This window comes from Nocardia sp. NPDC058058 (assembly GCF_042885355.1).
Lineage (GTDB): Bacteria > Actinomycetota > Actinomycetes > Mycobacteriales > Mycobacteriaceae > Nocardia.
Map to the genome: position 1 here is coordinate 110,998 of NZ_JBHVSA010000007.1, position 55,979 is coordinate 166,976.

The 55,979-nt window shown below is 67.4% G+C and carries 55 protein-coding genes (2 of these 55 only partly in view); 25 read left to right on the top strand and 30 right to left on the bottom strand.

The features are described from left to right. Window positions 1–37, top strand: the final stretch of a protein-coding gene (locus ACFVUS_RS43045; protein WP_387781070.1) for a glycosyltransferase family 2 protein. The gene continues 716 nt to the left of window position 1, outside the view; 37 of the gene's 753 nt are visible here — the last part of the coding sequence; the start codon falls outside the window, past its left edge; it ends in the stop codon at window positions 35–37. Next, window positions 34–1,575, top strand: a complete 1,542-nt coding sequence (locus ACFVUS_RS43050) for a class I adenylate-forming enzyme family protein (RefSeq protein ID WP_387781073.1) — start codon at window positions 34–36, stop codon at window positions 1,573–1,575. Before ACFVUS_RS43045 ends, ACFVUS_RS43050 begins: the two co-directional genes overlap by 4 nt. 137 nt (window positions 1,576–1,712) lie before the next feature. On the opposite strand, the gene ACFVUS_RS43055 is transcribed toward ACFVUS_RS43050, so the two are convergent. From ACFVUS_RS43055 to ACFVUS_RS43065, 3 genes are all read right to left on the bottom strand, one after another. Further along, window positions 1,713–3,047: a hypothetical protein gene (locus ACFVUS_RS43055; RefSeq protein WP_387781076.1), complete on the bottom strand. Its 1,335-nt coding sequence runs from the start codon at window positions 3,045–3,047 to the stop codon at window positions 1,713–1,715. Window positions 3,048–3,196: 149 nt separating this feature from the next. Beyond that, complete coding sequence (locus ACFVUS_RS43060; protein ID WP_375964197.1) at window positions 3,197–4,435, bottom strand: Ig-like domain-containing protein; 1,239 nt, start codon at window positions 4,433–4,435, stop codon at window positions 3,197–3,199. A 63-nt stretch (window positions 4,436–4,498) separates the two neighbouring features. After that, the gene (locus tag ACFVUS_RS43065) at window positions 4,499–5,590 is read right to left on the bottom strand and encodes a UDP-N-acetylmuramate dehydrogenase (RefSeq protein ID WP_387781390.1); all 1,092 of its coding nucleotides are present in this window, start codon (window positions 5,588–5,590) and stop codon (window positions 4,499–4,501) included. 44 nt (window positions 5,591–5,634) lie between these two features. On the opposite strand from ACFVUS_RS43065, the gene ACFVUS_RS43070 reads away from it, so the two are divergent. From ACFVUS_RS43070 to ACFVUS_RS43080, 3 genes are all read left to right on the top strand, one after another. Then, complete coding sequence (locus tag ACFVUS_RS43070; RefSeq protein ID WP_375964196.1) at window positions 5,635–6,120, top strand: DUF2505 domain-containing protein; 486 nt, start codon at window positions 5,635–5,637, stop codon at window positions 6,118–6,120. A 110-nt stretch (window positions 6,121–6,230) separates the two neighbouring features. Beyond that, window positions 6,231–6,746: a DUF2505 domain-containing protein gene (locus tag ACFVUS_RS43075; RefSeq protein WP_387781081.1), complete on the top strand. Its 516-nt coding sequence runs from the start codon at window positions 6,231–6,233 to the stop codon at window positions 6,744–6,746. Between the two features lie 71 nt (window positions 6,747–6,817). After that, entirely contained in the window at window positions 6,818–7,519 is a 702-nt protein-coding gene (locus ACFVUS_RS43080) for a class I SAM-dependent methyltransferase (protein WP_387781084.1), read from the top strand. 3 nt (window positions 7,520–7,522) lie between these two features. Here ACFVUS_RS43080 and ACFVUS_RS43085 read toward each other — a convergent pair whose 3' ends face one another. Next, window positions 7,523–9,124 (bottom strand): hypothetical protein, encoded by a 1,602-nt coding sequence (locus tag ACFVUS_RS43085; protein WP_387781087.1) that lies wholly within the window; start codon window positions 9,122–9,124, stop codon window positions 7,523–7,525. Between the two features lie 84 nt (window positions 9,125–9,208). After that, window positions 9,209–9,811 carry a type IV toxin-antitoxin system AbiEi family antitoxin domain-containing protein gene (locus ACFVUS_RS43090; RefSeq protein WP_387781090.1) on the bottom strand — a complete coding sequence of 201 codons (603 nt, stop codon included), beginning with the start codon at window positions 9,809–9,811 and terminating at the stop codon, window positions 9,209–9,211. A 112-nt stretch (window positions 9,812–9,923) separates the two neighbouring features. On the opposite strand from ACFVUS_RS43090, the gene ACFVUS_RS43095 reads away from it, so the two are divergent. Further along, window positions 9,924–11,273, top strand: coding sequence for an LmeA family phospholipid-binding protein (locus tag ACFVUS_RS43095; protein ID WP_387781093.1), 1,350 nt, complete (start codon window positions 9,924–9,926; stop codon window positions 11,271–11,273). A 94-nt stretch (window positions 11,274–11,367) separates the two neighbouring features. On the opposite strand, the gene deoC is transcribed toward ACFVUS_RS43095, so the two are convergent. Then, window positions 11,368–12,027, bottom strand: a complete 660-nt coding sequence (gene deoC, locus ACFVUS_RS43100) for a deoxyribose-phosphate aldolase (RefSeq protein ID WP_387781095.1) — start codon at window positions 12,025–12,027, stop codon at window positions 11,368–11,370. Between the two features lie 72 nt (window positions 12,028–12,099). Between deoC and ACFVUS_RS43105 the strand changes: the two genes are divergently transcribed. Together ACFVUS_RS43105 and purU are read left to right on the top strand one after the other, a co-directional pair. After that, entirely contained in the window at window positions 12,100–12,654 is a 555-nt protein-coding gene (locus tag ACFVUS_RS43105; protein WP_387781098.1) for a GNAT family N-acetyltransferase, read from the top strand. Between the two features lie 26 nt (window positions 12,655–12,680). Then, the gene (gene purU, locus ACFVUS_RS43110) at window positions 12,681–13,571 is read left to right on the top strand and encodes a formyltetrahydrofolate deformylase (RefSeq protein ID WP_387781101.1); all 891 of its coding nucleotides are present in this window, start codon (window positions 12,681–12,683) and stop codon (window positions 13,569–13,571) included. Between the two features lie 81 nt (window positions 13,572–13,652). Here purU and ACFVUS_RS43115 read toward each other — a convergent pair whose 3' ends face one another. The 6 genes from ACFVUS_RS43115 to ACFVUS_RS43140 form a co-directional block, all read right to left on the bottom strand. Then, window positions 13,653–14,651: an alpha/beta fold hydrolase gene (locus ACFVUS_RS43115; RefSeq protein ID WP_387781104.1), complete on the bottom strand. Its 999-nt coding sequence runs from the start codon at window positions 14,649–14,651 to the stop codon at window positions 13,653–13,655. A gap of 244 nt (window positions 14,652–14,895) precedes the next feature. Then, window positions 14,896–15,876, bottom strand: a complete 981-nt coding sequence (locus tag ACFVUS_RS43120; RefSeq protein WP_387781107.1) for an alpha/beta hydrolase — start codon at window positions 15,874–15,876, stop codon at window positions 14,896–14,898. Window positions 15,877–16,021: 145 nt separating this feature from the next. Further along, a complete protein-coding gene (locus tag ACFVUS_RS43125) occupies window positions 16,022–16,318 on the bottom strand; it encodes a DUF2516 family protein (protein WP_364649252.1) in 297 nt (98 codons plus the stop codon). Between the two features lie 104 nt (window positions 16,319–16,422). Then, window positions 16,423–17,091: a heparin-binding hemagglutinin gene (locus tag ACFVUS_RS43130; protein ID WP_387781110.1), complete on the bottom strand. Its 669-nt coding sequence runs from the start codon at window positions 17,089–17,091 to the stop codon at window positions 16,423–16,425. Then, entirely contained in the window at window positions 17,088–17,642 is a 555-nt protein-coding gene (locus ACFVUS_RS43135) for a helix-turn-helix domain-containing protein (protein WP_387781113.1), read from the bottom strand. The genes ACFVUS_RS43130 and ACFVUS_RS43135 overlap by 4 nt, the downstream gene beginning before the upstream one ends. A 102-nt stretch (window positions 17,643–17,744) precedes the next feature. Further along, on the bottom strand, window positions 17,745–19,091 hold the full coding sequence (locus tag ACFVUS_RS43140; protein WP_387781116.1) for a DUF445 domain-containing protein: 1,347 nt from the start codon (window positions 19,089–19,091) through the stop codon (window positions 17,745–17,747). Window positions 19,092–19,220: 129 nt separating this feature from the next. Here ACFVUS_RS43140 and ACFVUS_RS43145 point away from each other — a divergent pair, with 129 nt between their 5' ends. From ACFVUS_RS43145 to ACFVUS_RS43155, 3 genes are all read left to right on the top strand, one after another. Beyond that, window positions 19,221–19,952, top strand: coding sequence for a TetR/AcrR family transcriptional regulator (locus ACFVUS_RS43145; RefSeq protein ID WP_387781393.1), 732 nt, complete (start codon window positions 19,221–19,223; stop codon window positions 19,950–19,952). Window positions 19,953–20,089: 137 nt separating this feature from the next. After that, window positions 20,090–21,523 (top strand): ABC1 kinase family protein, encoded by a 1,434-nt coding sequence (locus ACFVUS_RS43150; RefSeq protein WP_387781119.1) that lies wholly within the window; start codon window positions 20,090–20,092, stop codon window positions 21,521–21,523. Between the two features lie 21 nt (window positions 21,524–21,544). Beyond that, a complete protein-coding gene (locus ACFVUS_RS43155) occupies window positions 21,545–22,786 on the top strand; it encodes a saccharopine dehydrogenase family protein (protein WP_387781122.1) in 1,242 nt (413 codons plus the stop codon). Between the two features lie 25 nt (window positions 22,787–22,811). On the opposite strand, the gene ACFVUS_RS43160 is transcribed toward ACFVUS_RS43155, so the two are convergent. Continuing rightward, a complete protein-coding gene (locus ACFVUS_RS43160) occupies window positions 22,812–23,369 on the bottom strand; it encodes a TetR/AcrR family transcriptional regulator (protein ID WP_387781125.1) in 558 nt (185 codons plus the stop codon). A 133-nt stretch (window positions 23,370–23,502) separates the two neighbouring features. On the opposite strand from ACFVUS_RS43160, the gene ACFVUS_RS43165 reads away from it, so the two are divergent. Beyond that, window positions 23,503–24,480 carry an esterase/lipase family protein gene (locus tag ACFVUS_RS43165; RefSeq protein WP_387781127.1) on the top strand — a complete coding sequence of 326 codons (978 nt, stop codon included), beginning with the start codon at window positions 23,503–23,505 and terminating at the stop codon, window positions 24,478–24,480. Between the two features lie 11 nt (window positions 24,481–24,491). Here ACFVUS_RS43165 and ACFVUS_RS43170 read toward each other — a convergent pair whose 3' ends face one another. Then, entirely contained in the window at window positions 24,492–26,024 is a 1,533-nt protein-coding gene (locus ACFVUS_RS43170; protein WP_387781130.1) for a hypothetical protein, read from the bottom strand. Between the two features lie 240 nt (window positions 26,025–26,264). On the opposite strand from ACFVUS_RS43170, the gene ACFVUS_RS43175 reads away from it, so the two are divergent. The 4 genes from ACFVUS_RS43175 (at window position 26,265) to ACFVUS_RS43190 (ending at window position 29,397) form a co-directional block, all read left to right on the top strand. Beyond that, window positions 26,265–26,981: an ESX secretion-associated protein EspG gene (locus tag ACFVUS_RS43175; RefSeq protein ID WP_387781133.1), complete on the top strand. Its 717-nt coding sequence runs from the start codon at window positions 26,265–26,267 to the stop codon at window positions 26,979–26,981. A gap of 103 nt (window positions 26,982–27,084) precedes the next feature. Continuing rightward, on the top strand, window positions 27,085–27,936 hold the full coding sequence (locus ACFVUS_RS43180) for a polyphosphate kinase 2 family protein (protein ID WP_387781136.1): 852 nt from the start codon (window positions 27,085–27,087) through the stop codon (window positions 27,934–27,936). 121 nt (window positions 27,937–28,057) lie between these two features. Further along, window positions 28,058–28,831 carry a DsbA family protein gene (locus tag ACFVUS_RS43185; RefSeq protein WP_387781138.1) on the top strand — a complete coding sequence of 258 codons (774 nt, stop codon included), beginning with the start codon at window positions 28,058–28,060 and terminating at the stop codon, window positions 28,829–28,831. Further along, the gene (locus ACFVUS_RS43190) at window positions 28,828–29,397 is read left to right on the top strand and encodes a vitamin K epoxide reductase family protein (RefSeq protein ID WP_387781141.1); all 570 of its coding nucleotides are present in this window, start codon (window positions 28,828–28,830) and stop codon (window positions 29,395–29,397) included. Before ACFVUS_RS43185 ends, ACFVUS_RS43190 begins: the two co-directional genes overlap by 4 nt. Window position 29,398: 1 nt before the next feature. Here the strand turns inward: ACFVUS_RS43190 and ACFVUS_RS43195 are convergent, their stop codons facing one another. Beyond that, window positions 29,399–30,502, bottom strand: a complete 1,104-nt coding sequence (locus tag ACFVUS_RS43195; protein WP_387781144.1) for a S1C family serine protease — start codon at window positions 30,500–30,502, stop codon at window positions 29,399–29,401. A gap of 58 nt (window positions 30,503–30,560) precedes the next feature. Continuing rightward, on the bottom strand, window positions 30,561–31,298 hold the full coding sequence (locus ACFVUS_RS43200) for a ZIP family metal transporter (RefSeq protein WP_387781396.1): 738 nt from the start codon (window positions 31,296–31,298) through the stop codon (window positions 30,561–30,563). A 61-nt stretch (window positions 31,299–31,359) separates the two neighbouring features. Here ACFVUS_RS43200 and ACFVUS_RS43205 point away from each other — a divergent pair, with 61 nt between their 5' ends. The 4 genes from ACFVUS_RS43205 to ACFVUS_RS43220 all read left to right on the top strand — a co-directional run bounded on the left by ACFVUS_RS43205 (window position 31,360) and on the right by ACFVUS_RS43220 (window position 36,372). Beyond that, on the top strand, window positions 31,360–32,412 hold the full coding sequence (locus tag ACFVUS_RS43205) for an NAD(P)-dependent alcohol dehydrogenase (RefSeq protein ID WP_387781147.1): 1,053 nt from the start codon (window positions 31,360–31,362) through the stop codon (window positions 32,410–32,412). A 51-nt stretch (window positions 32,413–32,463) separates the two neighbouring features. Beyond that, window positions 32,464–33,696 carry an AI-2E family transporter gene (locus tag ACFVUS_RS43210; RefSeq protein WP_387781150.1) on the top strand — a complete coding sequence of 411 codons (1,233 nt, stop codon included), beginning with the start codon at window positions 32,464–32,466 and terminating at the stop codon, window positions 33,694–33,696. Window positions 33,697–33,813: 117 nt separating this feature from the next. Next, on the top strand, window positions 33,814–35,931 hold the full coding sequence (locus tag ACFVUS_RS43215) for a WD40 repeat domain-containing serine/threonine protein kinase (protein WP_387781153.1): 2,118 nt from the start codon (window positions 33,814–33,816) through the stop codon (window positions 35,929–35,931). Window positions 35,932–36,120: 189 nt separating this feature from the next. Beyond that, on the top strand, window positions 36,121–36,372 hold the full coding sequence (locus ACFVUS_RS43220; protein ID WP_387781156.1) for a hypothetical protein: 252 nt from the start codon (window positions 36,121–36,123) through the stop codon (window positions 36,370–36,372). 225 nt (window positions 36,373–36,597) lie between these two features. Here the strand turns inward: ACFVUS_RS43220 and ACFVUS_RS43225 are convergent, their stop codons facing one another. The 5 genes from ACFVUS_RS43225 to aceA form a co-directional block, all read right to left on the bottom strand. Continuing rightward, a complete protein-coding gene (locus ACFVUS_RS43225; protein WP_387781159.1) occupies window positions 36,598–36,795 on the bottom strand; it encodes an antitoxin in 198 nt (65 codons plus the stop codon). Between the two features lie 89 nt (window positions 36,796–36,884). Continuing rightward, a complete protein-coding gene (locus ACFVUS_RS43230) occupies window positions 36,885–37,007 on the bottom strand; it encodes a hypothetical protein (protein WP_387781162.1) in 123 nt (40 codons plus the stop codon). Between the two features lie 132 nt (window positions 37,008–37,139). Continuing rightward, window positions 37,140–39,458 (bottom strand): 5-methyltetrahydropteroyltriglutamate--homocysteine S-methyltransferase, encoded by a 2,319-nt coding sequence (gene metE, locus ACFVUS_RS43235; protein WP_387781165.1) that lies wholly within the window; start codon window positions 39,456–39,458, stop codon window positions 37,140–37,142. A gap of 185 nt (window positions 39,459–39,643) precedes the next feature. Next, complete coding sequence (locus ACFVUS_RS43240; RefSeq protein WP_364649319.1) at window positions 39,644–40,513, bottom strand: 3-hydroxybutyryl-CoA dehydrogenase; 870 nt, start codon at window positions 40,511–40,513, stop codon at window positions 39,644–39,646. Between the two features lie 282 nt (window positions 40,514–40,795). Continuing rightward, entirely contained in the window at window positions 40,796–42,085 is a 1,290-nt protein-coding gene (aceA, locus tag ACFVUS_RS43245; RefSeq protein WP_330184579.1) for an isocitrate lyase, read from the bottom strand. A 461-nt stretch (window positions 42,086–42,546) separates the two neighbouring features. Between aceA and ACFVUS_RS43250 the strand changes: the two genes are divergently transcribed. Both ACFVUS_RS43250 and ACFVUS_RS43255 read left to right on the top strand, forming a co-directional pair. Further along, complete coding sequence (locus tag ACFVUS_RS43250; RefSeq protein WP_387781168.1) at window positions 42,547–43,692, top strand: lipase family protein; 1,146 nt, start codon at window positions 42,547–42,549, stop codon at window positions 43,690–43,692. Between the two features lie 112 nt (window positions 43,693–43,804). Then, a complete protein-coding gene (locus tag ACFVUS_RS43255) occupies window positions 43,805–44,281 on the top strand; it encodes a DUF1772 domain-containing protein (RefSeq protein WP_387781171.1) in 477 nt (158 codons plus the stop codon). 45 nt (window positions 44,282–44,326) lie between these two features. Here the strand turns inward: ACFVUS_RS43255 and ACFVUS_RS43260 are convergent, their stop codons facing one another. The 5 genes from ACFVUS_RS43260 to uraD all read right to left on the bottom strand — a co-directional run bounded on the left by ACFVUS_RS43260 (window position 44,327) and on the right by uraD (window position 50,549). Next, window positions 44,327–47,269: a molybdopterin-dependent oxidoreductase gene (locus ACFVUS_RS43260; protein WP_387781173.1), complete on the bottom strand. Its 2,943-nt coding sequence runs from the start codon at window positions 47,267–47,269 to the stop codon at window positions 44,327–44,329. Then, window positions 47,266–48,081, bottom strand: coding sequence for an FAD binding domain-containing protein (locus ACFVUS_RS43265; RefSeq protein ID WP_387781176.1), 816 nt, complete (start codon window positions 48,079–48,081; stop codon window positions 47,266–47,268). The genes ACFVUS_RS43260 and ACFVUS_RS43265 overlap by 4 nt, the downstream gene beginning before the upstream one ends. A gap of 262 nt (window positions 48,082–48,343) precedes the next feature. Then, window positions 48,344–49,720 carry an 8-oxoguanine deaminase gene (locus ACFVUS_RS43270; protein ID WP_387781179.1) on the bottom strand — a complete coding sequence of 459 codons (1,377 nt, stop codon included), beginning with the start codon at window positions 49,718–49,720 and terminating at the stop codon, window positions 48,344–48,346. Window positions 49,721–49,725: 5 nt separating this feature from the next. Continuing rightward, window positions 49,726–50,043 (bottom strand): hydroxyisourate hydrolase, encoded by a 318-nt coding sequence (gene uraH, locus ACFVUS_RS43275; protein ID WP_387781182.1) that lies wholly within the window; start codon window positions 50,041–50,043, stop codon window positions 49,726–49,728. Further along, window positions 50,040–50,549 carry a 2-oxo-4-hydroxy-4-carboxy-5-ureidoimidazoline decarboxylase gene (gene uraD, locus ACFVUS_RS43280; protein WP_387781184.1) on the bottom strand — a complete coding sequence of 170 codons (510 nt, stop codon included), beginning with the start codon at window positions 50,547–50,549 and terminating at the stop codon, window positions 50,040–50,042. The genes uraH and uraD overlap by 4 nt, the downstream gene beginning before the upstream one ends. 78 nt (window positions 50,550–50,627) lie before the next feature. Between uraD and ACFVUS_RS43285 the strand changes: the two genes are divergently transcribed. Together ACFVUS_RS43285 and ACFVUS_RS43290 are read left to right on the top strand one after the other, a co-directional pair. After that, window positions 50,628–51,428 (top strand): NTP transferase domain-containing protein, encoded by an 801-nt coding sequence (locus tag ACFVUS_RS43285; protein WP_387781187.1) that lies wholly within the window; start codon window positions 50,628–50,630, stop codon window positions 51,426–51,428. A gap of 13 nt (window positions 51,429–51,441) precedes the next feature. Continuing rightward, on the top strand, window positions 51,442–52,464 hold the full coding sequence (locus ACFVUS_RS43290) for an XdhC family protein (RefSeq protein WP_387781190.1): 1,023 nt from the start codon (window positions 51,442–51,444) through the stop codon (window positions 52,462–52,464). A gap of 21 nt (window positions 52,465–52,485) precedes the next feature. On the opposite strand, the gene ACFVUS_RS43295 is transcribed toward ACFVUS_RS43290, so the two are convergent. Together ACFVUS_RS43295 and ACFVUS_RS43300 are read right to left on the bottom strand one after the other, a co-directional pair. Further along, window positions 52,486–53,589 (bottom strand): ABC transporter substrate-binding protein, encoded by a 1,104-nt coding sequence (locus ACFVUS_RS43295; RefSeq protein WP_387781193.1) that lies wholly within the window; start codon window positions 53,587–53,589, stop codon window positions 52,486–52,488. An 89-nt stretch (window positions 53,590–53,678) separates the two neighbouring features. Then, entirely contained in the window at window positions 53,679–54,287 is a 609-nt protein-coding gene (locus ACFVUS_RS43300) for a helix-turn-helix domain-containing protein (RefSeq protein WP_387781196.1), read from the bottom strand. Window positions 54,288–54,344: 57 nt separating this feature from the next. Here ACFVUS_RS43300 and ACFVUS_RS43305 point away from each other — a divergent pair, with 57 nt between their 5' ends. Next, window positions 54,345–54,710, top strand: coding sequence for a DUF4345 domain-containing protein (locus tag ACFVUS_RS43305; RefSeq protein WP_387781199.1), 366 nt, complete (start codon window positions 54,345–54,347; stop codon window positions 54,708–54,710). Here ACFVUS_RS43305 and ACFVUS_RS43310 read toward each other — a convergent pair whose 3' ends face one another. Beyond that, the gene (locus ACFVUS_RS43310) at window positions 54,711–55,514 is read right to left on the bottom strand and encodes an ABC transporter permease (protein ID WP_387781202.1); all 804 of its coding nucleotides are present in this window, start codon (window positions 55,512–55,514) and stop codon (window positions 54,711–54,713) included. Further along, a protein-coding gene (locus ACFVUS_RS43315; protein ID WP_387781205.1) for an ABC transporter permease crosses the window boundary here: on the bottom strand, window positions 55,511–55,979 show its 3' portion. 353 nt of this gene lie beyond the right edge of the window; 469 of the gene's 822 nt are visible here — the last part of the coding sequence; the start codon falls outside the window, past its right edge; the stop codon is at window positions 55,511–55,513. The genes ACFVUS_RS43310 and ACFVUS_RS43315 overlap by 4 nt, the downstream gene beginning before the upstream one ends.

Consider the following 55,979-nt stretch of genomic DNA (forward strand, 5'->3'; position numbering starts at 1 on the left):
CCACCGCTACAAACCGGAACTGGTGGATATTCGGTGACCGCACCGGCGAGCGACTTCCTGCACCTACTGCGCGAACAGGTCCGGAACAAGCCCGACAGTCCCGCGTTGGGCATGGTCGGGGAACGCCCGCTCAGCTTCGCCGAACTCGACGACCGGATCACGACCGTCGCGGAACGATTGCGTGCCAATGGTTTCCGCGCGGGCGACCGCATGCTGTTCTCCATCCGGCCGTGCGTGGACGCGGTGGTGCTGATCTTCGGGACCATCGCCGCGGGCGGAACCATCGTGTTCGTGGACCCGGGCGTGGGGCCGGAACTGTTCGCGCGGCGCATCGGACTGGTCGAACCCGCCTGGGCGGCAACGGAATCACTGCTTTACCTGTTGAGCGGCCCGCTGAGTCGAGTGGGCCGCATGCGGGGGCTGTCACTGCCCGCGTTCGGCCGACTTCCGGTGCGGCACATTCACAGTGGCCCTCGATTGCCCGGGACACCGGGCGGTTCCCTCCCGCTGCGACACCTGTTCGACAACGCGGCGGTCACCGGTGATTCGGCGGAATCGGTGGCGAATCCGGCCGCCGAGGCGCTGATCGTGTTCACCTCCGGCACCACCGCCGCGCCCAAAGCCGTTGTGCACACGCGCGGTTCGCTCGGTGCGGGTTTGGCCGCCATGGCCGGGCGCAGCACCCTCGGACCGGGCAGCCACCTGCACACCGAGCAATTGATGATGGGACTGCCCGCACTGCTGGCCGGTGCGCAGTGGTCCATGCCGCACTACCCGCGCTTCGGCACCCATATCGAACCGATCGGGTTCGCGCGGAACCTCACGGACGCGACGCACGCCTTCTTCACCCCCGCCGATCTGGCCGTGGTGCTGACCGCCATCGAAACCGGGAATCTCATCGCGCCCAGCGGATTACGCGAAATCTCCCTCGGCGGCGCACCCGTCACCACCGCACTGCTGCGCCGCGCCCGCGCGGCGCTCCCCGGCTGCGAATTCCTCGCCATCTACGGCATGACCGAAATCCTGCCGGTGGCAATAACTTCCGGCACCGCCAAACTCGAATTCGACGGCGCGGGCGACCCCCTCGGCGCACCCGTGCACGGCGTCACCGCCACCATCGCCGACGACGGTGAACTGATCCTGTCCGGCCCCAACCTCTGCCACCGCTACCTCGGCGAACCACCCCTCACCGAAATCCGCACCGGTGACCTGGCCCGCCTGGACGGCGACACCCTGATCCTCATGGGCCGCAAGAAAGACATGATGCTGCGCGGCAAAACCAATATCTACCCCGGCCTCTACGAACCGGCCATCAACGCCATCCCCGGCGTGCGCCAAGCCATCATGATCGGCCTCCCCGACGAAATCGGCGACGAGCGCATAATCCTCGCCGTAGTCCCCGATCCCGATGCGGCGGATATCGTTTCGCGCCTGCGCAAAGAACTCCCCGCCCTGATCGACATCTCCGCCCTCCCCGACGACATCACCCTGGTCGACGACATCCCGGTCTCCGGCCGCACCAGCAAACCCGACCGCGCCGCCCTCCGCACACAATTGGCCGCACGCACGAACTGAATTACGCTGCCAAGGAAGCCTTTCCGCGCACCATCCCCTCGTCATCCCGGCGCGTCTTTGGCCGGGATCCACACCGATCAGCGCACCACCAAATGTGTGGATCCCGGCCAAAAGCATGCCGGGATGACGAGGGTGCGCTATGCCGCAGAGCGGGACACGAGTTCGGCGATGACGCGGTCGGCGAAGTGCGCGGCCTGTGCGGCGGTCAGGACCCCGTCGACGTAGCAGAAGGCGATTCGCATTTCCTCGTGCGCGGTCACGATCGCCACGGTCAGGGCACTGACACAGGAATTGGTTGCCGCCACGGTGACACCAGAAAGACGCTGGCCGCCAATCTCTTCCGGGAAGTCCGCGCGGCCCAGGTTGGTCACCGAGACATTCCACGGCGCACGCCGATCCACCATCTCGACAATTCGCGTGCCCGTGTGTACGGTGCGCGGCGTCCCGAAGCGCATTCCGGCCACGGTCGCAAGGTGTCGCCGCTGCCGTACACCGCGCGACAGCTGCCGGTTCACCGATCTCGCCGCCTGCCACGGCGAGACACCTGCCCCGTACCGCACGAAAGCGGTCAGCACGGGCGCGTAATTGCCCAGCTCGTCCGTGTCCGGCTGCGGCTCCAACAGGCCCCGGAAATCCACCGGCGAGCCGATTCCCGCGATCCCGCCGGTGGATCCCGCCGCCGCCCCGATCGCGCGCGCGACCGCTGACGCGAGTACCCCGTGCACCGTCACCCCGGCTCGGCGGCAGTCGTCCGCCAGCTCGGCCAGGGGTTCGGCGGGCACCTTCCGATAGATCGCCCGGGTCAGCCGGTCGGGCAGTGCGACCGGAACTTTTCCGCGTAGCCGTCGCGGACGCAGGGCGAGGGCGGCCGCCTGGTCGAACATGGTCGTGTACACGTAGCGCCAGAATCCGCGTGCCGCAACGGGAATCAGATCATCCGACGGTGCGACGGACGGGCGGCTCGCGACCGGTTCGATCTCGTCTCGCACGGCGTATTCGATGATCTTGCGCAGGACGGTCATGAGGGAGCGGCCGTCGACGATGATGTGTGAGATCGTCAGGACGAGATCGTGATATTCATCGGAAGCGCCTGGGGCATAGGCGATATCGGCGAGACGCGCGAAGCCCGCGGACACCTCGATCGGCGTGATCATTTCGGTGTCGATGTGCCGCTGCCAGGCGTCGTTCTCATCGCAGCTGAACTGCCGCAGCGGAATTCGCGGCTCAGCGAGAGGTTCGGCGCGCGGGTGCCCGTCGCCGGTGTCGACAACGCCCATGCGCAGCAGCGGGTACTCGGCGAGCACCACCGCTGTCGCGCGCTCCAACTGTTCTGTGGTCAACCGCCCGTGCACCCGCACCCTGCCGACGCAATTCGCCGGGGAGATGCGGTCGATGATCCAGAACCAGCGTTCGGAGGGGCTCAGTTCGCGGCCGGAATCGGTTGTCGTCGTTGCCGTTCTGCTCGCAACCACCGTAGAGCCTCTCGCCGCGCCTGTCCGGCGAGACTAGTGCGACGTGGCGGGGTTCGCATCCCGTGCGGGCGAGCGGCCGCACAGGGCCCGGAAACGGGACAGCGCGGGCACTCTGCCGAGTGCCCGCGCCGTGCCGGTGAGCGTTGCGGTCAGCGACCGCCGGGGGCCTGCGGGGGGACGGGGGCGGCGGTCACCACGGGTGCCGGTTCGCCCTGGATGGCGGACATGGACTTCCAGGTGGCCCAGTCGATGGTCCAGTCGTAGAGGTCGCCGTCGGCGGCCGACAGGTTGATGCGGGTGCCGGACACCTCCACCGGATCACCGTAGAGGGCGGTCGGGAAGTAGGACTGCGCGTCATTGGTGCTGAGGTTGATGCAGCCGTTGGTGACGTTCGTATTGCCCTGCGCGGCGGACGATTCCGGGTTGGCGTGAATGAATTCGCCATTGTTCGAGATGCGCACGGCCCAGCGTTCGCGGGCATTGGTGTAGAACGGCGGATTCGACATGACGAAGTCCTCGTACTTCTCCGTCACCACGTGCACGCCGGAGCGCGTCACATTGCGGTCCTCATTGCCTTCGCCGTAGCTGACCGGGAAGTCGAAGACGACCTGTCCGTCCCGGATGACCTGCATGCGGTGGCTGGTGGCGACGGCCTTCACGATCTGCGAGCGGCCGATCTTGAAGTCCGAGGTGATGTCCGCGGCGCCGAACGAGCCCGCGCCCATATCGAGGCCGTACAGCTTGGCGCCGACGTGCACGGCGGTGCCGGGCACCCAGTACTCGCGCGGCCGCCAGTGCGCGCGGGAGCCGCCGTTGTCGTCGGGCAGCCAGGCCCAGGAGCCTTCGGCGGCGGGCGTGGTGGTGACGGTGAGCGCCTTCTCGACGGCGGCCTTGTTGTCGATATGCTTGTTGAATTGCAGGATGATCGGCGCGGCGATGCCGACCTCCTGACCGTCGGCGATATTGATCGTCGCGTTCACCTCGGTCTTGGGATTGACGGTGGTGAATTTCGCGTCGATCGGCACCGGCTTGTTGTCGGTGCCGGTGGCGGTGCCGGACCAGGTGTAGGTGATGCCGTAGCCCAGCGCCTCATTGACGGTGAACTTGCTGTGGTCCGGGCTGAATTCGCCGGTGACCTGCTTACCGTTCGGGTTGGTCAGGGCCACCTGGTCGATGCGGCCGCCGCTGACGGAAACCGATACGGGGGTGGTCGGGTTGACGTTCTGTGCGCCATCGCCGGGTTCGGGGGTCACCTTGGCGGCCGGAGCGGCTGGCTTGTCGGGGGTTCCGCCCTTGTCGGACGTGCATCCGGCCACCAGCGCCACCGCGGCCAGTAGCGCGGCCAGTACAGCCGTCGCCCGCCGGACCGGGAATCCTCGTCTACTCACTTCCTCGACGTTACCCCCGCAAACCGAGTCCTCCAGCCGCCGAAACCGTGGTACCGGCCACCCCTACAGGGCGACTCCCACAGTGACAGGTTCGGGTTCGAGGTGGATTTCGAAGCGTTCAGCAACTCCCTGGCGAACTTCGCGAGCGAGTTCGGCGAGCTGCTCAGCGGTGGCAGCACCGCGATTGGTCAGAGCCAATGTGTGTTTGGTGGACAGTCTCGCGGGCGCGCCCGTACCCGGAAAACCCTTGGCGAAACCCGCGCGCTCGATGAGCCAGCCCGCCGAGAACTTCACCCCGCCGTCCACCGGCCATGTGGGCACCGTCACATCTTCGCCGAGCCGCGCGGCGATCGCCGCCCGCACCGATGCGACCCGATTGTCCGGAACGACCGGATTCGTGAAGAACGAGCCCGCACTCCAGGTGTCGTGATCCGCGGCGTCCAGCACCATGCCCTTGCTCGCGCGCAGGCGCAGCACCTCGGCGCGCACCAGCTCCGCCGGCCGCGATTCACCCTCCTGCGCGTCCAGGGCGCTCGCCAATTCCCGGTACCCCAGGGGTGCGCTGGAGCCATCCGCGCGCAACGCGAATTCGACCGCAAGCACCACCGCGGCAGCGCTGTGCTTCAACACCGAAGTGCGATAACCGAATCCGAGTTCGCCCGGCTCCACCCAGCGGATCGCACCGCTCGCCCGATCCAGCAGCCGCACCCGGCGCAACAGCGCCGCCACCTCGACGCCGTACGCGCCGACATTCTGCACCGGCGTCGCCCCGGCGGAACCCGGTATGCCGGAAAGGCATTCGAGGCCGCCCCGCCCCGCCGCGACCGACTTCGCCACCACCGCATCCCAATTCGCGCCCGCCTCCGCGATCAGGAAGTCGTCACCGAGCTCGACCCCGGCATTGGCGATGCGCACCGCCACACCTGGGAAACCGGCATCGGAGATGAGCAGATTGGAGCCACCGGCGATGAGCAGCACCGGAATACCGGCCGCGTCCAGCGCCCGCACCGTCGCCACCAGCGAGTCGGTGGTCGCGCACTCGGCCACGATGGCCGGGCCGCCGACCCGCAGCGTGGTCAGCTCGGCCAGCGGCACCGCGGCCCGCAGGCTCGCGCCGGTCCCGGCCAACCGGTCCCGGACGTCGTCGAAGGACACCACCCCAGTAGTACGCACAGGCACAGACGGTAGCCTGTCCGACCATGGCGACACCTCTGGCCTTCACTGCGCACTCGACCCATTCCACCGCCGCCGTGCGCGCTGCCTTCGCCAACGAGCAGTACTGGAAGGACCGCATCGAAGCGGTCGGCGGCCCGAACGCGCGCATCGAATCGATCAGCATCAACGGCGATGACGTGCGCGTGGAGATGATCCAGGCGATCCCGGCCTCCGAGCTGCCCCCGCAGGTGACCGCGGTCCGTCCCGGCGATCTGGTCATTCCGCGCACCGAAACCTGGAACGGCCAGGGCGGCACCGTGGAAGCGCACGTGGACGGCGTTCCGGCCACCGTGAACGGCAGCCTCATCATGCGCGAGGCGGGCACCGGATCCGATTTCACCGTCGATGCCACCATCGAGGTGAAGATCCCGCTCTTCGGCAAGAAGATCGAGGCCGCCATCCAGGGACACCTCACCGAACTGCTGGAGCGCGAAGCCGAATTCACCGACAGCTGGCTGAGCTCGCACTGAGCGATTCGCTCCGCGACCACCCCCGCTTCGCAATGCGATTGCCACGAGTTCGCAGTGAGATTGCCCGAGTTCGCACAGACACGTCCCGCACGGCAGTAGTCTGACCGATCGTGCCTCGTCGACTGGACTACTCCGCGCGCTATCCGCTGCACACCACCAAAGAGGTGTACGCGGCGCTGCAGAACCGCGACCTATGGGACGCGCGGATCGAGGAGATGCGCAAACACTCTCCCAACGATCTCGTACGCCTCGAATCCGGCGATAACGGCATCGAGGTGGAAACCCGGCACGTGCTGCCGCGTGAAAGCCTGCCCGATCTCGCGCAGGCCGTTATGCGCAAGGACATGACGATCACCCGCACCGAGCGCTACAGCGCCTTCGGACCCGAGGTGACCGGCGAATACATCACATTCCTGCCCGGTGGCCCCGGCACCCTGGAGGGCACCATGCGGCTCTTCCCGACCGAGACCGGGTGCACCCTGCGCACCTCCTCGTACGCCACCGTGCAACTCCCGTTTCTCGGACGCAAGCTCGAACAGCTCATGCTGGTGAACCTGATCGACCTGTTCCGAGCCGAGGCCGAGGTGACACAGCGCTGGCTGGATCAACAGCATCGCGTCGCCTGAGCAAACCGATCGGGGCGATCACCCGCGGCACCACCGGCATCAACCGGCTGCGCCGCGGGGATCGCTGGCTCATGCACGACCCCCTGGTCACTCAACGTTTGCTGGATGCCCCGGAGCCCTTGGTCGTCGACCTCGGGTACGGGGCCAGTCCGGTCACCACCCTGGAAATGGCGCGGCGACTGCGCACCATTCGGCCGGACCTGCGCGTCACCGGACTCGAGATCGATCCGGCCCGCGTGGTGCCCGCCCAGGAGAACGTCACCTTCGCCCGCGGCGGCTTCGAACTCGCGGGCCTGCGCCCGAACCTGGTGCGCGCCTTCAACGTACTGCGCCAGTACCCGGAATCCGCTGTCCCCGAAGCCTGGTCGACCATCCTGTCCGGCCTGGCCCCCGACGGCCTGCTGCTGGACGGCACCTGCGATGAACTCGGCCGCCGCTGCGCCTGGGTACTGCTCGACCGCACCGGCCCGATGTCCCTGACCCTGGCCTGGGACCCCTGCACCGTCGACCAGCCCTCCGATATCGCCGAACGCCTCCCGAAAGCGCTGATCCACCGCAACATTCCCGGCGAACCCATCCACGCCCTGCTGACCGCCGCCGACCGCGCCTGGTCGCACGCCGCCCCCCTGGCCCCCTACGGCCCCCGCGTCCGCTGGCGGCACGCCGCGAATCTCCTACGCCAGGAAGGCTTCCCCCTCCGCCCCTACCGCCGCCGCCTCCGCGACAACCTCCTCACCATCCCCTGGTCAGCCGTCGCACCCCTACCGGGCTGAGGCTCAGGAGTCCCCGATACCGAAGACGTTCGCGGCGCGGTCCCGCAGCTCCTGCACGGTGCCGGACACGACCGCGGGCGCGACGAGCGAGCGCGGCGCGAAGGGCTGCCGCCACAGGCCGCCGTGCGCCGCGCCGACGGTGAACAGCGCCTCGGGATTGCCCGGGGCGACAGTCGCATCCGGTGCGGCGACGTCGGCGTCTCCGATCGCCGCTACGGCCGGCACAACCTTCTCGGAAGCAGCGGCAGCGCCGGATCCGGGCGGGACGGGCGACATCAGATCGCCGACGAGTTTGGCGGCCAGCAGGATTCGCGCGGTCGCGGGATCGAAGACCTCTACTCCGAAATGACTGATCGTGCGATGTGCGGCCGTGCGCAATGAGCTGCGATGCACCGAGGTCGTCCACGCGGGTGGGGCGACCGTATAGGAGACGGCGTGACCGGCGGCGGCGGCCGTGACCGCGCGCCAGCGTGGCAGGCGCTGGGCCAGTGCGTAATCCGGGCCGCCGAGATATGGGAGATTGTCGAACAGGCCCCAGCGCGCGTCGTCGGCGTCGACGATCGGGCGCAGATAATTCAAGCGGTACAGGGAATTCGGCGAGAGCCGGTGCAGAATGTCCTGCGCGGCACCGCGAATACCGCGGCGCGCCAATTGCTCCCGCGCCGCCAGCACCACCGATTCGGGAACGGCGTAGCAGTCCGCCGATGAACCGTGCAGCGCCAGTGCGGCATCGGGTCGCTCATACAGCAGATGTTCGGCCAACACGTCCGAGGCGGCGGCCAGGCGCAACCCGGCGGCCCCCGGCAGCCCCGCGTACAGCCCGAGCGCGAGCCGCGCGTCGGTGTGCGCGATCAGCCATTTCGCCAGGGTCGGAAAGAATCTGGTGATATCCACCCCCGGCCCGTCCGCGGCGACGGGGAATCGCATGGTCCCGGCACCGGTGTTCGCCATGGCGCGCAGTCGATCCCAGCGCGCCCGGCCGGGTCGATCCACGGCGAGCACGTCCGCGCCCCAGGCCAGCAACGGCCGCAGCGGGCTCAACTCCGCCGCGGCTCCGATGATCGAGAGCCGGAATCCCGGCAGCCGCAACCATTCCGGATGGTCGATCACCCGCCGCAGCACGGCAACGAATCCGGGTTCGAATATCCCGCGCCGCTCCCAGTCACCGAGCTGCTGCCGCAATTCGTCCTCGGACAGCACTTTTCCCTGCCACGGCACCTCCAGTCGCGGCACCGCCGCACCGGTCCCGGAAACCGCCGCGGTCTCCAGCCGCGAACCCTGCGCCACCGCCGTCACATCCACCGCATCGAGCGCGGTCACGGTGCGCCCGGCCGCGAACCGCAGCATGGTGCGCACCGAATGCAGCCCCGCCGCGGCGATTCCGAGCGAAGTCCGCGGCGCACTCACCTGAAGCGCCGTCATGGCGCGGAACACCCGCCGATGATCATGCCGCCAGTCCCGGCACGTCTCCACCGACTGCGCCAGATCCGCGTCATATTTCCGCACCGCGTCGGCGACGACCGCCGCCGAGAACATCTCCGCGATCCGATCGGGCGGTCCGGGTGGAAAAGCCAGATCCCACATGCCATTACGGACCGTCCCCATACCGGTCACCCTGCCACGAATCCGCCCCGCGCAAAACTCGAACCGGCCGGAACAACCGGCGAATTCTGTAAACCCCCGCCCGGGTCAGACGCGAATGAGGGCGCGGTGCAGACGGGCGGCGGTGGCGGGTGGGAGAGCGTCGCTGGCGGAACGGATTTCGGCGCGGGCGCAGCGGTGGATGGCGACGGCGTCGGCGACGACTTCGTCGAGGGCGGCCTGGCCGATACCCGCTTCGGCCAGGTCCAGGACCGTGCGCAGCGGGGTGGTGACCAGGAAGGTGCCCGCGGATTCCACATCCTTGCGGGCGAAGGTGCGGCGCAGCACCACCAGGCGCGGGGAGAGCGGGAAGCGGCCGATGCGCGCGGACATGTGCACGAAGCGCGGGCGCAGCCGGCCCAGGCCGTGCAATTCGGCGGCGCTGTGGTGCGAGACGGCGGCCGCGCCGTCGAACCACGCCGACCACATGGCGTATTCGTCGAGCGGCCCGTCGGGCCAGCGGCCCAGGCGCAACAGGCCGACGCCCGCGCGGAGCACCGATCCGTCGCGGAGGCCGTCGCGTATGCGCGCCTCGCAGCCCGTTTGCAGCACCTGTCGGGTGGTGAAGTATCCGGCGTGCCGACCGGCCAGCTCTTGCAGCGCCTGCCAGCCGTGTTCGGGGTCCGGCTCCGCTGCGGGGTTCCCAGCCATGCACTCAGGCTACGCCGACCTCCTGTGTGTTACGTCACAATCAGCTCGGACTCCACCGACACCTCATCGGAAGCACAGAGCTCACACAGAAAGCTCGGGAAGAATCGGCCGCATGAGTTCGAACCCCACCTCGGACGACGCGAAGCGCCCGGAACCCGATACCGAGACCTCGCGCGCGAATGGCACCTCACCCGCACACCCGGGCGCGGCGAACTACGAGATCCCTTCCGGCGCAGCCGATTCCGGCGCTCCGGCACCCCGTCTCGACAAGCCCGAAAGCGCCGATCCGCAGACCGAGATCCTAGGCGGCGCGCCCTATCCGGCGGGCGCGGGCGGCACCAACGACACCACCAAGGTGATCGGCGGCAAGAACGCACCGCAGGCCCCGGAAGGCGATGCCCCGACCACGGCCTTCGACAAGCAGGGCGGCGAGCCCGAACCCGCTGCCGGAGCGACCGAATGGTGGCATGAGGGCCAGGCCACCGAACCCGCCACCGAGGTGATCGATCAGCGCACCCAGGTCATCTCGGGCCGAGCAGCTCAGGGCTACCCGGCCGATGCCGGTCAGAGCGGTCCGCATCCGACCGAGGTACTCGGGTCCACCGGTTCGCACCACACCCAGGTACTCGATCCGGGCGAAGCCGCCGCCTACGCGGCCGGTGCCGCCACCGTCGGCGGCACCCCGCCGCCACCGGGCACGCCGCCTCCCACCGCGAACAACACTGGCGGAGAAGGCGGTTCGCCGGGCAAGAGCCGCAAGAAGCGGACGCTCCTGATCGTCGGACTGGTCGCCGCGCTGATCGTGGTCGGCGGCCTGGCCGGCGGCGAGGCGTATGCCCGCCGCACCGTCGAGAACTGCATCAGTTCGCAGTTCGAGGCGCAGATGGGCTCCAAGATCGACGTGTCGTTCGGCGCGAAACCCATGCTGCTCACCATGTTCGACAACAAGGTCGGCAAGGTGACCGTCGACAGCGACGACACCAAGTTCGGCCCGGCGGTCGGCATGGTCGTGCACGCCACCTTCCACGACATCGAGGTGCAGGATCAGGGCCGCGCGGGCGGCACCATCGGCAGCTCCGAGGCCGAGGTCGACTGGAGCAATGACGGCATCGTGAAAACGCTGGGCGGCTTGGTATCCGGCGCGACCTCGGATCCGAGCGCGGGCACGCTGAGCTTCAATGTGCTCGGTGGTCTGGCGCAGCTCCAGGTCAAGCCGAAGATCGTCGGCGACAAGGTGGAGGTGGAGACCATGTCCGCCTCACTGCTGGGCTTCGGTCTGCCCACCGATTTGGTCTCGGGCATCGTCGAACTCATGACCGAGAGCCTGCAGACCTACCCGATGGGCTTGCAGCCCACCAAGGTCGAGGTCACCTCGACCGGCATCCACGTCAGCCTCAAGGGTGGCAAAACCACTTTGGAGGCAACCGATTCCACCGGCAAGACCACCAATGTGACCTGCTGACAACCCCCTTCGTCATCCCGGCATGCTTTTGGCCGGGATCCACACTGACCGCCGTGGATCCCGGCCGAGAAGCGCGCCGGGATGACGGGGACAGCTATGCCGGAAAGCCTTGCAGGACTTCACGGGAACGCGAGAGACCCAGGCGGGTGGCTCCGGCCGCGATCATCTCGGCCGCCGCCTCCGAGGTGCGGATACCGCCGCTGGCCTTCACACCCAGTCGCCCGCCGACGGTGTCGGCCATGAGCCGCACCGCGTGCGCGCTCGCACCCCCGGCGGGATGAAAACCGGTGGAGGTCTTCACGAAATTCGCCCCGGCCTGTTCCGCGGCCCGGCACACCTCGACGATCTGCGCATCGCTCAGCGCCGCCGATTCGATGATCACCTTCAGGACGGCCCGGTCCCCCACGGCCTCGCGCACGGTGATGATGTCGCCGAGCACCGCGTTGTAATCCCCCGCGCGCGCCGCCCCGACGTCGATCACCATATCGACTTCGTTCGCGCCCTGTTCCACGGCGAGTCGCGCTTCCGCGCCCTTCACCAGCGAATGATGTTTGCCGGACGGGAATCCCGCGACGGTGGCGACAACGAGCCCGGGCGCCCGCACCGGCAGCATGGACGGCGATACGCAAATCGCCAACACGCCTAGCTCCCGGGCCTCATCGATCAGCGCGTCGACGTCCTGAGCAGTCGCTTCTGGTGCGAGCAGGGTGTGGTCGATCATCGCGGCCACGTCTCGACGGGAAATCTCAGCCATGAGCATGGAGTTTGGCATATCCGTGGCGAATTTCATTGCGAGCCGCCGCCGCGGTCGGCCACACTCGTAGGTGTGCTGATCCGTCGTGAACGAACCGGCGACAACGCCGCGATCGACGCGGTGCACCGCAGCGCCTTCGCACGCGAGTTCGCGAACGCCAATGGCGACCGCCCGCCGGGTTCCCCCGCCCCCACCGCCGACCCGGTCGAAGTCGGCCTGGTCCGGCTGCTGCGCGACAATTCCGGCTGGATGCCGACCCTGTCCATGGTGGCCGAATCCCATGACGACATCGTCGGCCACGTCTGCCTCACCCGGGCCGGGGTCGGTCCCTTCCCGGTGCTCGCGCTCGGCCCGATCGGGGTCCGCGCGGACGCGCAGGCGCACGGTGTCGGCTCGGCCCTCATGCACGCCGCCCTGGGCGCGGCGGACGCCCTGGACGAGCCCCTGGTGGGTCTGCTGGGCAGCCTCGACTACTACCCGCGCTTCGGCTTCGTGCCGGGCGTCCGGCTCGGCATCGTGCCCGACCAGCCGGACTGGACCTCGCATTTCCAGATCCGCGCCCTCGCCGCCTACGACCCGGAGATCAAGGGCGAATTCCGCTACGCCGACCCCTTCTACGAGCTGTAGCAGCGCTTACTGCGACTATTACCGGTATGAGTTCCACCCCGGCAAACCCTGATGACCGTCGCTACGTGCTGACCCTGGGCTGCCCGGACCGTCCCGGCATCATCGCCCGCATCACCTCGTTCATCGCCGATTTCGGCGGCTCGATCGTGGAGGCCGGATACCACTCCGACCTGGATACCGGCTGGTTCTTCACCCGGCAGGCCATCAAGGCCGCCACCGTCCCGTTCGACCTGGACGAACTGCGCGAGCGCTTCACGGCCGTGGCCGCCGAACTCGGCCCGGACACCGAATGGGATGTGCTGGACACCGGCGCGCGCCGCCGCGCCGTACTGCTGGTCAGCAAGGACGCGCACTGCCTGCACGATCTGCTGGGCCGCGCGGCCAGCGGGGAACTGCCCGCCACCATCGAGGCCGTGATCGGCAACCATCCGGATCTGGCGGCCATCACCGAGGCGCACGGCATCACCTTCCATCACGTGCCGTTCCCGAAGGATCCGGCCGAGCGCGGCCCGGCCTTCGAGCAGGTCCGCAAACTGGTCGACGCGCACGATCCGGACGCGGTGGTGCTGGCCCGGTTCATGCAGGTGCTGCCCGCAGAACTGTGCGAGCACTGGGCGGGTAGGGCGCTCAATATCCATCACAGCTTCCTGCCGTCCTTCGTCGGCGCGCGCCCGTACCACCAGGCGTTCGCGCGCGGCGTCAAGCTGATCGGCGCGACCTGCCACTATGTGACCGCAGAACTGGATGCCGGGCCGATCCTGGAGCAGGACGTCACCCGCATCGACCACGCCGACACCGTGCACGACATGGTCCGCCAGGGCCGCGATATCGAACGCGTGGTGCTGGCGCGCGGCCTGCGCTGGCATCTGGAGGGCCGGGTGCTCGTGCACGGCCGCCGCACAGTCGTGTTCTCCTGAAACGCTTTTCGCCCGGACATCACAATGCCCCCGCCACGCCGTTGTGGAGGGGGCATTGCTGCTATCGGGAAAAAGCCTGTGTCAGCCCGCGACCGCGACCAGTCCGCGACGACCCATCCGGATCGTGCGCTGTAGTTCGGTGTTGAACGCCTGCGGCGCTTCGATATTCACCAGATGACCGGTGGGCAGAATGACGTACCGGTCGAGGTAGCCCGCATCGGCGAGGGTGTCGGCGATTTCGCGGGAGTGGATCTCGGGCAGCAGCCGGTCCGCCGAACCCGCGATGACCGTGGTCGGCACCGTGAGATTCGCTGCCGCACCGTGCAAGTCGAGATGCAGCAGGCCACGCGCCACGGCGGCGCGCACCGACGGGCGGCAGGACCGCACGATGGACAGGCCGAAGTCGATCTCGTCGGCGGTGGCCGCGGGAGTCATCAAGCGGGACTTGGCGATCGCGCTGACCGCCGCGCCGCCGGGCAGCGGCAGCGGGGTCCCGAACATCACCTTGGCCACCCAGCTGGGGGCGGGCACCAGATCGTTCAGGAATGGAATCACGGTGGCGCGGTTGGGAATCTGCCGCGCGGCGGTGGTGGCCAGCAGCACCGCGGCGGCGCGCTGGGCGACCTGCTCCGGGTAGTACTTGGCCCACGCCTGGATGGTCATACCCCCCATGCTGTGCCCGACCAGGGTCGCGCGCTGGCCGGGACGCAGCACCGCGTCCAGGATCTGCGCGAAATCGTCGGCGAGCTGTTCCGCGCCGAAAGTCCGTGTGCCGCTCTCGCTCTCGCCGTGGCCGCGCTGATCGAAGGCGATCACGCGGTAATCCCCGGCGAACACGTTGATCTGCGGGTTCCAGTACTCGAGGGCGCAGGACCAGCCGTGCGCCAGCACGATGACCTCGGCGTCGGCCGGACCGTAGGCGTGCACGCGCAGGCGGGCGCCGTCGGGGGTGGTGACGGGGATGACCTCGGCCGGAACCGGCGTATTCAAGGTCTCGGTCGCGTAGGTGCGGGACCGTAGGGAGCTGCGGAAGGGCGCGGTCATCAGGTCCGCACCGGCCTCAGGAAGCTTTACCAGCATGAGCACTCCTTTGTGTTCCAGGGCACAGTACCGCGCTAGCCGTGGTGCTTGCTAGAGCAAGCGGCAGGTTTTTTCGAACCTGCCGCATTGCGCCCCGTCTTTCCTGGGATACCCATCCGCCACAACCACATTCGCCATTTCGGAGGCGGCGGACCGGAAATCTGCTGTTACCTAGAACACATCGTGCCGAGGTTTTGTGCCCGGATGAAGTGCCCCCAGGGGTGGGAAACCCACCCCCTGCCGCCTAAGCGCCGACGACCGCCGCCGGAATTCCGAAGGCGGACCGGGCAACTCGCGCGAGTTCGGCATTGAACTCCTGGTACGCCTCGACATTGCCGAGATGACCGGTCGGCAGAATCAGGTAGCCGTCGAGACTGCCCGCCTCCCGGAGCATTTCGGCGATCCGATCCGAATGCACGACCGGGGTCATGTCATCGGCGGACCCCGCGACGAGCGAGGTCGGCACGGTCAGCCGCACCGCACCGCGCCCCACATCCAGATGCGAGAGCAGCGTGCCGAACCGGCCGCGCACCCGCGCCGGGCAGGACCGCACGATGTCCTGCGCGAAGGTCGCCACATCGCCGACCGTGGCCAGGCTCATGATCTGCCGCCGGAACAGCCACTGCACCGGCGCGATCGGCGGGAACACGATCGGCAGGCTCAGGCCCAGCAGGCCCATCTTGAAGGGCAGTTTCAGGAAGCCGCGATTGAACAGCGGCACCACGGTGGTCTCGGCGATGAGCTGTCCGGCGGCGGTATTGGTGAGCAGCACCGCGGCAGCGCGCTTGCGCACCTGCTCGGGATGCCGTCCGGCCCACGCCTGCGTAGTCATACCGCCGAGGCTGTGGCCGACGATCACCGCGCGCTGACCGGGCTTCAGGGACGCCTCCAGCACGGCCTGCAGATCGTCGGCGAGCTGATCGGTGCTGAGCGGGGCGGTGCCCGGCTCGCTCTCACCGTGCCCGCGCACGTCGTAGGCGATGACGCGGTATTCACCCGCGAAGGCGTTGATCTGCGGATTCCAGTATTCGAGACAGCAGGTCCAGCCGTGCACCAGGACCAGCACATCACCGTCGGCGGGGCCGTAGGCGTGTACGCGCAGGCGTGCGCCGTCGGTGGTGGTGACCGGAATGGTCTCGTACGGACCGGCCGGCGGGTTGAGATCCGCGTTGGCGTAGGTCCGGGTACGCAGGTTCGCCCGGTGCGCTCGCAGCATTGCTCGCATGGGGACACACACTCCTTTGTGTTACTCCTGGATACAGTAACTCTGCGGGAGCGTGCTAGCTAGTGCAAGCACTGAAAAATAAAAAAAATCGGCCGCCCTCCCCTGACCAGGGAAGACGGCCGAAAGAAATGTCCGCGAGCGCTTGCTACCAGCGCGGCCCGCGCTGCACCTCGTCCACCTTCGGCCGCACATCGGCCAGGTAGACGCCCGTCGCGATGACCGCCGCGAGGCTGAGGAAATTGACCGGATTCCGGGTGAGCAGCAATCCGCCCAGCGAAGCCACCAGAATCGCCAGCCACACCGGCTTGGTCAGCTTGTCGACCGCCGGGAACGCGTCCGAACGCTGCCGCAGGGCGTGCACCAGGGCGAACACCACCATGCCGAACTCGAGCAGCAGTAACGCCGACAGAATCAACCCCGGAATACCCATCACCCCACCCATCATACGAGGGCACTCGCGCCCATTCCCGCTACTCGCGGCCGACACGACGACCGCGGCCCCCGCGCAATGAATGCGCGAGGGCCGCAGGTTGTTTCAGCGCCGGATTACTTCTTGGCGGCGGGCGCGGCCTTCTTGGCCGGAGCCTTCTTGGCCGGGGCCTTCTTCGCGGGAGCGACCGGCTCGGCGACCGGGGCGGCGGGCTCGGACTCGGTGGTCACGTTGACGACCTCGGCCTCGACGGTCTCCTCGACCTCGGCGGCCGCTTCCTTCGCGCCACCCAGCAGCGGGGCGACCTGATCGGACACCTTGCCGATGACGTCCTGCGCCTGGTTCACCAGATCGGTGTACAGCGACTCGACCTGACCGAAGCGCTCCTCGAAGACGGGGTTGCTGGTCTTGATCTTCTCGACGGTCTCCTCGCCGCGGGCGGCCAGGTCGGCGTAGAGGTCGAGCAGCTGGTGGTAGTACTGGTCGACCAGCTTGCGCAGCTCTTCGGGGGTGGCCTTCTCACGCAGTCCGGCGAGGTCCTCCGGCAGCTCGGACGGCAGGGCGGCGATGCGCTGGCGCACCACGTCGACCTGGCCCTTGGCATCGGCGGGCAGGTTCGCGAAGCGCTCGCGGGCCTCTTCGACGCGGCCGTTCACGTCGGCGGCGGCCGCACGGGTGCGGACCTTGTCGATGGTGTCGAGCACGGAGGCGTAGATGGCATCGCCGGCGCCGACCGTCGCGTAGATCGGCTTGGTCACGGTGGCGGTACGAGTGGGTTCAGTCATGATGTTTCGTTCTCCTGGCGTGGCGGAACTTCGGTAGTACGGATCGGAACCTCGTTGTCCCTGAGGGCATTCGCGCCCTCGATTCCCCCGGGAGCGCCCCCCAATTGGTTCGTCGCGTCCCCTCTGTCCTCGTTCTGCGCATTTTCTCGGCGGAACGATTCATAGATGTCCAGGAGGACCTGCTTCTGCCGCTCGGAGATTTCCGTATCGGCGAGCAGTGCGTCCCGGACCGGACCGTGCGGCCTCTGTTCGAGGTACCCGGCCCGCATGTACAAGACCTCCGAAGACACCCGCAGACCCTTCGCGATCTGCGCGAGCACCTCGGCGGACGGGTTACGCAGTCCGCGCTCGATCTGACTGAGATACGGATTGCTCACCCCCGCCAGTTGGGCCAGCTGGCGCAGTGAGACCTGAGCGGCCTCACGCTGCGCGCGGATGAAGCCCCCGATGTCGTGCGCCGCGTTGGCTACGCGGCCCGCTCGTTCGTCGGCGGCGGACGTCTCCGCCTGTGTGCCGTCGCTCGATTCGGGAACCTCGGGATCGTGTGTCATCACTGACCTTCCGGCGGTTGTGCGGTCAATTCTAAAGGGGGGTGCTAACTCTTGCAAGCGCTCTGCTAGCACCATTGCGGCAAACCGCCGGCGGTACCGGGATCAGCCATTGAACAGCAAATTTGAAACGGCGTAGATCGCAAGGCCCGCCAGGGAACCGACGACCGTGCCATTGATGCGGATGAATTGCAGATCGCGACCCGCCGCCAATTCGATCTTGCGGCTGGCCTCGTCGGCATCCCACCGGGCAACGGTATCGCTGACCAGCGTGGCGAATTCATCACCGTAGTTGGAGACCAGGTATCGGACGCCACGCTCCAGCCACCCGTCCACCTTGTCACGCATGCCCTCATCCGACGACAAGCGCTGGCCCAGGTTCTGCACATTCTCCGAAACCTTGCGGCGCAGCGTCGAATTCGGGTCCTCGGCGGACTCCAGGATCAACCGCTTGGCCGCGCGCCAGGTCGCGTGCGCCAGACCGGTGATCTCGGCGCGGCCCATGAGCTCGGACTTGATCCGCTCGGCCTTCTTGATCATGACGTCGTCGTATTGCAGATCGTTCGCGAAATCCTCCAGGAAGCGATTCGCCGCCAGCCGGATCTCATGATCGGGCTGGGTGCGGACCTTCCAGGTGAACTCCACCAACTCGCGGTAAATGCGTTCGGCCAGCATCGAATTCACGAATTTCGGGGCCCAGGAGGGCGCGTCCCGATTCACGATGCGGTCCAGGGTCTCCTGCGAGTCCAGCGCCCACTGGTGTGCGCGCTCGGCCAGCAGATCCAGCAGCGGACCCTGTCTGTTGTCCGCGATGAGCTCCTTGAGCACCTTGCCCAGCGGCGGACCCCACAGCGGTTCCGCGACGCGCTTGACGATGGTCTGGTCGATGATCTGCTCGACGTCCTCGTCACGCAGTACGCCGATGAACGCGCGCAGCATGGTGGCGCTCTCCTCGGCGACGCGTTCTGCGTGCTCCGGATCGGCCATCCAGCGACCCAGCCGGAACGAGATCTGCGCGGAGTTGAGTTTCGTCACAACCACATCGGGCGAGAGGAAATTGGTGCGCACGAAATCACCGAGACCCGCGCCGAGTTGATCTTTCTTCTTGCGGATGATGGCGGTGTGCGGGATCGGCAGGCCGAGCGGATGACGGAACAGCGCCGTCACCGCGAACCAGTCGGCGAGCGCGCCGACCATGCCCGCCTCGGACGCGGCCCGCACATAGCCGACCCAGTCGCCGCCCGCCCCGCGTGATTCGGTCCAGCGGCAGAACAGGTAGATGACGGTGGCCGCGGCGAGGAACGCGGTGGCGATGGCCTTCATCCGCCACAAGTCCTTCGCCTTGCCTTCGTCACCCAGCAGGTCGGCGAAGGCGCCACCCGGTGCGGGGGCGGGCTGCGACGCACGCCCGCTCGATTCGAGGACCCCGGCGGTGCCGGCAGGTTGCTCCATATGTTCCATTCTGCTGCTTCGGAGAAATTACTCCCGGCCACCGGGCCGGTCCCGAACGTCGGCGATCCGGCGCGTGCGAGGCTTAAGCTGAATAGGCCCAGCCCACAACACGAACCACGGGGAGTCACGCTGTCCACCCAAAGAGCCGTCGACGCCGGCACCAGAGCCGACGGCGCCACCCCTCGACCGGGTCGAGAGGACGGACGCAAGAGGCGCTGGCAGCAACACAAGATCGACCGCCGGGAAGAGCTGGTGGACGGCACGCTCGCGGCCATTCGCGCCCGCGGCGGGGATGCCGGGATGGATGAGATCGCCGCCGAGATCGGCGTCTCCAAAACCGTGCTCTACCGGTACTTCTCCGATAAGCAGGATCTCACCCGGGCCACCATGGAACGGTTCATCGAGACCACGCTGATGCCGCGCATCTACGAGGCCATCAGCGATGATCTGGACGAGTATCAGCTGGTGCGCAATACGCTCGCCGCGTACGTGCACACCGTCGACGCCGATACCGATGTCTACCGCTTCATCATGGGCAACGGCGCGTCCACCGATACCTCGACCCTCGCCGATTTCGAGAAATTGTTCGCGCAGGTGGTGTCGGCGGTCATCATCGACAAGGCCTTCGACCGCAAGGTGCAGACCGAGGGCGCGATGCTCTGGGCCTACGTTCTGGTCGGCGGCGTCCAGCTGGCCACGGACTGGTGGATCACCAACCGCACCATGTCCAGCGAGGAGATGCTCGACTACCTGACCATGATGGCGTGGAGCGCCATCGAGGGCATGGTGCGCGCGGGCGGCGACCGGAATTACTTCAACTCCAAGCCGCATGTACTACCCGATCCGGAGAACAAGGCCTGAGCGGCCCGGAGCAAATCCGGCCGAATCGGGCCTGGGCTGGACGATCGAGATGTGGTTAGGCTGAGCGCGGCGGGCACATCGGGGTATCCGCCAGTGTCGGCGCCAATGGGGGTGTCGGTTCCAATGGAGGGTCACTGATGGCGAAAGAGCTGCCCACATCCAGGCTTGCGCGGGGAACCAAGCTGGGAATGGCCGTCGCCGGTAATGCCATACGAGCCCAGAAGACCCGGAGATCGATGCGGGGTCGCTCGGAAGCGGTGCGCGAGCGCATGGCCGAGGAGTCGATGATCCGGGCCACCGAGCAGATGGTCATGGTGCTGGGCACCATGAAGGGCGTCGCCATGAAACTCGGGCAGATGCTCTCGGTGCTGGATCTGGATCTGGTGCCGCCCGAGCATCGCGAACGCTTCCAACGACGGCTGGCGGTGCTGCGCGACAGCGCGCCCTCGGTGTCGTTCGAGGTGATGCGCGCGGTCATCGAGGAGGATTTCGGCAAAACCCTCGAGGAGGTCTTCGCCGATTTCGAGCCCGAGCCCATCGCGGCGGCCTCGATCGGGCAGGTCTATCGGGCGAAACTGCATGACGGCCGCACGGTCGCGGTGAAGGTGCAGTATCCGGGCATCGATTCGGCGGTGCGCGCGGATCTGAAGAACCTGGCCATGTTCCGACGCATTCTGCAATCGGCCATGCCGTGGGTGACCCCGGCGGTGCTCGATGAGTTGCGGCTGAATCTGGAGAGCGAACTCGACTACGTCGCCGAGGCCAATACCCAGTCGCAGATCGCGGCGCTGTATCGCGGGCATCCGTTCATCGTGGTGCCGGACACCATGCCGGAGCTGTCCACGCAGCGGGTGCTGGTGAGCGAATACTTCCCGGGGCGCGGCTTCGAGGAGATCCGGGCGCTGCCCGCCGAGGAGCGAAACCGCATCGGCGAGATCATCTATCGGTTCTACGTGGGTTCGCTGTTCACCTTCAACGAGTTCTGCGGTGATCCGCATCCGGGCAATCTGCTGCTGGGCGCGGACGGCCGGGTGGCGTTCCTGGACTTCGGGCTCTACAACCGGATGGATCCCGAACACGTCGAGTTCGAGGCCACCTGCATTCGCGCCGCCGCCGAGGATCACGCGGAAGAGTTGCGCGACTTGATGATTCAGCGCGGCGTCATCGATTCCCCGGATGAGATCACCCCGGAGGAATGTCTGGAATACGTGCTGGCGGCCTGCGAATGGGCGCTGGTCGATGAGGATCTCACCATTACGCCCGAGCTCGCCTCGGGCGCTTTCATTCTCGCCGTCGACCCGCGGGCCAGCGAGTTCTCCGGGATGAAGCAGCAGAATCTGCCGCCGGAGCATCTGTTCTCGCGGCGCGCGGACTTCCTTACCTTCGGCATGCTCGGGCAGCTGGAAGCGACCGGGAATTGGCATCGCATCTCCCGGGAGTGGCTGTACAAGGAGGAGCCGGTCACCGAACTCGGTATCGCACACCGGGATTGGCTGGCCACCCGGCCCGCGCCGACGCCAACCACCGGACCCAAGAAGAAGACCACTCGCAAACGCCCCGCGAAGGCGTAACCCCACCGGACGGGAAAAACCATGGCAGACAGGGAATTCGACCTAGCGCTATTCGGCGCGACGGGTTTCGTCGGCAAGTTGACCGCGGAGTATCTGCTCGAGGCCGCACCCGCCGGAGCGCGGATCGCACTGGCCGGACGCTCGCTGGACAAGCTGGCGGCGGTACGCGCCGAACTGGGTCCGGGTGCCGCGGAATGGCCGCTGGTACAGGCGGATTCGACGGACCAGGCCAGCCTGAACGATCTGGCCGCGCGCACCAAGGTCGTGGTCACCACGGTCGGACCGTACCTGCGCTACGGGCTGCCGCTGGTGCAGGCGTGCGCCGAGAACGGCACGCACTACGCCGATCTCACCGGTGAGCCGCTGTTCATTCGCGAATGCATCGACCGGTTCGCCGATCGGGCCGCCGAGACCGGCGCGAAAATCGTGAATTCCGCAGGGTACGACTCGATTCCGTCGGATCTGAGCGTGTACCAGCTGTACAAGCGCAGCGTGGACGACAACACCGGTGAGCTCACCGATGTCACCCTGGTGGCGTGGCTCAAGGGCGGCGTCTCCGGCGGCACGGTCGATTCCGGGCGCGCCATGATGGAGGCCATCGCCGCGGATCCGAAGAAGGGCGCGATCATGTCGCACCCGTATTCGCTGAGCCCGGACAAGTCCCTGGAACCCGATGTCGGCCGCCAGAGCGATCAGGCGCTGGAGCGCGCGGCGAATATCGATCCGAGCCTGCGCGGCTGGGTCGCCACCTTCGTCATGGGCGCGCACAACACCAAGATCGTGCGCCGCAGCAATGGCCTGCTGGGCTGGCCGTACGGCAAGAACTTCCGCTACCGCGAGGTGATGAGCGCGGGCACCTCGGCCACCGCTCCCCTGGTGGCGGCGGGTATGGCGGGCGGGATCGTGGCGGGTATGGCGGCGGGCGCGGTGCTGTCCCGGGTCGCCGTCGGCCGTCGCCTGCTGGACCGCCTGGTGCCCAAGCCGGGCACCGGTCCGAGCGAGAAGGCCCGCAACAGCGGCTGGTTCACCATGCGCACCTTCGCGAACACCACCTCGGGCGCGAAATACGTGTGCACCTTCGCCGGTAAGGGCGATCCGGGCTACGCCGCCACCTCGGTCATGCTCGGCCAGTCCGGTCTAGCCCTGGCCTTCGACCAATTGCCCGAACTGGCAGGCATTCTCACCCCGGCCGCGGCCATGGGCGATGCCCTCACCGACCGACTCCGCAAGGCGGGCATGACAATCGACGTCGACCTCGCCTGATCGCATACCTCGGCGAGACCCCCGCTCACCCTTGGTGGCGGGGGTATCGTTCTATCAGGGCCGTCAGCGCGGCCCGCAGGTCCGGGCGCGGACCGGCCGAATAGAGTTCGGCCAGTGCGGTTTCGGCGACCATCGCGATGACCAGCAGCGCCACCGGTGCGGGATCGGACCAGCCCAGTTCGGACAGGTCGGGGCCGATCATCGCGGCGAACAGTCGATTGCGCTCGTGCACCTGATCGATCAGGTCGATATCGGTGCGGGATTGCGCGAGAAAGGCTTTGGTGCCGCTGGTCGCGAGGCAGGCGTCCAGGTAGGCGGTCATACCGACCCGCAGGCGTTCCGCGCCGGGTTCGCATCCGGCGATGGCCGCGAGGATGACCGCGCCGAGTTCCTCGTGATAACGGTGATGCAGCGCGATCACGTAGCTGCGCCGGTCCGGGAAATGGTGGTAGAAGGTGCCTTTCGCCATTCCGGCGGCGGCGACGACGGCATTGACCGAGAGTCCGCGCATCCCCTCGCGCCCCGCTATTTCCGCTCCTGCGGTGAGCAGGGCATTGCGTCCCGGTTCGGGCGGACGTGGCATCGATGTAATCCTCTCGGCAACTTGCTCTTCCCGAAGAGTACCCACCCGCGCTAACCTGTGACCGACCGGTCGGTCATCCCGCCGCGCAGGGGACGGCGGGAGACGACCGGTCCACGAAACATGGAGTCCCGCAATGCGATCAGCGAAGATCCGCGGTGCACAGACAACCGATCGGCAGCAGCGGACAATCGGTTCGCTGGCACTGGCGACCGGCCTGCTGGCACTGGCGACTGCACTGCCGGTACTGGCGGCGGGCAGCGCCGCCGCCGATACCGAACCGTCCTACAGCTACCCGGGCGGGCTCGCCGCCCAGTTCACCAGCCCGGGCCTGCCGCCACCCGGCGCGAACGACTGGGAATGCAAACCCGATGCGGCACACCCGAATCCGGTGGTGCTGCTGCACGGACTGTCCAATGACGCGATCTCCTGGAACACGCTGTCACCGGTGCTCGTCCGGGCCGGATACTGCGTCTTCACCACCACGTACGGGGTAGGTGCGGCGGGCCCGCTGATCGGCGCGTTCGCGCCCGTCGAGGACAGTGCGGGGCAGATCTCCGCGTTCATCGATCGGGTGCGCGCAGCGACGGGTTCCGAAAAGGTGGACCTGGTCGGTCATTCGATCGGTGGCGCGGTGGCCTTCTACTACCTGAATCAGCTCGGTGGCGTTCCGAAGGTCGATCATTTCGTCGCGCTGGCAGCACCGCTGCACGGATCGACGGTGAGCGGTCTGGCTTCGCTACAGCCGCTCGCCGCGGCCACGGAAGCGGGGCGGGACCTGCTGCGACAGTGCGGCCCGTGCGGTCTGTCCCCGGGTGAGCCGTTCCTGCGCACGCTCGATCCCGATCCGGCGAAAGCGCCGAATATCCTTTTCACCACGGTGGTTACGCGCTACGACGAGATCTCAACGCCCTATACGACCGGACTGCTGGACGGCCCGAACGTACGCAATGTGGTGCTCCAGGACCTGTGCGCGACCGATTTCACCGAGCATTACGAACTCCCCTACGACCCGGTTGCCGTGCGGGTGGTACTGAACGCGCTCGACCCGGAACACGCTGTGCCCGTGGGGTGCACAGTGGTGTTGCCGTTCGTCGGCCCGGTCGGCGGCTGAGGGTGCGGCCGCTAATTGCCGTCGCGGAGCGAGATGAGGCCGCCGAGGACGCCGAGATAGGCGGTGCCGTCCGGGCCGAGGGCCAGGCCCGCGTAGTTGTTGTTGTATTGCGGTCCGGAGCCGGATCGGCGCTGCCACACCAGGTTTCCGGTGCGGAAGTCCAGGGTGGTCCAGTACCAGGGGTCGGTCGGGTCGTTGCCCTTGGTGTAGGTGTAGATCAGGCCGGTGGCGAGGGAGAGTTTGGCGACCACGCTGGGGGCGGCGACGGTGGAGTTGGTCCAGACCAGGTGGCAGCCATTGCCGTCGGCGTCGATGTCGACGCGGGCGAACCCGGGGGTGGTGTTGCGGCCCGCCAGGGTGGCCTCGGGGCCGGAGTAGCCGAAATTGTTCTCCACGATCAGCGAGTTACCCGCGCCGATGAGCGAATTCTCGGTATTGCCTGCGCCTTTCGCGAACACCGGGACGCTGCACACCTCGCGCTGCGCGGCATCGCGGGCGGTGCGGTAGACGACCACGTTCATGGGGTCGGCGTTATCGGTGATGGCGACGTAGCCGCCGGGCAGCACGGTGGGGGTGGTGCCGGTGCCGTCGTCGACCTGGCCGGGTTTGTGCTGGCCGCTATTGGCGTAGGTGATGCGCCAGGTGACCTCGGGGCTGCCGCCGGGTCCGGCGTCGAAGCGCAGCATTTCGCGGTTGGTGGCGATGTAGACGTCGCCGTCATTGCCGACGGCGAAGGAGTTCTCGATCTCGCCGTCCGCGCCGTCGCCGAGCCGAATCACCTGTATCGCACCGGTTTCGGTGTTCAGGGTGCCGACGACGCCGTTGGTCTTGGTGACGAACCAGAGCAGACCGTGCGAGTCGGGCAGCACCGAGTTCAGGGTTTCTCCGGGTCGCAGCGCGCCGGTGAGGTCGTAGTCGTGTTCGAGGGTGAAGCCGTCCGCCGCAGGGGTTTCCGCGAAGAGCTGGACGTGCCCGCTGCTGGACCCGACCACCGCGCGGTCCTGATCGTCGAGGAAGAAGTACGCTCCGCCACCGAAATTGGAGAAGGCCCCGGGTTTGAGCATCTCCCCTGGGCCGCGACCGGGCAGGGCGTACTTGCCGAGCACCTTCATTCCGGCCGGATCGATCAGGTACAGACCGGGATTGAGGCCGGGACAGGTGGAGATGATGCGCCCGGCGCGATCGAAGGCGACCGATCCGCATTCGCTGCCGAGCAGCAGCGAGTCAACCCGGGTGTCATGTCCGAGTGGGCCGGGCCGGGTGTAGGTATCACTCATCCAGCCGTCGCCGTGGATGCCGGAGTTCCCATTGGCGGCGAGTCCGGGGTGCTGCGGGACGGCGGGGACGCCGGTGACGGGCTGGGCGGTGGCGGGTGTGCCGAGGAAGTCCGGTCCGGGCAGGGTGGGAATGGGTGCGGCCCCGGCGGTGCCGGCGGTGAGCGCCAGGGTGCCCGCCGCGAGCAGCGCGCTCACCAGCGACGACGCCCGGTGTCGGCGCGCGGGTCGCGATATGGGCGCGGCCGCCGCCGGATATTCGATATGCATTGCTGCCTCCGGCTATCTGTTTGCGGCACAACGGCACACAGCTCTGGTCGTTCGACCAAGATGGCATGATCGCACACCGCCGCGCCGAACCCTACCGTGCGGTACGTCACAGTAAGCCCCCTTACGCGAGGGGACGCGGCCGTCGAAACGCTCCGGTAGGGTCGCGATCGGGACGGAGGGTCGTACCGCAGGAAAGGGGGACGCCCGTATGTCCTTGACGGACAGCAGGCCGGACTCTGCATGAAGTGGATGCTGACCCCGGACGAATTCGCGCTGGTCTGGACCCGCGAAACCGAGCTGGAACGCCGCCCCTATCCCCTCGACACCCTGACCCGCGGCACCGGAAACGCGAGTGCCGCACCGCGATTGCGGCATCGCTACCTGGGCCGCACCGATCCGGACCTGACCGCCGCGCTCATGCTGTGCGCGCGCACCGACACCACCACCATCACGCTGTACGGCGAATGCACCCACCCCGCGCCGCGGCGCATCCTCGCCTTCGCCGCGGTGGCGCAGCAGCGCGCGGGCATTCTGGTCGCGCTGCCGGACGCCGTCTCGGTGATGATCTGTCCCGCCGATCAACTCGGTCAGGAGCTGGTGGAGATCATCGGGTCCGCACCCGCCGGGCAACAGGCCCAGATGCGCGAACCGCAGCATGCGGTGTTGCTGCCGGCCGAGCCGGGCGAGCAAGCCGAAGACAGTGCCGCCCAAACGGATTCGCCCGATCAGGCGGCCGACAACTTCCGCCGCAAATTGCGCGAGCCGGTGGACGGGCGCGGTTTCATCACCGTCACGGTGGAACCCGCGAATCCGCTGTCCCCGCCCACCCGGCATCGCACCTGGCTGGATTTCAGCGGTGACGGCCGCTATCTGCTCACCACCGCCACCGATCTGACCCTCACCCCGGTCGGTGATGCCGATCTGGCCGAACACCTGGTGCGCCTGGCCCGACTGTAACCGCCCGGACACCCGGCGTTCGGTCCTCGATCACCTCGGGTTCACCGGGAGAATTTCGGCGTGCTTGCCCCCACCGGGCCGCGTCGCGTGTTACGCATGACGGATGGCGAAGGCAACATCCTGGTCGAAACCGGTCACCAAAGCGCTGCGAGCCGACGGTGTGCAGGTCAGCGAACTGAACACATCCGCGACTCCCGGTTTCAAGGGTGACAAGAAGGCCGGGGAGCAATTGCTGGCCGAACGCGCGGGCGTCCTGTCGGAGTTGCAGGAGAAGCTCTACGCGAACGGCAGGCACGGCGACAATCGCAGTGTGCTGCTGGTGTTGCAGGGCATGGACACCGCGGGCAAGGGCGGCATCGTCCGGCATGTGATCGGCTCGGTGGATCCGCAGGGCGTGGATCACGCGGCGTTCGGCGTGCCGACCGCGGAGGAGAAGAAGCACCACTACCTGTGGCGCATTCGCAAGCAGCTGCCGCGCGGTGGGCAGATCGGCGTCTTCGATCGCTCGCATTACGAGGATGTGCTGGTGGTGCGGGTGCACGATCTGGTGCCGCCGGAGGTGTGGGGCAAGCGCTATGACGAGATCAACAAGTTCGAGCGCAAACTCGTCGACGACGGCACCACGATCGTCAAGGTGGCCATGTTCGTCTCCCTCGACGAGCAGAAGAAACGGCTGTCCCAGCGCCTGGAGCGCCCGGACAAGTACTGGAAGTACAGCCCCAACGATCTGGCCGAGCGCGCCTACTGGCCCGCGTATCAGGAGGCGTACCAGGCGGTCCTGGATCGCACCAATACCGAATACGCCCCCTGGCATGTGCTGCCGTGTGATTCGAAGTGGTACGCCCGCCTCGCGGTGACCGAACTGCTCATCGATGCCATGCAGGGCCTGAAACTCGATTGGCCCGCCGCCACTTTCGATGTGGAAGCCGAGAAGAAGAAGCTCGCCCAGGCGTGATTCGCGCCGCCCATACACCGCCGTTGGCAGCAACGGCGGTGTTTCACCAGGAATCTCTCAGGTTCGCGGGTGAAGATGGGGCCGCAGCAGTCGTGACTACGAAAGGCGTGGTGAACGCGCGGTGAGCAAACCGGGTGATCGCAAGAATCCTCTGGCCAAGGCTCAACAGGCCGATCGCAATCGCAAGATCCTCATTCAGGTCGGCGTGGGTGTCGTCCTGGTGGGTTTGATCGCGGCCATCGGTATCGGCCTGGCGATGCGCAAGTCCGATGACAAGAACACGTCATCGTTCGCGCCGGTCGTCACGCATGACGCGAGTACGGGTGCGACGCCGCCCAATCTGACCGAGGGCGGCGCGATCCGCATCGGCAAGTCCGATGCCAAGGTGCGGGTGCAGGTCGTCGCCGATCTGCAGTGCCCGGCCTGCCAGATGTTCGAGAGCAATAACTCGGCCGTGCTCGAGGACGAGGTGAAGAACGGCACCGCGGTGGTGGAGTACAACATCATCTCGTTCCTGGACCGCGCCTCCAGCGGCAACCAGTTCTCCACGCGCGCGGCGAGCGCGGCCTACGTGGTGGCCTCGGCGGATCCGTCGAAGTTCCAGGCCTGGTTGTCCGCGATGTACAGCGCGCAGCCCAAGGAGGGCGGCAACGGCATGACCGACGATCAGTTGATTCAGATCGCCGCGTCCGTCGGATACACCGATCCCGCTGTGGCACAGGGCATCAAGGATCAGAAGTACGCCGCGTTCGTGAAGGATGAGACCAAGGGCGTTTTCGACACCGGCATCAAGTCGACCCCCTCGGTGTACGTGAACGGTAAGCAGATCAGCGATCAGCAGTCGCTGATGAGCCCGAACGGCCTGAAGCCGGTCATCGAGGCCGCGGCGAAGTGATCATCTCGGCTCCACCCCGGTCGGCCTGGCCGCTGCTGCTCGGCGCGTTGATCGGCTGGGGTGCGTCGGTGACGCTGCTGGTCGACAAGTTCAAGCTGTTCACCGAACCCGGGTTCAAACCGCTGTGCAGTATCGATTCGACGCTGTCCTGCACGACGATCATGGAGTCGGATCAGGCGGCGGCGTTCGGTTTCCCGAATCCGATCATCGGTGTGGTCGGGTTCTCGGTGGTGGTGACGCTCGGGGTGCTCGCGGTGGCCAATATCGGTCTGCCGCGCTGGATTTGGGGCGGATTGTGGGCCGGGCTGGTGCTCGGCATGGGGTTCATCGGCTGGCTGATCTATCAGGCGGTGTTCCAGATTCACGCGCTGTGCCCGTGGTGCATGGTGGTGTGGGCGGTGACGCCGCTGCTGCTGGCGGTGGTGACCGGGCAGCTGTGGGGTAAGTCCCGGGGGCTGTTGCAGATCGTGGTGGAGTGGCGCTGGACCGTCGTCGCCATCTACTACGCGGTGGTGATTCTGATCCTGTACATCCAATTCCAGGATTACTGGCGCGATCACCTGTGAGCTAGTTGGGCGGCCCGACCGTGAGCGTCACGTTCACGGTCCGCTGCCCGCCGCCGGGCGCGGTGAGATCCAGGCGCACCACATCATCGGGTTTGTGCAGATTCAGTGCGGCCTTGAGGGTTTGGGTGCTCGCGATGGAACGGCCGTCGATGGCGGTGATCACCTCCCCCTCGGCGAGTCCGGCCGCGAAGGCCGGTTGCCCGTATACCGCCACATCGATGCGCGCGCCCGCCGGTTGTGCGTCGGAGGTGATGATGCCGAGGGTGGCGGTGGGACCGATGTGCACGGTGTCCGTCGGTGTGCCGGAACGGATTTGGCGCACCACGGCCATGGCGGCGTCGATGGGCACGGCATAGCCCTCCGGTCCGCGCCCGAGTGCCTTCTGTAGATCCCCGGAGGCGGCGGTGACGACGCCGACGACCGCGCCGAATCGATCGACCAGCGCCCCGCCGGATTGTCCGGCCGCGACGGGCGCCTCGACTTCTATCAAGCCGTGCAAGGACTTTCGCGACAGATCCGCCGAATTGCGGGCCACGATGGTGCTGTCCAGGCCGGTGATCGCACCGCCGACCGAGGTCGGCGAGCCGGTGCCGCCCGCATTGCCGATCGCCAAAAGCTGGTCGCCGAGCCGCAATCCGGCGGAACTGCCGATGCGCGCGATCGGCAGGCCGTCCGCGCCGGTGAGCGCGATGAGCGCGATATCGGCCGAGGAGTCGTAGCCGAGCACCGTGGCCGGGAAGGTCGCACCGGTGCCGATATCCGAAACCGATACGGTGTCAGCGCCTTTGATGACGTGATGGCTGGTGAGCACCTGCCCGTCGGCGGTGAGCACGATGCCCGAACCGGACGCGCCGAGCCCGTACGGCCGCATGGCGGCGGTGATGTTCACCAGCACCGGATCCACCAGGTGCGACACCAGTTCGGTGTCCAGCGGCGGCAGCGGCGGTCCGATCAGGCTGGCGGTGGGCGGATCCCGATGGAAGGGCCAGCGCGCCAGATCACCGTGATAGCCGAGGAACGCGGTGATTCCGACGACGGCCACGCAGCACAGCGCGAATAGTCGTCCGCCACCGGCATGATTCGTGCGACGCGGGTGGTCGTACATCGGAATCCTCCGCTGCGGCGTCGGCTGCGAACTCTGTATCTACTGGTGTACCAGTTTTTCAGTGGCTCAGTGCGGCGATGGCCAGCATGAATCCCAGTCCGAGCAGGGTGAGCAGCAGCGGGGCCTTGGACGGTTTGCCCGCGTGCGCCTCCGGCAGGATGTCCGCGGTCGCCAGATACAGCAGGAAACCCGCGAAATAGCCGAGGTACATGCCGACGAATTGCGCCGGCACCTTCAGGAAAGTGCCTGCGACAGCACCGAATACGGGGGCGATGGCATCGGCGGCGAGCATGGTCAGCCCGCGTTTGCGGGCATTGCCGTACATCGTGGTGAGGGTGAAGGTGTTGAAGCCGTCCGCGAAATCGTGGCTGATCACCGCGATGGCGACGGCCGCCCCGGTGGCCGCGCCGACCTGGAAACTGAGTCCGATGCTGAGCCCGTCCAGGAAGCTGTGGAACACCAGTCCGCCCGCCGCCACCAGGCCTATCGAGGCGAAATCGTGGTGGTGCGTACCGAATTCGTCCTCGTGCCCGGTGTGCAGCGCCACCGTCTGCTCCACGATGTGCACGGTGAAGAAGCCGACCACCGCGGCCAGCAGCGGCACCGGGACGCCGAGTGCGACGCGGGTGTCGTGTTCGAGCGCCTCGGGCAGCAGGTCGAAGGCGACCACGCCGAGCATGACGCCCGCGGCCAGCCCGAGAACCAGGCGTTTGCGCTCGCCGAGCCGGTCCGCGACCAGTCCGCCGATGAACGTGGAGCACATCGACACCAGTGCCAGCAGAATCGCCACGGGCATCAGCATGCCGATCCGGCGACGCGCCGTGAGCGCGCCGCGCCGGAATGGTAGGCATGTACGCATGAGCACTGCTGCCGCCTATGCCGTGTCCGCGCCCGATGGCCGGTTCGAGAAGCTCGCCATCGAACGCCGTGAGCTCGGACCCCGAGATGTGCTGATCGACGTGAAATTCGCGGGCATCTGCCACTCCGATATCCACACCGCGCGCGATGAATGGGGCGGCACCCGCTACCCCTGCGTCCCGGGGCACGAGATCGCGGGCCTGGTCGCCGCGGTCGGATCCGAGGTCACCCGGCATAAGGTCGGCGATCGGGTCGGCGTGGGCTGCATGGTGAATTCCTGCGGCGTCTGCGATCCATGCGTGGCCGGTGAGGAGCAGTACTGTCAGCCCGGCGCGACCATGACCTACAACACCCCGGTTCCGGAGCAGGATCAGCCCGGCGGGTACACCATGGGCGGGTACTCCACGCAGGTCGTGGTGACCGAGGGCTTCGTGGTCGGCATTCCGGAGGGCATCGGCCTGGACGAGGCCGCACCGCTGCTGTGCGCGGGCGTGACGCTGTTCTCGCCGCTGCGGCACTGGGGTGCGGGGCCCGGTAAGCGGGTGGCCATCATCGGTATGGGCGGGCTCGGGCACGTGGGCGTGAAGATCGCCGCGGCCATGGGCGCGGAGGTCACCGTGCTGAGCCATTCGCTGAGCAAGCAGGCCGACGGTGAGCGGTTCGGCGCGCACCACTACTACGCGACCAGCGACCGGCAGACCTTCCGCGGGCTGCGCGGACGCTTCGATCTGATCCTCAATACGGTGTCGGCGGATCTGCCCATCGACGATTACATGAAGCTGCTGGCGCTGGACGGCACCCTGGTGATCCTGGGCCTGCCCGAAAACCCGCTCAGCGTAAAGCCTTTCACCATCGCGGGCTACCGGCGGTCACTCGCGGGTTCCATGATCGGCGGTATCGCGCAGACCCAGGAGATGCTGAACTTCTGCGCCGAACACGGCATCGGCGCGGAAATCGAGGTCATCTCCGCGGACCGCATCGACGAGGCCTACGACCGCGTCGTCGCCAGCGATGTCCGCTACCGCTTCGTCATCGACGCCGCCACCATGTAGTCCAACACGCCGCTCCCACCGGGAAAGCTGCCGCGCCGCTACGTTGACGGTGTGCCCGATGAGAGCGACGGCGCGCCCGGCGAGGCGGCCGAGAAGAACGACACACCCGCGCGGATCGATGCGAGCGGGGACGATGACACGCCATTGCGGCTGACGGTGGCGATTCCGACGTGGCTGCCGCGCGCGTATCTGCTGGCGGCGGCCACGGTGGCCGGGATTGTCGTGACGTTCTGGTCATTGCAGAAGTTGCAGGGCCTGCTGACCGTGCTGGTGGTGTCGCTGTTCCTGGCGTTCGCCATCGAACCGGCGGTGAACAAGCTGGCCGCGCGCGGCTGGCGGCGCGGTCCGGCGACCGGTGCGGTATTCCTGATCGTGCTGCTGGCGATTGTCGGATTCGCCTGGGCCATGGGCGATCTGGTGGTGGATCAGGTCACCGCACTGGTCAAGAACGCACCGCACAATGCGGAGGATCTGGTCGCCTGGATCAATCGCACCTTCCATACCGATCTCTCCGGCACCGATATCACCGAACGCGCCTCGCAATTGAGTTCCAGACTGGAGTCGTGGCTGGTCGGACTGGCCGGTGATGTGTGGGGTATCGGCACCACCGCCATCGGCGTGCTGTTCCAGGCGCTGGGCGTGCTGCTGTTCACCTATTATTTCGCCGCCGACGGGCCGCGTTTCCGCAATGCGGTGTGCTCGGTGCTGCCGCCCAAGCGACAGCGACATGTGTTGCGCGCCTGGGATATCGCGGTGGAGAAGACCGGCGGCTATCTGTATTCCCGTGCGCTGCTGGCACTCTGCTCGACGATCGCGCATTTCGTGGCCATGCGCATCCTCGACATCCCGTCCGCCATCGCGCTCGCGCTCTGGGTGGGCGTTGTCTCCCAATTCATTCCGACGGTCGGCACCTATCTGGCCGGTGCGCTGCCGGTGCTGGTCGCGCTGTCGCACAGTCCGCGCACCGCGCTCTGGATTCTCGGATTCATCGTGGTGTACCAGCAGTTCGAGAACTACGTGCTGCAACCGCGCATCACCGCGACCACCCTGGATATGCATCCGGCCGTCGCCTTCGGCGCGGTGCTCGCGGGCGCGGCCCTGTTCGGGGCGACCGGCGCACTGCTGGCCATCCCGGTCACCGCGTCCGCGCAGGCATTCATCGGCGCGTATATCCGCCGCTACGAGGTGGAGTCGCCGACCGGCACCGAACCGCCACCGCGCGAGCGCAAACCGCTCGCCGAGCGCTTCCGGCGTGATCGGGGCCACACTCCCCCGGCCGAATGAACCCGCTACCGGCCACGCCCGTAACCACCGGAAGGGCGGGCAAACTCGGGTGACCCGGCCCGCCGTCACGGCATACTGTCGCTGGACGGCGAGCACGGCGCGGAGGGTGGGAGCCGAATGCGACTGCAGACAGGCGCGGTATTCGCCGGCTACACCATCGAACGGCAGCTGGGCGCGGGTGGCATGGGAGTGGTGTACCTGGCGCGGCATCCCCGGCTGGAGCGGTCGGTCGCGCTCAAAGTCCTCAATGACACCTTCGCCGAGGATTACCGGGCGCGAGCGCGATTCGAGCGCGAGGCCGCACTGATCACCACCCTGGATCACCCCAATATCGTGCCCATCTACGACCGCAATTCGCCGGGCGATCCCATGCTGTGGATCTCCATGAAATACGTCGACGGCGGTGACGCGGCGGCCATGCTGGCCCGCGAAGGCGGCCGCGTCTCCGCCGAATGGGCGGTGCGGATGATCTCCGATGCGGGCCGCGCGCTCGATCACGCGCACCGGCATCGCATCCTGCATCGCGATATCAAACCCGCGAACCTGTTGGTGGAGCGCGGTATCGGCGGTATCGAACGCACCGTGGTCACCGATTTCGGGATCGCCCGCAGCGTCGAGGACGCCGAAACCAATTCGAGGGTGAGCGCCACGCTGGCCTATGCCGCCCCCGAGCGTTTCGCGGGCGGTCCGACCGACCATCGCGCCGACCAGTATTCGCTCGGCTGCACGCTGTTCAAACTGCTCACCGGTGAACCGCCGTATCCGCGCGCCGATGACGCCGCCGTGGTCGCGGCCCACCTGCACGCCCCGCCGCCGCGTGCCACCCAGTACCGCCCGGATCTGCCGAGCGGTCTGGACGATGTGTTGGCCACGGTGCTCGCCAAGCGGCCCGAACACCGCTTTCCCGATTGCGCCGCTTTCGCCGCGGCCGCCCGTGACGCCGTGGATCGCTCCGGATCGACCGTTGCGGGACACTACTTCTCGACCGATCCGGGGCGCGCGGCACCCGGCCCCGGCGGTCGGCCCGGCGCTACCGGCCCCGCAGTGGTCTGGCACGGCGAGGACGCGGAAACGGCCTTCTCACCGCCGCATCCGTCCGTGCCTTACGGCGGCGGCCGAGTGGATGAACCGGTCCCGCATGGTCGCCGCGAACCCGCGCCCCTGCCCGCCGGGATGTCCCCCGGAGCCGGGCGGCCGCGCCGATTCACGCGGCGGTGGGTGCTGATCGGCGGGGCCGTGGTCGCCGCCGGGACGGCCGCGACAGCGGCGGGGGTGAGCCTGAGTGGCGGATCGAAGGATTCGGCGACCTCGCCCCAACCGACGCGAACACCGAGCGGCCCAGCCGAATTCACGCTGCCGACGCAGGTGATGACGATCGCCTTCAGCCCGGACGGGACACTGCTGGCCGTGGGCGGCAAGGACAATACGACCCGGCTGATCGATGTGCACACCGGCGTCGAGAACGGCAATTCGCTTACCGGGCACAGCAATTCGATTCGCGCGGTGGCTTTCAGCCCCGATGGGAAGCTAGTGGCCACCGGTGGCGATGACCGCACCGCGAGACTGTGGGACGCGCACACCCGGCAGCCGATCGGCGGCCCGCTGACCGCGCATACGAACGCGGTGCGCGGCATCGCCTTTCACCCCGACGGCAGCCTCATGGCGACCTGTAGCGATGACAACACCGCGCTGCTGTGGACGGTGCAGACGCGGCAGCCCACCGGCACCGCCATGGCCGCGCACACCGGTCCGGTGCGCGCGATCGCGTTCCATCCGAAGGGCACACTGATCGCCACCGGCAGTCAGGACACCACGGCCCGGCTGTGGCGCGGCGGCACCGGCATCGCCTCGGGTGCGGCGCTGTCGGGGCATCATGGCGCGGTGCGCACGCTGGCGTTCCACCCGGAGGGGAAGCTACTCGCCACCGGCGGTGATGACGCGTCGATTCGTCTGTGGGACACCGATACTCGCACTTCCGCAGGGGATCCACTGAGCGGTCACGCCGAACCGGTGCTGGCTATCGCCTTCAGCCCGGACGGCACACTCATGGCCAGTAGCAGCCGAGATGGCACGGTTCGCCTGTGGGACAACAAGTCTCGCCAACCGATCGGTAATCCGCTGAGTGGTCATGCCGACGCGGTGCATTCGGTCGCGTTCAGCCCTGACGGGACACTGCTGGCCACGGGGAGCGCCGACAACACGGTGCGGTTGTGGAAGGTCGCCGACTACCACTGATGCGGCCGCAGCGTCGAAGCCGAGCCCCGTGCCCACCGGAAGGCGCCGAAGTCGTGCGAACAGCCGCGCGGAAGTGTCGGCGCGGACACACTTCCAGCGTGTATGCGGCGACAGAGTAATTCGCGGCGGACCAGCACCATTGCATGCATCGGGAAATACCTCCCGGACCAGGCAAGAGGAGCCGATCATATGACCACCACCGCGAAGCGCGTCACCACCGCTCTGGCGGCCACCCTGTTCATTCTCCCGTTCGGCGCGGGCATCGCGTCCGCCATGCCCGCCGGAACCGGTACCGCCGCAGCCAATTACGACCGCGACGACTACCACTGGTACTGCGATCGCGACAGCCGCGGCTTCGACTGGAACTACTGCTGGGGCCACTACCGCGACCGCTACCAGCGCGAGCACAACAGCGGCCACGACAGCCACAACGGCTGGTGAGAACCCCACTCCGTCATCCCGGCGTGTACTTGGCCGGGATCCACACTCGCAGCAGCACAACAGATTCCAGTGCCTTCCGGCCAACCGCACGCCGGAATGACGGGTTGATGTCGCGGCGGTAGCGGATTACCGACGGCAGTGTGGCCGACGGCAGCTCGACGCCGAGCGCGATCCACTACTGCCCGGCCCGAGGTCCCGCACACTGTCGCGCGGGACCGGCCGAGATTACTTCTTCGCCTGCTCGTGCAGGGCCTTCTTGGCGGCGTCCTGCACCTTGTCGATGTGCTGGGCGTACTTGCCCTCGGTCCGGTCGTCGACCACATCGCCGACCTTGTCGACCAGCGGGTCGAGCTTGTCCGCGTGCGCGCTCGCCAGTTCGGCCGCCTTGCCCGCCGCGTCCTTCAGATTGTCGAACAGACCCACCGTCGTACTCCTATCTCGAATCAACCTCGGCCCACAGGCTATCGGCCGTGCCGACCGGGACAGGAGAACGACGAGTGTGTGGTTCGCGACTAGTTCCCGTGCTTCCAGGGCTGATCCGGATCCACCTGATCGCTCTTGTTCTGCGCGGATTCGTTGAAACTCTTGGTGTTCTCGTCCGGGTCCGGCTGATCCCCTTTACCCGTCGGATCCATATCCGCCTCCTGTCTCGAAAGAAGTGTGCCCGCAGGCTAATTCCTGCATCGTGACGAGACCGTGAATACGCGACAGCGCGGCGGCACGGATTAGCTTCCGTGCCGCCGCGCCGTCGTGTTCACGCGTGTGAGTTACTGCCCCGCTTCGGCTTCCGCCGCGAGCGCGCGTCGCCGGACGCGGCGGGCGGCCGCGACCATATTGCGCAGGGACGGGTCGAGCTGCCAGTGGTGCCGGGTCTTGAGACCACCGTCCGGATTGGCCCACAACCGCTGCGGCGTCACGGCCGCCGCGGCGGCGGTGAGTGCCTCATCGAGTTCGTCGATATCCGGGATGCGCGCCGAACGGCTTTCGTACACACCGGGTCCGACGCCGTGGGTGAGGCCGCGACCTTCCGCATTGTCTTCTTCCAGCGCCTTGAGCACCCATTCGATGGAGCGGGTCGCGACGATGGCCGTCACATCGGCATCGAGTTCCTCGATGGCCTGCACCACGTCACCGCGGCTGGAATAGCCGATGTGCGTGTGGATCTGGGTTTCCGGCAGCACGCCGGAGGTGGCCAGCTTGAACGCGCCGACGGCCCAGCGCAGGTATTCGGCCCGCCCCTTGACCCGCAGCGGCAGCAGTTCGCGAATGGACGGCTCGTCCACCTGGATGATGGCGATTCCGGCCCGTTCCAGATCCACCACTTCGTCCCGAATGGCAAGCGCCACTTGGTCGGCGGTCTCGAACAGCGGCTGGTCCTGGCGCACGAAGGAGCGCGCCAGCATGGTGACCGGTCCGGTGACCATGCCCTTGACCGGCTTCTCGGTGAGCGATTGCGCGTACGTGGTCCAGTCCACCGACATGGGCGCGGGCCGGGACACATCGCCGTACAGCACCGGCGGTCGCACACAGCGTGATCCGTACACCTGCACCCAGCCGAAGTGGGTGGTGGCGAAGCCGTCCAGCTGTTCGGCGAAGAACTGGATCATGTCATTGCGTTCGTGCTCACCGTGCACGAAGACGTCGAGGCCGATGTCCTCCTGCAACCGGATGGTGCTCTCGATCTCGGCTTCGATGCGCTTGCGGTACTCGTCGTAGGACAGCCGCCCCTGACCGAGGTCGTAGCGCGCCTGGCGGCCGGCATTGGTCTGCGGGAACGAGCCGAGCGTGGTGGCGGGCACCAGCGGCAGATTCAGCTTGGCCTGCTGCGCGATTCGCCGTTCGGCGTAGGGCGCGCGCTCGCGCATCTGCGGGGTGACGTTGTACACCCGTTGCCGCACCGCGTGTTTCTGCTTGAAGTGCACCGAGGTGGGCCGCTTGCGCCACTTCTCCGAAGGCCCTTCGGTGAGCGCCTTGGCGAGCGAAACCACTTCCAGCACCTTCTGTTTCGCGAAGGCGAGCCGGTCGGCGACATGTTCTTCCAACTCGTATTCCACGAGCAGGTCGTAGGGCACGTGCAGCAGCGTCGCACCGGTGGAGACGACCATGTCCGGGCACACCTTGGCGAGCTCGTTCAGGTATTCCAGCGCGACCACGCGGTCCGCGCGCCACACATTGGTGCCGCTGATGACGCCCGCGTACAGCCGCTTGCGGCCGATGCCGGGAATCTTGGCCAGGTCTTCGGGCCGGATGCGGAAGTTCGCCAGGTCGAGCCCGATGGCCTCGACCTTGGTGCGCGCCAACGCTTCCAGCGCCTCACCGAAGTCGCCGTACTGGCCGGTGACGAGCAGCCGCGGCCGCAGCGAAGCCTTGGAGAGCCGGTTGTACGCCTGCTCGAACACCTCGATGGTGGAGGGCGAGCGGTCACTGGTGAAGCAGGGCTCGTCCAGCTGCACGCAGGTCGCGCCGCGCTTGGCGAGCAGCTCGAACAGCTCCTCGTACACCGGTAGCAGCTTGTCCAGCAGCACCAGTTTGTCGAATTCGGTCTCGCCCGGAACATGTCCGGTCTTCGACAGCAGCAGCAGCGACAGCGGGCCGAGCACGACCGGCCGCAATTCGATGCCGCGCGCCTTGGCGCGATCGAATTCGTCGAGCAAAGCCTCGGGGTGCAAAGAGAATTCGGTATCGGTGTCGAGCTCGGGCTGCCGGTAGTGATACGGCGTATTGAAGAACCGCACCAGTTCCAGCGGCGGCACATCCGGATTGCCGCGCGCCATCAGAAAATAGAAATCGAGTGGGTCCAGCCCCTCGCGATACGGCTCGAACCGCTTGGGCACCGCGCCGAAGAGCAGCGCGCTGTCGAGCACGTGGTCGTAATAAGAGAAGGTGTTGCCGGGGACCTGCGTCAACCCGGTGGCAGCCAGCTCGAGGAACTGGGATTCCTGGATCTCGCGACCCACCTCGACCAGTTCATCGCGTGAAAGCGTGCCGTGCCAATAAGACTCGAGTGCACGCTTGAGTTCGCGGTGCGGTCCGATGCGGGGATAGCCCAGAATGCTAGATCCGAAGCCATCGGTGACGTTGGCCATGAGCGCGCCACTCCTCCTTAAGTCACCTGTGCGGCGCCCACCACCGAGGGTGAGCGCCGCACAGTTTGCGCCCTGATTTGGAATGGACTCGAGTCCACCCCGAGTGGGCTGGCCGGTGACACCAGCCCTTTATTGCAGCTTATGCCCACGCGGACGACGAAAGACTCGTACCCGCGTGCCAGTCGTCAGCGGTTGTACTGGTAGAAGCCCGCGCCGGACTTCTTACCCAGCAGGCCCGCTTCGACCATGCGCATCAGCAGCGGAGGAGCGGAGTACAGCGGCTCCTTGAATTCGGCGTACATGGAGTCGGCGATGGATTTCACGGTGTCGAGGCCGACCAGGTCGGTCAGGGCCAGCGGGCCCATCGGGTGGGCACAGCCCAGCACCATGGCCTTGTCGACGTCTTCCTTGGTGGCGAAACCGGATTCGACCATGCGGATGGACGAGAGCAGGTACGGCACCAGCAGCGCGTTGACGACGAAGCCGGAGCGGTCGGCGGAGCGCACGACCTGCTTGCCGAGCACGTCGGAGGCGAACTGCTCGGCGCGCTGGGAGACGGCCTCGGTGGTCTTGAGCGTGGTGACCAGCTCGACCAGCGGCAGCACCGGCACCGGGTTGAAGAAGTGCATGCCGACGACCCGCTCGGGGTTATTGGTGGCGACGGCGATCTTCATGATCGGAATGGAGGAGGTGTTGGACGCGAGCACCGCGTTCGGGTCGGTGACGACCTTGTCGAGCTCGGCGAAGATGGCGGTCTTCACATCTTCGTTCTCCAGCACGGCCTCGACGACCAGCTGGCGATCCGCGAAATCGGCGAGGTCGGAGGTGAAGCGCAGCCGCCAGGCGGTCTGCTCGCGCTCCCGCTCGGAGATCTTGCCGCTGGAGACGGCGCGGTCCAGCGACCGCAGGATGCGGGCGCGACCGGCAGCGGCGAGCTCACGGGTCTGTTCGAACACGAGCACATCGACGTGTGCCCGAGCGCAAACCTCGGCGATACCCGCGCCCATCTGTCCGGCGCCGATGATTCCAACGCGCTGAATCTTTTCGCTGCTCACGTCCCGCTCCTGCTGTTAGTTAGCCGTCGTGGCTTATGGGTGAAGGCGTCGGACTTACTTGTGACCCTGCGCCTTCGTAAGGTCTTTCGATCAAAGCTATATGGAAATGCCCTCCCCGCCGGGGCTGTCGACGGGAAGGGCGGGTGAACACCGTCGAGGGGGACGAATCCCCCTCGACGGGTTCCTGGCCCCGGAGTGGCGGAAGGTGTGATGCGACTGCCACTCCGAGGTGAGTTCTCGAAACCCGTTGTCACACAAGGAAACAACTGGTCACGGGGTTACTCAGTGGAACTGGCCCTCTTCGGTCGAGCCCTTCAGAGCCGCGGTCGAGGTGTTCGGGTCCACGGTGGTGGCGATGGTGTCGAAGTAGCCGGCGCCGACCTCACGCTGGTGCTTGACGGCGGTGAAGCCACGCTCGGAAGCGGCCTTGAACTCGCGCTCCTGCAGGTCGACGAAGGCGGTCATGCCCTCGCGGGCGTAGCCGTAGGCCAGGTCGAACATGCCGTAGTTCAGCGAGTGGAAGCCGGCCAGGGTGATGAACTGGAACTTGAAGCCCATCGCGCCGAGCTCACGCTGGAACTTCGCGATGGTCGCGTCGTCCAGGTGCGCCTTCCAGTTGAACGAAGGCGAGCAGTTGTAGGCCAGCAGCTGGTCCGGGAACTCGCTGCGAACCGACTCGGCGAACTTGCGCGCGACCTCGAGGTCCGGCACGCCGGTCTCCATCCAGATGAGGTCGGAGTACGGGGCGTAGGCCTTGGCACGCGCGATGCAGGGCTCGATGCCGTTCTTCACACCGAAGAAGCCCTCGGCGGTACGGGTGCCATCGAGGAACTCGCGGTCGCGCTCGTCCACATCGGAGGTGATCAGGGTGGCGGCCTCGGCGTCGGTGCGCGCGATGATGACCGACGGGACACCGGCGACGTCGGCCGCGAGGCGAGCCGAGGTCAGGGTGCGGATGTGCTGCTGGGTGGGGATCAGCACCTTGCCACCGAGGTGGCCGCACTTCTTCTCCGAGGCGAGCTGGTCTTCCCAGTGCACGCCCGCGGCGCCGGCCGCGATCATGGCCTTCTGCAGTTCGTAGGCGTTCAGCGCGCCACCGAAACCGGCCTCGGCGTCGGCGACGATCGGGGCCAGCCAGTTGGCGACCGAGGTGTCACCCTCGACCTTGGCGATCTCGTCGGCGCGCAGCAGCGCGTTGTTGATGCGACGCACCACGGACGGAACCGAGTTCGCCGGGTACAGCGACTGGTCCGGGTAGGTGTGGCCGGACAGGTTCGCGTCACCGGCGACCTGCCAACCGGACAGGTAGATGGCCTTGAGGCCCGCGCGCACCTGCTGCACGGCCTGGTTGCCGGTGAGGGCGCCCAGGGAGTTGATGTAGTCCTCGTTGTTGACCAGATCCCACAGGATCTCGGCACCACGGCGGGCGAGGGTGTGCTCCTCGACAACGGTGCCCTGCAGCTTCACAACCTGCTCGGCGGTGTAGCTACGGGTGATGCCCTTCCAACGGGGGTTGGTGTCCCAGTCGTTCTGGATCTCCGCAGCGGTCTTCGGGGTGCCGACAGTCGACATCTCTGACTCCACTTCTTCGTTCGGTCTCGGTTGCCCCGCCGGTCGAACCCTCTCGCGATGATTCGGACACTGCTGGAGCGGCAATTTGCAGGCTTGCTATGCCCGCGAGGTGTACTTCCACACGATGGCACAGGAAAAAATGTGCGTCTACCTGTTGCAAGTGTGAATCCCGGCTAGCTTTGGCCGTGCTTTTGCTAATGCTGCGAAATTTGCTTGTTAATTGCAGCCGGGGGATCTACTTGCGAGTAGCTCTGACGTGCAGTTTTGCATAACGCCCGTACTGTTTGGGTGACGACGGCCACCGGCACGCGACGCGCCGATGGACGGCGAGCTGTGAGGACCTTCACAATCGATTGTGATCTTGATGGCTGTGGGGCACACCACCCGGGGTACCCCAAAGGCCCTAATCTGGGCACGCGTCCAGCGCAGGTGCGACGTCAGAGAACCTAAGGAGAGCTTCGATGCCGAAACGATGGCTGTGCACGACGGCCCTGGCCGCCACTTCGATCGCGGCGCTGGTCAGCGTGCCGAGCGCACTGGCAGCGCCTGCCACCGAGATCGGCGCGGTGAGTTCGGTGGAACCGCTCGCACCGGCCGCCGTCCTGCCCGGCTCGGCCCGCGCGGAACGCATTCTCTACGGCAGCACCACCGCGAACGACCGACCCACAACCACGAGTGCGGCGGTTTACTTCCCGCCCGGTGACGCGCCCGCCGGGGGCTGGCCGGTGATCGCCTGGGCGCACGGCACCATCGGCCTCGGCGACGAATGCGCCTACTCCATCGCCGGACCGGGTGCGCGCGAACGGGATTGGGCCTACCTGGGCACCTGGCTGAAACAGGGCTACGCGATCGTGGCCGCCGACTACGCCGGATTGGGCACCCCGGGCGACCATCCGTACCTCAATGGCACGGTCGAGGCGCATAACGTCGTGGACGCGGTCAAGGCCGCGACCGGCCACTATGCGTCGCTATCGCATAAGTGGGCGGTGGTCGGGCAGTCACAGGGTGGCGGCGCGGCGGTCTTCACCGCGCGCTACGCGACCGAATTCGGCGGACCGGGACTCGATTACCGGGGCGCGGTCGGCACCGGCGTACCGGCCTATATCGAGGACATTCTGCTGCCGCTGGGGCCGGGCATGCCGCCGACCAAGCTGCCGCCGCACAGCACCGGATATGTGCTGTACATCCTGAACGGCCTGCGCACGACGTATCCGGAGCTCAATATCGAGTCGTACCTGACCGATGCGGGCCGCAACTGGCTGAATCTCGCCAATACCTCATGCCTGGAGTCGCTCGGTGAGGAGCTGAGCGCCGAAAATGTGATCGTCGGCGATCTGTTCTCGCGGCCGCTCTCGCAGATCCCGGATCTGCCCGGCCTGCTCACCCGCGTGATGGGTCTGCCCGAATCCGGTTACGACAAGCCGCTTTTCATGGGTCAGGGCCTGCTGGACACCGATGTGATCACCCCGGCGACGCTGGCATTCGCGGCGCGATTGCAGGCGAACGGCCAGCCCGTCACGCTGCACACCTACCCGACCAATCACGACGGCACGGTCAATGCCTCGCTGCCGGACTCGGTTCCGTTCGTGCGCAATCTCTTTGCCTGATCACGCCGGGTTTCCGGACTGAAATCTAGCAACGCTAGACAACATAGCCGAGCTACTGTTATGGTTGCTCCAGTTCCTAGCGATGCTAGATTTCAATCGGAAGAGGCACGACATGCTCACCACCACCGGCCAGATCCTCGCCATCGCCGCCATCCTCGCCAATGGCGCGGTCTACGGCACCGATATCTCCGCGGCCGCCATCATCCGCTCGGTCAACAAGCACCTCGATGACGCGGCCGTGACCACCTCGGCCGGGTGGGGGCACTACTACGGCGATAAGCGGATGCCGGCCTTCGGCGCGGGCGGCGTCATCACCGCCGTGCTGACCACCGCGGCCGCCCTGGTGTCGGGACATTTCGGCGCCGCCATCGCGGCGGGTGTGGCGGTGCTCGCGCTGGTGAGCTGGCTCGGCTTCTACGTCCGGGTCGCCAAGCCGATCAATACCGTGCAGACCGCCGCCGCCCGGACCGGCGTCATCCCCGCGAATGCCCGTGCGCTGCAGGACCGCTGGGAGAGCATCCTGCCCTACCGGGTCGGCCTGCAGGCGGTGGCGCTGGCCGGACTGGGCATCGCGGTCGCCCTGTTCTGATCGGCCAGGATCGCATGGTCTCGACCCTTCACGACCGCACGGTCATCAGCCCCGCACCGGTAGGTGCGGGGCCGCTGTCGTTCCGGCATCGCACAGCAGTCGCCAGATGCGATCGGCCGTCATCGGAAGTTGTTGCGGTCGAACGCCTACCGCGTCCCGGATGGCATTGGCCAGGGCCGGTGCCACCGGGTTGTACGGCGATTCGCTCATGGATTTCGCGCCCAGCGGGCCGAGTGGATCGGCGGTCTCCGCGAACAGCACCTCGGTGCGGGGCAGGTCGGCGAGTTGCGGAATGTGGTAGTGCCGCAGGGTTTTCGTGAGCACCTCACCCTGCTCGACGCGCATCTCCTCGTACAGCGCGGAACCGATGGCCTGCGCCACCCCGCCCTCCACCTGACCGCGGCACTGGACCGGGTTCAGCACGGTGCCCGCGTCGGCGGCCTGCACGGATTGCAGGATGCGGACCTCGCCGGTGTCCGGGTGTACCGCGACCCGGAAGGCGTGCACATTGAAGGAGACCGAGCGCGGGGTCCCGTCGTGGGTGGCGGCGGCGGTGAGTGCACCGTCCGCGACAAGCGTTGCGGCGGTGAGGAATCGGCCGTCGACGCGGATGCCGCCGGGCACGAATGCGTGCCGGTCGGCGTCGAGACCGGTCAGGTCGACGGCGCGGCGCAGAACGCGGTCGCGAAGTTGTGCACAGGCGGCATACACCGCCCGACCGGCGACGGTGATGCCGGTGGAGCCGAAAGCACCGGTGTCGTGGGCGGTGACATCGGTGTCGGCGTGCCGGATGACGATCCGCCCGATATCGGTGCCGAGCACGGTGGCGGCGATCTGCGCCAGCACGGTGGTGGTGCCATTGCCGAATTCGGCTGTGCCCGCGCGCAGTTCGATATTCCCGTCGGCCAGCAGGGTGGCGTGCGCGGTGGAGGTGTGCCCGCGCGGCGGGACGGTGGCGATCATGGCGGGGGCCATCCCCTCGCCGATCAGCCAGTCCGGGCCGGGCGCGGGTACGCCATTGCCGCGGCGCAGGGCCTGTTCGGCCAGCTCCAAGCACTGGTCGAGGCCGTAGCTGGCAATGGTGAGGTCGGGTTCGGCATGGCCCGCACCGCCGATCAGCTCGTCACCGGCGCGCACCAGATTGCGGCGCCGGAATTCGAAGGGGTCCAAGCCGATTCGACGCGCGAGTTCGTCCAGGGCGGATTCGACGCCGAACATGACCTGGCCCAGGCCGTAGCCGCGGAACGCGCCGGAGGGGACATTGTTGGTGTAGACCGCGCGCCCGTCGACGCGCTTGTTCGGGCACCGGTAGATGGCGACCGATTCCCCGACCCCGTGGAAAAGCACTCCGACACTGTGGTTTCCGTAGGCTCCGGCGTCGGCGAGCACATCCACGGCGAGGGCGGTGAGAATGCCGTCGGCATCGGCCCCGGCGGTGACCCGCACACGCATGGGGTGGCGGCAGGTGGTGTGGAATTCATCGGATCTGGTCAGCTCGTACTGCACCGGCCGCCCGGTCTTCAGGACGGCCAGTGCCACCAGATCCTCGGTGAACATCTCCTGTTTGGCGCCGAAGCCGCCGCCGACGCGGGTCGCGAAAACCCTTACGCCCGAACGTTCCAGCCCGAACAGTCGGCACAGCTCATCGCGCACCAGGAACGGCACCTGGGTGCTGGTGCGCAACACCAGCCGACCGTCCGCGTCCAGCCAGCCGATGCTGCCGTGCGTCTCCAGGTGCACATGCTGAACCCGATGCGTCCGCCACTCTCCCTGCACCACTTCGACGGCAGCGCTGAGCCCGGCCGTGACATCCCCCACCCGCCCCTGCGCAGCGGCGACCACATTGCGTCCGGGATCGGCGATCCGCGAGTCCGGCCCCTTATCCGCGTGCAGTAGCGGCGCGTGCTCCGCGAGCGCTTCCTCCGGATCGAAAACCGCAGGCAGCAGCTCATATTCGACGCTGATCGCGCGACAGCCCGCCCGCGCGGCGGCCGGTGAATCGGCGACCACGGCCGCCACGCGCTGGCCCCGGAATCGCACCACCCGGTCGAGCATGCGGGTGTCGTCCGGATCGTCCTCGCGAATCTCATGCCGCGCGGTCGAATACGGCAACCCCGGCACATCCGCGTGGGTGAATACCGCCCGCACACCCGGAACAGCCTCCGCCGCGGTGGTATCGATCGAGATGATCCGCGCATGCGCGTGCGGACTGCGCACCACCTCCAGCCGCAACACCTCCCCCGGCGGCACCTTGCCCGAATCCTGTTCCCCCATACCGGTATCCATGGTGAACGGCTCCGCCCCGCGCACGATCCGCCCACCCGCGAGCGCCCCGGTCCCCGCTCCTACCCCGGTCCCAGCTCCGGCCCTGGTCGACCGCGTGCCACAGGCAACGGCCGCACCTTCCGATTCCGAGGCGACCGCAACGCTTGCCACGGCCGCACTTTTCGTAGCGGTCGCACCATTCCTGCTCGCCGCACCATTCGGGGCAGGCGCACCATTCGGGGCGGTCCCGCCGTTCAGGGCAGTCCCACCGTTCGCGGCACAGCCGGGGCGGCCGGAGGTGAGCGCATCGGTAATGGCGCGGTAGCCGGTGCAGCGGCAGAGGTTGCCCTTGAGCTTTTCCGGGAGGGTGGCGGGGGTGAGGTCGCCGGTGCGCTCCAGTTCGGTTGCGGTGACCAGCATTCCGGCGGTGCAGAAGCCGCATTGGAAGGCGGCGTTGTCGATGAATCGGCGTTGCAGGTCGGTCGGCGCACCCTCGGTGCCGAGTCCGGCGGCGGTGGTGATGGTGCGGCCTTCGGCGCGATGGGCCGGGTAGACACAGGAGTGCACGGCCGCACCGTCGACCAGGACGGTGCACGCGCCGCAGTCGCCGGCATCGCAGCCCTTCTTCGGGGCTTGGTGGCCGGTCTCGCGCAGCAGGGTGCGCAGGCATTGCCCGGGGCGAGCGGCGCTGTCGACCGGGGTGCCGTCCACCTCGAATCTCATGGCCGACCGCCCAATTCGGCGAGGACTTCGGCGGCGAGGCGGCCGCTCATCTCGCGTCGCCAGTCGGGTGCGCCGTGCGGATCGTCGTACCAGAGGCCGGAATCCAGCGCCGCGATCGTTGCCGATAGTTCGCCTATGGTGGGCAGCGCGCGGAATTCCAGCACCACCGGCCGGATGGTCCCGGCGCTGAGGGTGATCACGCAGGTGTCGTCGGCATCGCGGCGGCCCATGACCACCGCACCCGATCGCCCAAGTGGGGCGAGTGCGATCTTGCGGAATGCGGTGCGCGAGCGCAGATTCGACTCCGGTATCCGAATGGCCCGCAGCATTTCGCCGGGCATGAGAACAGTCTCCCCCACCCCGGTTACGAAGTGCGACAGCGGAATCCACTGATCGCCGCGCGGCCCCCAGACCAGCCCGAATCCACCCAGGGCGGTCAGGGCCGCCGCCACCGCGCCCGCCGGGAGCGCCAGGCAGATATTGCCGCCGACCGTGGCCGTCCGCCGGATCTTGTGCGAGGCGACGAGTGCGCCGCACGCCTGCTCGAACAGTCGCACCGCAGGCCAGCGCGCCGAGTAGTCCCCGGTGGCCAATTCGTCGAGTGTGCAGGTGGCGGCTATTTCCAGCCCGGCGTCATCGATGGTGAGCGGGGCCCACCCCAGGCGGGTGATATCGATCAGCCGTTCCAGGTGATCCTGCGGTTCGGAGTACAGCCAGGTGCCTCCGGCGAGCACCGCCGTGCCCGCGCCCAATCCCTTCAGATCGGCCCGGTCGCGGGCGATCAGCACCTCTCGAATCGTATCCAGATCCATTGTCATCACCTGCTCTCACCTGCGGGGCCGTCCCCGCGCCAGCTGGTAACGACTTCCCTTTCAGATTACGAGCCACGAGTTGCGCGGAGATTGCGACACCCCTCACACCTGTTTCGTGCCGGTAACTCTTCTCATGATCCGATCATCCGACCATTCCATGCCCGTCGAGCACCCGGCGGCATCGGATGCAGCCGCGGCCCGACATCGCGGCGAACGCACCTTGGCATCGACCCCGACCCGTGGCCATGGCCATTGTGCGCGGTCAGCCCGCCTTGGCCACCAGGGCGGCTTGGGTGCGGGCCACGTCGCGACCGACCTGAGCTTCGTCGATGGTGCGGATTTCGCCGTGGCGCACCACGATTCGGCCGTTCACCAGGAGCGCGGCGAGCGGCGGGGCGGAACCCAGGATGAGCGCGGTGATCGGGTCGTCGATGCCCGCGTGGGCGGGGGTGGACAGGTCCCAGAGCGCCAGGTCCGCCAGCTTGCCCGGTTCCAGGGAGCCGATTTCGGTTGCGCGGCCGAGGGTTCGGGCGCCGCCCATGGTGGCCAGCTCCAGCGCGGTGCGCACGGACAATGCCTGCGGTCCGCCGCGCTGGCGGGCGAAGAACAGCGCGTTGCGGGGTTCCTCGATCAGCGAACTCGCCTCATTGCTGGCCGCGCCGTCGACGCCGAGGCCGACGGGCACCCCGGCGGCGAGCAGGTCGGCGGTGCGGGCGATGCCCGCGCCGAGGCGGCCGTTGGAGGTGGGGCAGTGCGCGACTCCGGTACCGGATCGGGCCATGGTGGCGATGGCGCTGTCGTCGAGGTGGATGGCGTGCGCCCACCACACGTCGGGCCCGACCCAGCCGAGTTTGTCCATGTAGTCGGCGGGAGTGACGCCGTGCGTGGCGAGGCAGTACTCCTGCTCGTCCAGGGTCTCGGCGACGTGCGTATGCAGCCGCACCCCGAGTTCCCTTGCCAGCAGCGCGGATTCGCGCAGCAGGTCGGCCGAGACCGAGAACGGCGAGCAGGGCGCGAGCGCGATGCGCAGCATGGAGTCGAACCCGGGGTCGTGGTACCGGGCCACCGCGTCCGCACTGGCCGCGAGAATGTCGTCCAGGGTCTCGACCACCGAATCCGGTGGCAGCCCGCCCGCGCTGCGGCCCAGATCCATCGAGCCCCGGCACGGGTGGAAGCGCAACCCGACCTGTGCGGCGGCGTCGATCTCGGCGGCCAGCAGATCACCGGCGTCGCGCGGGAAGACGTAGTGGTGGTCGGTGGTCGTGGTGCACCCGGTGCGTGCCAGCGAGGCGAGCCCGCCGGTCGCGGCGATGCGGGTGGCGTCGGCGTCGATCCCAGCCCAGATCGGATAGAGCGCGGTGAGCCATTCGAACAGCGTGGCATCGGGCACCAGCCCGCGTGTGACCCATTGGTAGAGGTGATGGTGGGTATTGATCAAGCCCGGTGTGAGCAGGCAACCCCGCCCGTCGATACGCGTGGCCCCGGGCACCTCGGGCGCGGGCCCCGCCCCCACCGCCTCGATGCGCTTCCCGCGCACGACGAGGTGTCCGTCCCGGTATTCGGTTCCGGCCGCGTCGACGGTGGCGATGGCACAGCCGTCGATGATCAGTGCGTCATTCGGATCGGCGGCGGCAGTCATGGGGCTCAGCTCCCTCGATAGGTGGAGTACGCGAAGGGTGAGAGCAGCAGTGGCACGTGGTAGTGCCGTTCCCCGGTGACGGTGAAGGCGATGATCACCTCAGGGTAGAACGCGTCGATGCCCTGCGCGGTGAAATAGCCGCCGGTGCCGAAGCGCAGCCGGTAGTCCCCGATGGGCAGTTCGGCGAGGGCGCCGATGCGTCCGTCGGCGTCGGTGCGACCGGCGGCCAATTCGGTTCCATCCCAATCGAACAGCGTCACGGTGACATCGGCGGCGGGCGTGCCGAGTACCGCGTCGAGTACGTGGGTGCTCAGGGTGCTCATGCGGCGTCCGCCGCATCGAACAACCGCCGCAGCCGGATTCGATTGATCTTCACCAATTCCTCTCGCACGATGCGCCTTTCGGTGTCCGGGTCGTTTCCCAGTCGAGCGGTGAGCGTGGCCAGCAATTCGCCAGGCGTCCGCCCGGTGGCGCACACCAGGTACACCTGTCCGAATTTTGCCTCGTACTCGCGGTTCCCGGCGGCAATCGCGGCGCGCACGGCGGTGTCGGCGTCCGCCATTGCGGCTTGTTCGCGGGCGGAGGCGGCACTGTCCGTGCGGTCCCCGATCCGGGGGTGCCCGGACAGGGCACGTTCCATTTCACTTTGGGAGATCTCACGGAGTTCGGCATCGGCGGCGCGCAACAGTTCATCGATACCGGCGAAGGGGCGGCGCGCGGCGACGGCGTGTGCCCATGCGGGTGCGGAGCAGCAGGTCAGCAGTAATTCCACCGCCGCTGTCTCGGGTAGCGCGGTGAATTCGTCGAGGCCGATCCGGTTGTCCGTCATCGCCTCCAGCATCGGCGATGGCAACCGCCCCCGCCACTCGAAGCGCGAAGATCAGTACGCGGGGCTACCCTGCCTGGCATGACCCCCGATCGCTGCGATGGCATTGTGCTGGCGGCGGGCGCAGGCACCCGCTACGGCATGCCGAAAGCGCTGGCCGAGGATGGCGCGTGGTTGCGCACCGCGGTGCACGCGCTGCGCGCCGGCGGGTGTGCGCGGGTTTTCGTGGTGCTGGGTGCGACCGGCCCGGCGCGACGCGATGACGAATCCGGTTCCGGCCCAGCCTGGCTCGTCTCGCAAACGCCCCGCATCCCGGTGCCGGAGGGTGCGCGTCCGGTGTGGGCGTCGGACTGGGCGACCGGGGTGAGCGCCTCGATGAAGGCGGGTCTGGCCGCCGTATCGGCCGCGCCGAGCCTGTTCACCGCGCCCGCCTCGGCTTCGAAATCGGCCTTTCCACCGGGCGAAATCACCCCCGATGAATTCATTGCGACGCGGACTGCTGCCGAAGGTATTACCCCTGCGGGGAATACTGCGGGCGGTAATTCCCGCGCCGGGAGCATTAGCGTTCCGGACATGATCACCGGTCCGCCGAGTCACGTCGCGATCATGCCGGTGGATACCCCCGATGTCGGCCCGGATGTGGTGCGCCGGGTGATCGCGGCCGCGCGCACCGCCGAGAGCGGTTTGGCGCGCGCCTTTTTCGGGAAGACTCCGGGGCATCCGGTGGTATTGGGCCGCGCGCATTGGGCCGACGTGATGGTGAATGCCACAGGAAATTATGGGGCGGGGACTTATTTGCGAGGAAGAGCGGATATGGTGTGCGTCACGTGTGATGACCTAGCGACGGGGATCGACCGGGACTACCCGTGCGGCACACGGTGATCGGGAGCTAGTGATGCGCGATATCGTCGACGACCTGCTACGGGTGTGGCACAGCGGCCGGACGGGCGGGCTCGCCACCCTGGTGCGCACCATGGGTTCCACTCCGCTTCCGATCGGCGCGGCCATGGTGGTCGACGCGGAGGGCCGGGCCTTCGGTTCGGTGTCGGCGGGATGCGCGGAGGCGGCCGCGTACGAGGCGGCGGTGGAGGCGGCGCGCACCGGTCGACGTGGTCTGCATCGTTTCGCCCCGGGCAGTGGCCTGGATGCCGGAATGGATTGCGGCGGCACCCTGGATGTGTTCACGGAACCGTTCTCGCGCAGGCATTTTCCGGAATTCCCGGATGTGGCGGCCGATATGGCGGCGCAGCGCCAGGTCACCGTTTTCACGGTGGTGTGGCATTCGGATCCGGATGTGATCGGCCAGCATCTGATCACCGATCGCAAGCACGGCACCGAACTGGTGTCGCTGCCGGATTCGGATGTGTTCGTCTCCTCGTTCGCACAGCCGCCGCGCCTGATCATCGTGGGGGCCAATGCGATTGCCGGTGCGCTGGCGATTCAGGCCCGGCTGCTCGGCTATCGGGTGACGGTGTGTGATGCCCGCCCGACCTTCGCCAATGCCGATGCCTACCCGGGTTGCGAGGTGGTGGTGGACTGGCCGCATCGCTATCTCAATACCCTGGCGGCGGCGGGTGAGATCAATTCCAGCACAGCGGTTGTGGTGCTCTCGCATGACGCGAAATTCGAAATACCGCTGCTGACAATCGCTTTGCGACTACCCGAGCTCGGGTTCCTGGCAGCGCTGGGTTCCCGGGCCGCGAACGCGCATCGGATGGAGGCCTTGCAGGCGGGCGGTTTCGACGACGAGACGCTCTCGCGGCTGCATGCCCCGGCGGGGTTGGATCTGGGTGCGCGCACCCCCGCCGAGACCGCGGTGTCGATCACCGCCGAACTGCTGGCCACCCGGAACAGCACCAGCGCGGAACCACTGTCGAGCCTGGGTGGCCCGCCGCAGCGGCACACGCTGGTGTCGTAGGACCCGAAATCCCCGAAATCCTCAGCCCTGCTTGAGTTCCGGATGCTCGGCGTAGACCTCTTTCAGAATCGACATATCGAACAGCTTGTCGGCCGTGATATCGATCTTGGCCTTGCCCAGCGCGGTGATGTTGTGCGCGATCAACGCCTCGCTCATGGTGAACAATCCATCGAACTGGGTTTCCGGTGACACCACCAGCGTGTTCTGCGCGATCGCCTCCTTCTTCTGCTCTTCCAGATCGAGTCGCTGATCCTTGCCGTACACCTCGACGGCCAAACGCGCGGCTTCGGCCGGATTCGCCACCGCGTCCCGCCAGCCCTTGATGTCGGCGACCAGCCACGCCTTCAATTTCTCGCGCTCATTGTCGATGGTGTGCTGGCTGACGGTGAGCGTTTCCGCGGTCAGCGGCAGCCCGTAATCGGCGAACATGAAGTTGGCGTTCGCGAATCCCTTGGCGCTCAGCGTGATCGGCTCATTGGTGACGTAGCTGACCCAGCCGTCCACCTCACCGTTGGCGAGCGGGCTGGGGTCGAATTGCGCGGGCACGATGGTGACATCGTTCGGGGTCATGCCGTTGGCGGTGAGCAGGGCGTTGAAAATCAGCTGATTGGTGTCCTGCACACCGATTTTGCGGCCCTTCATATCCTGCGGTGAGTTGATCGGCTTGCCCGCCGAGCTCACGATGCAGAACGGATTCTTCTGATAGGTCGCGCCGACGATCTTGGCGTTCAAGCCCTCCAGCACGGCGGGTGCGGTGGTCTGCGGCGCGGACATGCCGATCCAGATCTTGCCGGTGCCCAGGCCCGCCTCCACCGAGGTGCTGGCCGCGCCGCCGGCGACCAGATTCACCGAACCGAATCCGGCGTCCTTGAAATAGCCTTTCGAATCCGCGAAGTACTCGCCCGCGAATTCGATGTTCTTCAGCCAGGACAACTGCACCGCGACGGTCCCGTATTTGGATCCGTCGGCGGTGGTGCCGTTTCCGGAGCTGGACGAGTCCTTTCCGCACGCGGCGAGCAGGCCACCACCGGCGACCAGTGCGCCGGTGAGCCCGGCGGCGCGAAGGAAGGATCGCCGATCCATGGACAGGGGAGAAACCGAACCCGGCTGACGCAAACGACTCATGTACCGAACCTAGGGCCATTCAGTTTCGATTATTTTGCTTTCGCCGACGTATTTGTGTGCGCCAGGTTAACTAACGCGCGACGGCGGGTTCAGGGTTCGTCACCGCACACCACAAAACGCGTGTTCGGCAGTAGCGCACCGGCGGTCAGCCCGAACATGGCGTGGAAGGTATCGCTGAAATGACTCGGCGATGCGAACCCGGCGTCGACGGCCGCGGTGGTGAAATCGGCGCCCGCCGCCACCGCGCGCATGACCTGCGCCATCCGCGCCCAGTTCCGGTATCGGCGAAAGCTGGTCCCGGTCTCGGCGGAGAACAGGTGCAGGAACCGCGAGACCGAGAGATTGGCGTCGGCGGCCAGTTCGGCGGCGGCCGGGTTCATCGCGATATCGGCGCGAATCGTCTTCAGCGCGGCGGTTATTCGCGTATCCATCGCAACCGGATCGATGTAGTGGAACAGCATGCGCTCCCCGCCCGCGATCACCTGATGGGTGGTGCGCGGCGGGATCAGCGCACTGCGAACCACTTCCTCGTGATCGCCGATGCGCAGCGTGAACGGTGCGTCGACACCGATCACGAGACAGTGCACCGAGCCCGAGTGCGGGTCCAGGCGCAGCGAAGGCCCCAGGTAGACCGCATAGCCCGGCCCGAGCCACACGGTGGCCGGGTAGCACGTTTCCGGAAGCGGGTCGGCGGGCACAGCGCCGATCATCGCATGGTGGCCGCAGCGTGCGGCGCATCGTTTCCGGGAGGTTCCATGGGCACCGTTCTGATCCTCGTCGTGGCGGCGTTCTTCCTGCTGATGGGCCTGTACGCGCTGGCCGTGCCGGCGGCGCTGGCGCAGCCGTTCGGCATTCGTATCGATTCGCCGGTGGCGCGTTCGGAGATCCGGGCCGTCTACGGCGGGTTCGGCATCGCGATCGCGGCGCTGCTGGGCGCGGCCGCCGCCGATGTGGGCGATATCCGCCCGGGCGCGGTCATCGCAGTCGCGGCCGCGCTGGGCGGAATGGCGTTGGGGCGCATCATCTCCCGGTTGCTCGGTGATGCCACCGGTTTCTATCCCAACTGGTTCTACTGCGGTGTGGAGATTGTCGCCGCGGGTCTGCTGCTGCTCACGCTGTGACTAATCGCGGCCCTGTTGCGGGGCGAACCGCGCCAGCACCAGTTTCTCCAGCACGCCGACCACCGCGTACGCGAATACCGAGACGACGGTGACCAGTGCGATGGACGCCCACAATCGGTTGTACTGGAAGGTCGGGATGGCGCGGATCAGCCCCGCGCCCAATCCCGTTCCGCTGCCCAGCCATTCGCCGAGCAGCGCGCCGATGAGCGCGCCCGGCACCGAGACCCGGGCCGCCGCGAACACCGAGGGCAGCGCGGCCGGGATGGACACCATGCGCATCGCGGTCCAGCGCGAACCGCCGTACGCGGCAACGAGTTCCATCGCCTGTTTCGGCGCTCCGCGCAGCGCGGTCATGATCATGACCAGTGCCGGGAAGAACACCACGATGGCCGCCATGACGGTGACGCCGAGCACCCCGCGCCCGAACACCAGCACGATGATCGGGGTCAGCGCGACCAGCGGCACCGATCGCAGCAGCATGGCGACCGGCAGGAACGCCTGCGATACCGCCGGGACGCCGACGAACAGCGCCGCCACCGCGAGCGCGCCGCCGAGTCCGGCGATGAAGCCGATTCCCGCGTCGCGCAGCGTGATTCGCATTTCCGCGAAGATGGCCTGCCGCGCGGTGCCGGAGGTGGGGCCGGTGACCAGGTACTTCCATACGTCCCCCGGACTCTTGCCGACCAGGCCGACCTGCGGATAGAGCTGCAGGAAGCCGTACCAGAGCACGACCAGCAGGATCAGCGAAACCAGTAGCGGCAGTAGGAATCCGGCGATCGGCCGCAGTATGTTCAGGGCTTTCATCGCACCTCTGCTCGGGTCCAGGGTAGGGCGGCGCGGGCGATCAGGGCGACGACCGCGTATCCGAGTCCGGCGAGTGCGGCGGCGGCCAGCGCCATACCCCAGGTGCGCGGCACGTTGTACGCGGTTTGCGCGGCGGTCAGCGCGACGCCGATACCGCTGTCCACCCCGCCCAGATATTCACCGATGATCGCGCCGAGCACCGCCGAGGGTGCGGCGATCTTCAACGCCGCCAAGGTATTCGGCAGCGCCGACACCAATTGCACCCGCCGCATGCGCTGCCAGCGGCCGCCGCCGTAGGCGCGCACCAGGTCCAGGCTGGTGCCGTCGGCCGAGCGCAGGCCGGAGACCGCGCCAACCATGGTCGGGAAGAAGCAGTACATGGCGGCCAGGAACACGGTCGGCGTGCGCCCGCCGAAGACCACCAGGATGATCGGCCCGAGCGCCAGCAGCGGTGTGCAGTAGCTG

Coding starts and splice junctions, on each gene's coding strand:
- ACFVUS_RS43070 (WP_375964196.1), top strand. CDS start 5,635: ATGGCGACACCTCTGGCCTTCACTGCGCACTCGACCCATTCCACCGCC.
- ACFVUS_RS43080 (WP_387781084.1), top strand. CDS start 6,818: ATGCACGACCCCCTGGTCACTCAACGTTTGCTGGATGCCCCGGAGCCC.
- ACFVUS_RS43085 (WP_387781087.1), bottom strand. CDS start 9,124: ATGGGGACGGTCCGTAATGGCATGTGGGATCTGGCTTTTCCACCCGGA.
- ACFVUS_RS43090 (WP_387781090.1), bottom strand. CDS start 9,811: ATGGCTGGGAACCCCGCAGCGGAGCCGGACCCCGAACACGGCTGGCAG.
- ACFVUS_RS43095 (WP_387781093.1), top strand. CDS start 9,924: ATGAGTTCGAACCCCACCTCGGACGACGCGAAGCGCCCGGAACCCGAT.
- deoC (WP_387781095.1), bottom strand. CDS start 12,027: ATGGCTGAGATTTCCCGTCGAGACGTGGCCGCGATGATCGACCACACC.
- purU (WP_387781101.1), top strand. CDS start 12,681: ATGAGTTCCACCCCGGCAAACCCTGATGACCGTCGCTACGTGCTGACC.
- ACFVUS_RS43115 (WP_387781104.1), bottom strand. CDS start 14,651: ATGCTGGTAAAGCTTCCTGAGGCCGGTGCGGACCTGATGACCGCGCCC.
- ACFVUS_RS43120 (WP_387781107.1), bottom strand. CDS start 15,876: ATGCGAGCAATGCTGCGAGCGCACCGGGCGAACCTGCGTACCCGGACC.
- ACFVUS_RS43125 (WP_364649252.1), bottom strand. CDS start 16,318: ATGGGTGGGGTGATGGGTATTCCGGGGTTGATTCTGTCGGCGTTACTG.
- ACFVUS_RS43130 (WP_387781110.1), bottom strand. CDS start 17,091: ATGACTGAACCCACTCGTACCGCCACCGTGACCAAGCCGATCTACGCG.
- ACFVUS_RS43135 (WP_387781113.1), bottom strand. CDS start 17,642: ATGACACACGATCCCGAGGTTCCCGAATCGAGCGACGGCACACAGGCG.
- ACFVUS_RS43140 (WP_387781116.1), bottom strand. CDS start 19,091: ATGGAGCAACCTGCCGGCACCGCCGGGGTCCTCGAATCGAGCGGGCGT.
- ACFVUS_RS43150 (WP_387781119.1), top strand. CDS start 20,090: ATGGCGAAAGAGCTGCCCACATCCAGGCTTGCGCGGGGAACCAAGCTG.
- ACFVUS_RS43155 (WP_387781122.1), top strand. CDS start 21,545: ATGGCAGACAGGGAATTCGACCTAGCGCTATTCGGCGCGACGGGTTTC.
- ACFVUS_RS43160 (WP_387781125.1), bottom strand. CDS start 23,369: ATGCCACGTCCGCCCGAACCGGGACGCAATGCCCTGCTCACCGCAGGA.
- ACFVUS_RS43165 (WP_387781127.1), top strand. CDS start 23,503: ATGCGATCAGCGAAGATCCGCGGTGCACAGACAACCGATCGGCAGCAG.
- ACFVUS_RS43170 (WP_387781130.1), bottom strand. CDS start 26,024: ATGCATATCGAATATCCGGCGGCGGCCGCGCCCATATCGCGACCCGCG.
- ACFVUS_RS43175 (WP_387781133.1), top strand. CDS start 26,265: ATGAAGTGGATGCTGACCCCGGACGAATTCGCGCTGGTCTGGACCCGC.
- ACFVUS_RS43180 (WP_387781136.1), top strand. CDS start 27,085: ATGGCGAAGGCAACATCCTGGTCGAAACCGGTCACCAAAGCGCTGCGA.
- ACFVUS_RS43195 (WP_387781144.1), bottom strand. CDS start 30,502: ATGTACGACCACCCGCGTCGCACGAATCATGCCGGTGGCGGACGACTA.
- ACFVUS_RS43200 (WP_387781396.1), bottom strand. CDS start 31,298: ATGCCCGTGGCGATTCTGCTGGCACTGGTGTCGATGTGCTCCACGTTC.
- ACFVUS_RS43205 (WP_387781147.1), top strand. CDS start 31,360: ATGAGCACTGCTGCCGCCTATGCCGTGTCCGCGCCCGATGGCCGGTTC.
- ACFVUS_RS43215 (WP_387781153.1), top strand. CDS start 33,814: ATGCGACTGCAGACAGGCGCGGTATTCGCCGGCTACACCATCGAACGG.
- ACFVUS_RS43220 (WP_387781156.1), top strand. CDS start 36,121: ATGACCACCACCGCGAAGCGCGTCACCACCGCTCTGGCGGCCACCCTG.
- ACFVUS_RS43230 (WP_387781162.1), bottom strand. CDS start 37,007: ATGGATCCGACGGGTAAAGGGGATCAGCCGGACCCGGACGAGAACACC.
- metE (WP_387781165.1), bottom strand. CDS start 39,458: ATGGCCAACGTCACCGATGGCTTCGGATCTAGCATTCTGGGCTATCCC.
- aceA (WP_330184579.1), bottom strand. CDS start 42,085: ATGTCGACTGTCGGCACCCCGAAGACCGCTGCGGAGATCCAGAACGAC.
- ACFVUS_RS43250 (WP_387781168.1), top strand. CDS start 42,547: ATGCCGAAACGATGGCTGTGCACGACGGCCCTGGCCGCCACTTCGATC.
- ACFVUS_RS43255 (WP_387781171.1), top strand. CDS start 43,805: ATGCTCACCACCACCGGCCAGATCCTCGCCATCGCCGCCATCCTCGCC.
- ACFVUS_RS43260 (WP_387781173.1), bottom strand. CDS start 47,269: ATGAGATTCGAGGTGGACGGCACCCCGGTCGACAGCGCCGCTCGCCCC.
- ACFVUS_RS43265 (WP_387781176.1), bottom strand. CDS start 48,081: ATGGATCTGGATACGATTCGAGAGGTGCTGATCGCCCGCGACCGGGCC.
- ACFVUS_RS43270 (WP_387781179.1), bottom strand. CDS start 49,720: ATGACTGCCGCCGCCGATCCGAATGACGCACTGATCATCGACGGCTGT.
- uraH (WP_387781182.1), bottom strand. CDS start 50,043: ATGAGCACCCTGAGCACCCACGTACTCGACGCGGTACTCGGCACGCCC.
- uraD (WP_387781184.1), bottom strand. CDS start 50,549: ATGACGGACAACCGGATCGGCCTCGACGAATTCACCGCGCTACCCGAG.
- ACFVUS_RS43285 (WP_387781187.1), top strand. CDS start 50,628: ATGACCCCCGATCGCTGCGATGGCATTGTGCTGGCGGCGGGCGCAGGC.
- ACFVUS_RS43290 (WP_387781190.1), top strand. CDS start 51,442: ATGCGCGATATCGTCGACGACCTGCTACGGGTGTGGCACAGCGGCCGG.
- ACFVUS_RS43295 (WP_387781193.1), bottom strand. CDS start 53,589: ATGAGTCGTTTGCGTCAGCCGGGTTCGGTTTCTCCCCTGTCCATGGAT.
- ACFVUS_RS43305 (WP_387781199.1), top strand. CDS start 54,345: ATGGGCACCGTTCTGATCCTCGTCGTGGCGGCGTTCTTCCTGCTGATG.
- ACFVUS_RS43310 (WP_387781202.1), bottom strand. CDS start 55,514: ATGAAAGCCCTGAACATACTGCGGCCGATCGCCGGATTCCTACTGCCG.